Source organism: Mesorhizobium sp. WSM4813 (assembly GCF_055811555.1).
Map to the genome: position 1 here is coordinate 1 of NZ_JBVVQU010000022.1, position 56,689 is coordinate 56,689.

Annotated in this window: 49 protein-coding genes, 1 tRNA gene and 1 pseudogene (1 of these 51 cut by a window edge); 24 read left to right on the forward strand and 27 right to left on the reverse strand. The window is 63.2% G+C overall.

What is annotated here, in order from left to right; translation table 11 throughout:
• Positions 1–205 precede the first annotated feature (205 nt).
• Positions 206–281, reverse strand: a tRNA-Ala gene (locus AC0L25_RS14780).
• Positions 282–452: 171 nt separating this feature from the next.
• Positions 453–842, reverse strand: a complete 390-nt coding sequence (locus AC0L25_RS14785) for a TIGR02300 family protein (protein ID WP_352953495.1) — start codon at positions 840–842, stop codon at positions 453–455.
• Between the two features lie 194 nt (positions 843–1,036).
• On the opposite strand from AC0L25_RS14785, the gene aroA reads away from it, so the two are divergent.
• From aroA to rpsA, 3 genes are all read left to right on the forward strand, one after another.
• Entirely contained in the window at positions 1,037–2,395 is a 1,359-nt protein-coding gene (gene aroA / locus AC0L25_RS14790) for a 3-phosphoshikimate 1-carboxyvinyltransferase (protein WP_473596172.1), read from the forward strand.
• Between the two features lie 250 nt (positions 2,396–2,645).
• Complete coding sequence (cmk, locus tag AC0L25_RS14795) at positions 2,646–3,296, forward strand: (d)CMP kinase (protein WP_473596173.1); 651 nt, start codon at positions 2,646–2,648, stop codon at positions 3,294–3,296.
• 205 nt (positions 3,297–3,501) lie between these two features.
• The gene (gene rpsA, locus AC0L25_RS14800) at positions 3,502–5,199 is read left to right on the forward strand and encodes a 30S ribosomal protein S1 (protein ID WP_352958368.1); all 1,698 of its coding nucleotides are present in this window, start codon (positions 3,502–3,504) and stop codon (positions 5,197–5,199) included.
• A 141-nt stretch (positions 5,200–5,340) separates the two neighbouring features.
• Here rpsA and AC0L25_RS14805 read toward each other — a convergent pair whose 3' ends face one another.
• The 3 genes from AC0L25_RS14805 to AC0L25_RS14815 all read right to left on the reverse strand — a co-directional run bounded on the left by AC0L25_RS14805 (position 5,341) and on the right by AC0L25_RS14815 (position 8,635).
• Positions 5,341–6,048 carry an SDR family NAD(P)-dependent oxidoreductase gene (locus AC0L25_RS14805; RefSeq protein ID WP_473596174.1) on the reverse strand — a complete coding sequence of 236 codons (708 nt, stop codon included), beginning with the start codon at positions 6,046–6,048 and terminating at the stop codon, positions 5,341–5,343.
• A gap of 161 nt (positions 6,049–6,209) precedes the next feature.
• Positions 6,210–7,790, reverse strand: a complete 1,581-nt coding sequence (locus AC0L25_RS14810; RefSeq protein ID WP_473596175.1) for a 5-guanidino-2-oxopentanoate decarboxylase — start codon at positions 7,788–7,790, stop codon at positions 6,210–6,212.
• Positions 7,787–8,635: a dimethylarginine dimethylaminohydrolase family protein gene (locus AC0L25_RS14815; RefSeq protein ID WP_473596260.1), complete on the reverse strand. Its 849-nt coding sequence runs from the start codon at positions 8,633–8,635 to the stop codon at positions 7,787–7,789. Before AC0L25_RS14815 ends, AC0L25_RS14810 begins: the two co-directional genes overlap by 4 nt.
• Positions 8,636–8,853: 218 nt before the next feature.
• On the opposite strand from AC0L25_RS14815, the gene AC0L25_RS14820 reads away from it, so the two are divergent.
• From AC0L25_RS14820 to AC0L25_RS14850, 7 genes are all read left to right on the forward strand, one after another.
• Positions 8,854–9,666: an ABC transporter ATP-binding protein gene (locus tag AC0L25_RS14820; protein ID WP_473596261.1), complete on the forward strand. Its 813-nt coding sequence runs from the start codon at positions 8,854–8,856 to the stop codon at positions 9,664–9,666.
• Between the two features lie 50 nt (positions 9,667–9,716).
• Positions 9,717–10,511: a transporter substrate-binding domain-containing protein gene (locus AC0L25_RS14825; RefSeq protein WP_473596176.1), complete on the forward strand. Its 795-nt coding sequence runs from the start codon at positions 9,717–9,719 to the stop codon at positions 10,509–10,511.
• Between the two features lie 151 nt (positions 10,512–10,662).
• The gene (locus tag AC0L25_RS14830) at positions 10,663–11,385 is read left to right on the forward strand and encodes an ABC transporter permease (RefSeq protein ID WP_473596177.1); all 723 of its coding nucleotides are present in this window, start codon (positions 10,663–10,665) and stop codon (positions 11,383–11,385) included.
• Complete coding sequence (locus tag AC0L25_RS14835; protein ID WP_473596178.1) at positions 11,385–12,191, forward strand: ABC transporter permease; 807 nt, start codon at positions 11,385–11,387, stop codon at positions 12,189–12,191. The genes AC0L25_RS14830 and AC0L25_RS14835 overlap by 1 nt, the downstream gene beginning before the upstream one ends.
• Before the next feature lie 33 nt (positions 12,192–12,224).
• Complete coding sequence (locus tag AC0L25_RS14840; RefSeq protein WP_473596179.1) at positions 12,225–13,226, forward strand: Ldh family oxidoreductase; 1,002 nt, start codon at positions 12,225–12,227, stop codon at positions 13,224–13,226.
• Between the two features lie 332 nt (positions 13,227–13,558).
• Positions 13,559–14,011, forward strand: a complete 453-nt coding sequence (locus AC0L25_RS14845; RefSeq protein ID WP_473596181.1) for a DoxX family protein — start codon at positions 13,559–13,561, stop codon at positions 14,009–14,011.
• Between the two features lie 121 nt (positions 14,012–14,132).
• Positions 14,133–15,107, forward strand: coding sequence for a complex I NDUFA9 subunit family protein (locus tag AC0L25_RS14850; protein WP_473596182.1), 975 nt, complete (start codon positions 14,133–14,135; stop codon positions 15,105–15,107).
• 15 nt (positions 15,108–15,122) lie between these two features.
• Here AC0L25_RS14850 and AC0L25_RS14855 read toward each other — a convergent pair whose 3' ends face one another.
• Positions 15,123–16,493, reverse strand: coding sequence for a cytochrome P450 (locus AC0L25_RS14855; protein WP_473596183.1), 1,371 nt, complete (start codon positions 16,491–16,493; stop codon positions 15,123–15,125).
• Positions 16,494–16,761: 268 nt separating this feature from the next.
• Between AC0L25_RS14855 and gyrB the strand changes: the two genes are divergently transcribed.
• The 3 genes from gyrB (at position 16,762) to AC0L25_RS14870 (ending at position 20,992) form a co-directional block, all read left to right on the forward strand.
• Positions 16,762–19,233, forward strand: a complete 2,472-nt coding sequence (gyrB, locus tag AC0L25_RS14860; RefSeq protein ID WP_473596184.1) for a DNA topoisomerase (ATP-hydrolyzing) subunit B — start codon at positions 16,762–16,764, stop codon at positions 19,231–19,233.
• Between the two features lie 241 nt (positions 19,234–19,474).
• Positions 19,475–20,392 (forward strand): hypothetical protein, encoded by a 918-nt coding sequence (locus AC0L25_RS14865; RefSeq protein WP_473596185.1) that lies wholly within the window; start codon positions 19,475–19,477, stop codon positions 20,390–20,392.
• Positions 20,393–20,620: 228 nt separating this feature from the next.
• Complete coding sequence (locus AC0L25_RS14870; protein WP_473596186.1) at positions 20,621–20,992, forward strand: hypothetical protein; 372 nt, start codon at positions 20,621–20,623, stop codon at positions 20,990–20,992.
• A gap of 1,142 nt (positions 20,993–22,134) precedes the next feature.
• Here AC0L25_RS14870 and AC0L25_RS14875 read toward each other — a convergent pair.
• From AC0L25_RS14875 to AC0L25_RS14920, 10 genes are all read right to left on the reverse strand, one after another.
• Entirely contained in the window at positions 22,135–23,532 is a 1,398-nt protein-coding gene (locus AC0L25_RS14875; RefSeq protein WP_473596187.1) for an NAD(P)(+) transhydrogenase (Re/Si-specific) subunit beta, read from the reverse strand.
• A 6-nt stretch (positions 23,533–23,538) separates the two neighbouring features.
• A complete protein-coding gene (locus AC0L25_RS14880; RefSeq protein WP_473596188.1) occupies positions 23,539–23,964 on the reverse strand; it encodes a proton-translocating transhydrogenase family protein in 426 nt (141 codons plus the stop codon).
• Positions 23,964–25,214 (reverse strand): Re/Si-specific NAD(P)(+) transhydrogenase subunit alpha, encoded by a 1,251-nt coding sequence (locus AC0L25_RS14885; RefSeq protein WP_473596189.1) that lies wholly within the window; start codon positions 25,212–25,214, stop codon positions 23,964–23,966. The genes AC0L25_RS14880 and AC0L25_RS14885 overlap by 1 nt, the downstream gene beginning before the upstream one ends.
• An 85-nt stretch (positions 25,215–25,299) precedes the next feature.
• A complete protein-coding gene (locus AC0L25_RS14890; protein WP_352956060.1) occupies positions 25,300–25,524 on the reverse strand; it encodes an aa3-type cytochrome c oxidase subunit IV in 225 nt (74 codons plus the stop codon).
• A 187-nt stretch (positions 25,525–25,711) separates the two neighbouring features.
• On the reverse strand, positions 25,712–25,861 hold the full coding sequence (locus AC0L25_RS14895; RefSeq protein WP_065006071.1) for a DUF3096 domain-containing protein: 150 nt from the start codon (positions 25,859–25,861) through the stop codon (positions 25,712–25,714).
• Between the two features lie 127 nt (positions 25,862–25,988).
• Positions 25,989–26,768, reverse strand: coding sequence for an N-acyl amino acid synthase FeeM domain-containing protein (locus tag AC0L25_RS14900; protein WP_473596190.1), 780 nt, complete (start codon positions 26,766–26,768; stop codon positions 25,989–25,991).
• Between the two features lie 147 nt (positions 26,769–26,915).
• On the reverse strand, positions 26,916–29,228 hold the full coding sequence (locus tag AC0L25_RS14905) for a putative bifunctional diguanylate cyclase/phosphodiesterase (RefSeq protein ID WP_473596191.1): 2,313 nt from the start codon (positions 29,226–29,228) through the stop codon (positions 26,916–26,918).
• 132 nt (positions 29,229–29,360) lie between these two features.
• Entirely contained in the window at positions 29,361–32,840 is a 3,480-nt protein-coding gene (locus AC0L25_RS14910; RefSeq protein ID WP_473596192.1) for an indolepyruvate ferredoxin oxidoreductase family protein, read from the reverse strand.
• Positions 32,841–33,061: 221 nt separating this feature from the next.
• Complete coding sequence (locus tag AC0L25_RS14915) at positions 33,062–33,601, reverse strand: hypothetical protein (protein WP_473596193.1); 540 nt, start codon at positions 33,599–33,601, stop codon at positions 33,062–33,064.
• The gene (locus AC0L25_RS14920) at positions 33,594–34,202 is read right to left on the reverse strand and encodes a CGNR zinc finger domain-containing protein (RefSeq protein WP_473596194.1); all 609 of its coding nucleotides are present in this window, start codon (positions 34,200–34,202) and stop codon (positions 33,594–33,596) included. The genes AC0L25_RS14915 and AC0L25_RS14920 overlap by 8 nt, the downstream gene beginning before the upstream one ends.
• Positions 34,203–34,303: 101 nt before the next feature.
• Here AC0L25_RS14920 and AC0L25_RS14925 point away from each other — a divergent pair, with 101 nt between their 5' ends.
• The 4 genes from AC0L25_RS14925 to AC0L25_RS14940 all read left to right on the forward strand — a co-directional run bounded on the left by AC0L25_RS14925 (position 34,304) and on the right by AC0L25_RS14940 (position 38,917).
• Complete coding sequence (locus AC0L25_RS14925) at positions 34,304–35,209, forward strand: branched-chain amino acid ABC transporter permease (protein ID WP_473596195.1); 906 nt, start codon at positions 34,304–34,306, stop codon at positions 35,207–35,209.
• 312 nt (positions 35,210–35,521) lie between these two features.
• The gene (locus AC0L25_RS14930) at positions 35,522–36,106 is read left to right on the forward strand and encodes a TRAP transporter small permease subunit (RefSeq protein ID WP_473596196.1); all 585 of its coding nucleotides are present in this window, start codon (positions 35,522–35,524) and stop codon (positions 36,104–36,106) included.
• Positions 36,103–37,875 carry a TRAP transporter large permease gene (locus tag AC0L25_RS14935; RefSeq protein ID WP_473596197.1) on the forward strand — a complete coding sequence of 591 codons (1,773 nt, stop codon included), beginning with the start codon at positions 36,103–36,105 and terminating at the stop codon, positions 37,873–37,875. The genes AC0L25_RS14930 and AC0L25_RS14935 overlap by 4 nt, the downstream gene beginning before the upstream one ends.
• A gap of 19 nt (positions 37,876–37,894) precedes the next feature.
• Positions 37,895–38,917 (forward strand): zinc-dependent alcohol dehydrogenase family protein, encoded by a 1,023-nt coding sequence (locus tag AC0L25_RS14940; protein WP_473596198.1) that lies wholly within the window; start codon positions 37,895–37,897, stop codon positions 38,915–38,917.
• A gap of 61 nt (positions 38,918–38,978) precedes the next feature.
• Here AC0L25_RS14940 and AC0L25_RS14945 read toward each other — a convergent pair whose 3' ends face one another.
• Positions 38,979–40,088 carry a TRAP transporter substrate-binding protein gene (locus AC0L25_RS14945; protein ID WP_473596199.1) on the reverse strand — a complete coding sequence of 370 codons (1,110 nt, stop codon included), beginning with the start codon at positions 40,086–40,088 and terminating at the stop codon, positions 38,979–38,981.
• 289 nt (positions 40,089–40,377) lie between these two features.
• On the opposite strand from AC0L25_RS14945, the gene AC0L25_RS14950 reads away from it, so the two are divergent.
• Positions 40,378–41,151 (forward strand): gamma-glutamyl-gamma-aminobutyrate hydrolase family protein, encoded by a 774-nt coding sequence (locus AC0L25_RS14950; protein ID WP_473596200.1) that lies wholly within the window; start codon positions 40,378–40,380, stop codon positions 41,149–41,151.
• 22 nt (positions 41,152–41,173) lie between these two features.
• Here AC0L25_RS14950 and AC0L25_RS14955 read toward each other — a convergent pair whose 3' ends face one another.
• The 5 genes from AC0L25_RS14955 to AC0L25_RS14975 all read right to left on the reverse strand — a co-directional run bounded on the left by AC0L25_RS14955 (position 41,174) and on the right by AC0L25_RS14975 (position 45,232).
• Positions 41,174–41,572, reverse strand: a complete 399-nt coding sequence (locus AC0L25_RS14955; protein WP_473596201.1) for a hypothetical protein — start codon at positions 41,570–41,572, stop codon at positions 41,174–41,176.
• An 83-nt stretch (positions 41,573–41,655) separates the two neighbouring features.
• Positions 41,656–42,639 carry a 2-hydroxyacid dehydrogenase gene (locus AC0L25_RS14960; protein ID WP_473596202.1) on the reverse strand — a complete coding sequence of 328 codons (984 nt, stop codon included), beginning with the start codon at positions 42,637–42,639 and terminating at the stop codon, positions 41,656–41,658.
• Positions 42,636–43,658: a LacI family DNA-binding transcriptional regulator gene (locus AC0L25_RS14965; RefSeq protein WP_473596262.1), complete on the reverse strand. Its 1,023-nt coding sequence runs from the start codon at positions 43,656–43,658 to the stop codon at positions 42,636–42,638. The genes AC0L25_RS14960 and AC0L25_RS14965 overlap by 4 nt, the downstream gene beginning before the upstream one ends.
• Positions 43,659–43,780: 122 nt before the next feature.
• The gene (locus tag AC0L25_RS14970; protein ID WP_473596203.1) at positions 43,781–44,665 is read right to left on the reverse strand and encodes a DMT family transporter; all 885 of its coding nucleotides are present in this window, start codon (positions 44,663–44,665) and stop codon (positions 43,781–43,783) included.
• Between the two features lie 159 nt (positions 44,666–44,824).
• Positions 44,825–45,232: a DUF2000 family protein gene (locus AC0L25_RS14975; RefSeq protein WP_473596205.1), complete on the reverse strand. Its 408-nt coding sequence runs from the start codon at positions 45,230–45,232 to the stop codon at positions 44,825–44,827.
• 35 nt (positions 45,233–45,267) lie between these two features.
• Here AC0L25_RS14975 and AC0L25_RS14980 point away from each other — a divergent pair.
• A pseudogene (locus AC0L25_RS14980) lies at positions 45,268–46,147 on the forward strand (AraC family transcriptional regulator).
• Positions 46,148–46,163: 16 nt separating this feature from the next.
• On the opposite strand, the gene AC0L25_RS14985 reads toward AC0L25_RS14980, so the two are convergent.
• Positions 46,164–46,634 carry a MarR family winged helix-turn-helix transcriptional regulator gene (locus AC0L25_RS14985; protein WP_036267548.1) on the reverse strand — a complete coding sequence of 157 codons (471 nt, stop codon included), beginning with the start codon at positions 46,632–46,634 and terminating at the stop codon, positions 46,164–46,166.
• A gap of 221 nt (positions 46,635–46,855) precedes the next feature.
• Positions 46,856–47,587, reverse strand: a complete 732-nt coding sequence (locus tag AC0L25_RS14990) for an intradiol ring-cleavage dioxygenase (RefSeq protein WP_473596206.1) — start codon at positions 47,585–47,587, stop codon at positions 46,856–46,858.
• Between the two features lie 193 nt (positions 47,588–47,780).
• Here AC0L25_RS14990 and AC0L25_RS14995 point away from each other — a divergent pair, with 193 nt between their 5' ends.
• The 5 genes from AC0L25_RS14995 to AC0L25_RS15015 all read left to right on the forward strand — a co-directional run bounded on the left by AC0L25_RS14995 (position 47,781) and on the right by AC0L25_RS15015 (position 53,796).
• Complete coding sequence (locus AC0L25_RS14995) at positions 47,781–48,857, forward strand: CobW family GTP-binding protein (RefSeq protein WP_473596207.1); 1,077 nt, start codon at positions 47,781–47,783, stop codon at positions 48,855–48,857.
• 162 nt (positions 48,858–49,019) lie between these two features.
• Positions 49,020–49,994, forward strand: a complete 975-nt coding sequence (locus AC0L25_RS15000; RefSeq protein WP_473596208.1) for a WD40 repeat domain-containing protein — start codon at positions 49,020–49,022, stop codon at positions 49,992–49,994.
• Between the two features lie 170 nt (positions 49,995–50,164).
• A complete protein-coding gene (locus AC0L25_RS15005; RefSeq protein ID WP_473596209.1) occupies positions 50,165–51,547 on the forward strand; it encodes an aspartate aminotransferase family protein in 1,383 nt (460 codons plus the stop codon).
• A 13-nt stretch (positions 51,548–51,560) separates the two neighbouring features.
• On the forward strand, positions 51,561–52,982 hold the full coding sequence (locus AC0L25_RS15010) for a glutamine synthetase family protein (RefSeq protein WP_473596210.1): 1,422 nt from the start codon (positions 51,561–51,563) through the stop codon (positions 52,980–52,982).
• 88 nt (positions 52,983–53,070) lie between these two features.
• A complete protein-coding gene (locus AC0L25_RS15015; RefSeq protein WP_473596263.1) occupies positions 53,071–53,796 on the forward strand; it encodes a UdgX family uracil-DNA binding protein in 726 nt (241 codons plus the stop codon).
• Positions 53,797–53,798: 2 nt separating this feature from the next.
• On the opposite strand, the gene AC0L25_RS15020 is transcribed toward AC0L25_RS15015, so the two are convergent.
• The 3 genes from AC0L25_RS15020 to guaD all read right to left on the reverse strand — a co-directional run.
• Positions 53,799–55,064, reverse strand: a complete 1,266-nt coding sequence (locus AC0L25_RS15020; protein ID WP_473596211.1) for a glycerate kinase type-2 family protein — start codon at positions 55,062–55,064, stop codon at positions 53,799–53,801.
• The gene (locus AC0L25_RS15025) at positions 55,061–55,564 is read right to left on the reverse strand and encodes a heme-degrading domain-containing protein (RefSeq protein WP_473596212.1); all 504 of its coding nucleotides are present in this window, start codon (positions 55,562–55,564) and stop codon (positions 55,061–55,063) included. Before AC0L25_RS15025 ends, AC0L25_RS15020 begins: the two co-directional genes overlap by 4 nt.
• A 73-nt stretch (positions 55,565–55,637) precedes the next feature.
• Positions 55,638–56,689: the 3' portion of a guanine deaminase gene (gene guaD, locus AC0L25_RS15030; protein WP_473596213.1), read on the reverse strand. It continues 262 nt past the right edge of the window; the window shows 1,052 of its 1,314 coding nt (coding positions 263–1,314); its start codon lies off the right edge, out of view; the stop codon is at positions 55,638–55,640.

The following is a 56,689-nucleotide window of genomic DNA, read 5'->3' on the forward strand; positions in this document are numbered from 1 at the left end:
CTGTTCTCGCCAGTTGAATGCAGAAACTACTTCACAGCAGCAGGGTATGGACTCACTTGAACGTCCGATGCTCTAGCAATCCTGCGACGGATGTCACCACAAGGCGTCGACTAGCAGAAATACAACGAACAGGAGGACCGACCGGTTTTGTGAAGCCTGCCAGTGATAGGCAGGCCTAAATAGACTGATTTCCGTAGGAGAAAACTGGTGGAGCCAATCGGAATCGAACCGACGACCTCTTGAATGCCATTCAAGCGCTCTCCCAACTGAGCTATGGCCCCACTTCCGGCAGTCTACCGGCGCCGTTACCGGCGAAGAGATCCGGCGCGGGTTGAGACCGCGCCGTTAGTGCAGCGGCTTCTAACCCCGCCTTCCGTCAATATCAAGCCTTCAAGAGCCGCTTTTTCTCAAGACGCCGCGAAAGTCGGCAGGCGCTTGCGCCACAGGCCGGATCAGACTTCGTCGTCGTCGTCGCCGACGCCGATCATGTCGGCGACGTCGTCGTCTTCTTCCTCTTCGTCAGCGAGGAAAGTATCGTCGTCGTCATCACCGAGGTCCACATCGTCCTCGTCATCGCCGAGATCGGGAAGATCGTCGGCTTTCGCATCCTCGTCCGCCTCTTCGAGCGAGACGACCTCGACGCCCTCTTCCTCCTCGGCGTCCACTTCCTTCTCGGGAACTTCCTCTTCCTCCTCGAGGGCGGCAATCTTGCCTTCCTCGAAATAGGAACGCGGATAGCTCTTGCCGGTATAGGGCGAGACGATCGGATCCTTGTTCAGGTCGTAGAATTTTTGACCCGTCTCGGGGTCGATGCGTTTGGTGCCAAGTTCGGGTTTTGCCACAGCAAGCCTCGTCGATGAAAGTTTGGTCCCCATAACCACAGTTTACGGCGCTGTCAAAGCCTAAAGCCAGCGTCGCAAATCCCCGCGTTGAGCGACCTCTCGCGAGGGGATGACCATTTCGGTCCGCCGTGATACGAGACCGCGCAAACCAAAAGAAAAAGGCCGGCCGCCGGCGTTTTGATCAGGGAAAATCCATGTCGCATACTGCCGCCCCGAAACCGGCCACCGCCCGCAGATCATCGGCACTTTCCGGCGCGGCGCGGGTGCCTGGCGACAAGTCGATCTCGCACCGCTCGTTCATGTTCGGCGGCCTCGCCTCTGGCGAGACCCGCATCACCGGCCTGCTGGAAGGCGAGGACGTGATGCGCACGGGCGCCGCGATGAAGGCGATGGGCGCGCATATCGAGAAGCACGGCGCCGAATGGGTGATCCGCGGCACCGGCAACGGCGCGCTGCTGCAGCCGGAAGGCCCGCTCGATTTCGGCAATGCCGGCACCGGCTCACGCCTCACCATGGGCCTGGTCGGCACCTACGACATGGAGACAACCTTCATCGGCGACGCCTCTCTGTCCGGCCGGCCGATGGGCCGCGTGCTCGAGCCGCTGCGCCAGATGGGCGTGCAGGTGCTGAAGGCGACGCCCGGCGACCGCATGCCGATCACGCTGCACGGGCCCAAGCACGCCGCACCCATCACCTACCGCGTACCGATGGCCTCGGCGCAGGTGAAGTCGGCGGTGCTGCTCGCCGGCCTGAACACGCCCGGCGTCACCACCGTCATCGAGCCGGTGATGACGCGCGACCACACAGAAAAGATGCTGAAGGGATTCGGCGCCAATCTGTCGGTCGAGACCGACGAGCGCGGCGTGCGCCACATCTTTATCGAGGGCCAGGGCAAGCTCACCGGCCAGACGATCGCGGTGCCGGGCGACCCGTCCTCGGCCGGCTTCCCGCTGGTGGCGGCGCTGATCGTGCCAGGCTCGGACATCACAATCGAAAACGTGCTGATGAACCCGACCCGCACCGGGCTTTTGTTGACGCTACAGGAAATGGGCGCCCGGATCGACGTTCTCGACTCGCGCAATGAAGGCGGCGAGGATGTCGCCGATCTGCGCGTGCGCTATTCCGAGCTGAAGGGCGTCACCGTGCCGCCCGAACGGGCGCCGACGATGATCGACGAATATCCGGTGCTTGCCGTCGCCGCCAGCTTCGCCGAGGGCGAGACGCTGATGCAGGGGCTGGAAGAGTTGCGGGTGAAGGAGTCAGACCGGCTGTCGGCAGTGGCCGAAGGGCTGAAGCTCAACGGCGTCGACTGTACCGAGAGCGAGGCCACACTGGCGGTGCGTGGAAAACCCGGCGGCAAGGGGCTCGGTCAACATCCCAATGGACCCAACACTGTCGTCCAGACCCATCTCGACCACCGTATTGCCATGAGTTTTCTGGTCATGGGACTGGCAACGGAAAAGCCTGTCACTATCGACGACCAGGCGATGATCGCGACGAGTTTTCCTGAATTCATGGGGTTGATGAAGAGGCTGGGGGCGGAGATCGAGTGACAGTTATGAGCCGAACTGAAATGCTGGCGGGACAGCACCCCCCTCTGTCCTGCCGGACATCTCCCCCGCAAGGGGGGAGATCAGCCGTCACCGCGGCTTTCGCAAATCGCCAACCCTGCAAGATTGAGCGGAGCGCCAAAGCCGCTAATCTCCCCCCTTGCGGGGGAGATGTCCGGCAGAACAGAGGGGGGTGGGAAGGATCGCGGCGCTCGTCCTATTCATCGCGCCTTTCAGTCGCGTCGACCCGCCAATGACACACGTCTTCACCATCGCCATCGACGGACCCGCCGGCGCCGGCAAAGGCACGCTGGCGCGGCGGCTGGCTGACCATTACCGGCTGAACCTGCTCGACACCGGCCTCACCTATCGCGCGGTGGCCCATGCGCTGCTTCGGCTCGGCCTGCCGCTCGATAATGTCTCGGCTGCCGAAACCGCAGCCCGCCAGGTCGACCTGGCCAAGCTCGACCGGTCGGTGCTGTCGGCGCATGCGGTCGGCGAGGCGGCTTCGAAAGTGGCGGTGTTCCCGTCAGTACGGCGCATACTGGTCGAAAAGCAGCGCGAATTCGCCAAGGCGCCGCCGGGCGCCGTGCTCGATGGCCGCGACATCGGCACCGTCGTCTGTCCCGACGCCGACATCAAGCTCTATGTGAGGGCCAGCGCCGAAGTGCGGGCAGAGCGGCGGCTGGCCGAGATCGAGAGCATCGGAGGAACCGCCAATTTCGCCGATATCCTCGCCGATATCCTGCGCCGCGACGAGCGCGACATGGGTCGCGCCGACTCGCCGTTGAAGCCGGCCGCCGACGCGCACTTGCTCGACACGTCGGAAATGGCTATAGAAGCCGCGTTCCTGGCGGCCAAGGCGATCATCGACGACGTTCTGGCCAAGAGAAACAAAGCCTGAGCTGGGTTTTCCTCCCGCTGCCGATTGCCGGCGGCGAAAAGATACCCATATCGGGCACGAACCAGCCTGCCAGCATTTTTCATGCGCCGGAATTGCCGCTTAGGCGGCCAAGGGCTTTTTTGAAGCCCGGAACGCCGGCAGGCCAACGCAACGCTAACCCACGGCGCCCGCCCCGCGATAGATGCGGGGCATTCCAGGAGAACCTATGTCAGTTGCAAACCCCACTCGCGATGATTTCGCGAGCCTGCTCGAAGAATCATTTTCCGCCGGCCATTCCGGCGAAGGCCAAGTCGTCAAGGGCACGATCACCGCGATCGAAAAGGACATGGCTATCATCGACGTCGGCCTCAAGGTCGAAGGCCGCGTGCCGCTGAAGGAATTCGGCGTCAAGGGCAAGGACTCGACGCTTAAGGTCGGCGACACGGTCGAAGTCTATGTCGAGCGCATCGAAAACGCGCTTGGCGAAGCGATGCTTTCCCGTGAAAAGGCCCGCCGCGAAGAGAGCTGGGTCCGTCTCGAAGAGAAGTTCACCAAGGGCGAGCGCGTCGAAGGCGTCATCTTCAACCAGGTTAAGGGCGGCTTCACTGTCGATCTCGACGGCGCCGTGGCCTTCCTGCCGCGCAGCCAGGTCGACATCCGCCCGATCCGCGACGTCTCTCCGCTGATGCACAATCCGCAGCCTTTCGAGATCCTCAAGATGGATCGCCGCCGCGGCAACATCGTGGTGTCGCGCCGTACCGTGCTCGAGGAAAGCCGCGCCGAACAGCGTTCGGAAATCGTGCAGAACCTCGAAGAAGGCCAGGTGGTCGAAGGCGTCGTCAAGAACATCACCGATTATGGTGCGTTCGTCGACCTCGGCGGCATCGACGGCCTGCTGCATGTCACCGACATGGCATGGCGTCGCGTCAACCATCCGACCGAAATCCTCAACATCGGCCAGACGGTCAAGGTGCAGATCATCCGCATCAACCAGGAAACCCACCGCATCTCGCTCGGCATGAAGCAGCTCGAGAGCGATCCGTGGTCCGAGATCGGAACGAAATTCCCGATCGGCAAGAAGATCAAGGGCACCGTCACCAACATCACCGACTACGGCGCGTTCGTCGAGCTGGAGCCGGGCATCGAGGGCCTCATCCACGTTTCGGAAATGTCGTGGACGAAGAAGAACGTGCATCCCGGCAAGATCCTGTCGACGACGCAGGAAGTCGATGTGGTGGTGCTCGAGGTCGATCCGGCCAAGCGCCGCATTTCGCTCGGCCTCAAGCAGACGCTCGAGAACCCGTGGCAGGCTTTCGCCAGCAGCCATCCGGTCGGCAGCCAGGTCGAGGGCGAGGTCAAGAACAAGACCGAGTTTGGCCTGTTCATCGGCCTCGAAGGCGATGTCGACGGCATGGTCCATCTTTCCGACCTCGACTGGACCCGTCCGGGCGAGCAGGTGATCGAGGAGTACAATCGCGGCGACATGGTCAAGGCGCAGGTGCTCGACGTCGACATCGACAAGGAGCGCATCTCGCTCGGCATCAAGCAGCTGGCCAAGGACACGGCCGGCGAGGCGGCGACTTCAGGCGAACTGCGCAAGAACGCGGTCGTCACTTGCGAGGTCACCGGCGTCAAGGATGGCGGTCTGGAAGTGCGGCTCGTCGAGAGCGGCCTCGAGACCTTCATCAAGCGCTCCGACCTTAGCCGTGACCGCGACGAGCAGCGCCCCGAGCGCTTCACGGTCGGCCAGAAGGTCGACGCCCGCGTCATCGCCTTCGACAAGAAGACCCGCAAACTGCAGGTCTCGATCAAGGCGCTGGAAATCGCTGAGGAGAAGGAAGCGGTCGCCCAGTACGGCTCGACCGACTCCGGCGCTTCGCTGGGCGACATCCTGGGTGCCGCGCTGAAGAAGCAGGGCAGCTAAATCTGCAAGCACCGCGCCTCGCGCGCGGCTTGTAACAGAACCCCGCCGGAGCGATCCGGCGGGGTTTTTGTTTGACCATGGTCAGAGCGTCGGACCCGAGCGTGGCAAACCGGGAAATCCGCGCTCAAACAAAGAGATAGATCAGGCCCTGCCGTAAAGCGGCACCAGCGTGCCGCTCATCGCCAGATTGGCCGGCGAAGCGAGATAGGCAATGGCCTCCGCGGCCGCTTCGAGGCTGACCCATTTGCTGAAATCGGCTGCTGGCATGTCAGCCCGGGTGGCCGGCGTGTCGAGCGTCGAGGGCGCGACCGCGTTGACCAGGATGCCCTTGCCCTTGAGTTCTTCCGCCATCGCCACCGTCATTGCGGCGACCGCCGCCTTGCTGGCGGCATAGGCGACCATGCCGGAACCGCGCCGCAGGTCGAGCCCGGCGCGGGCCGTGACATTGACGATGCGGCCCGACACGGAAGATTCCAGCATCGAGCGGATCGCCGCGCGGCAGCACAGGAAGGTGGTGCGGGCGTTGGTGTCCATCATTTCGGCAAAGGAGGCGGGCTCGATCTTCTCGACCGGCGCAGCGGTAAAGCCACCGGCCAGATGGATGGATGCCCACAAATCCGTTACGCTGGCATAGAACGCATCAACCTTGGCTGGATCGGCGAGATCGACATTGTGCGCCAGCCTGACGCGCTCATGTGCCGGGAAGGGAAAATGCGCGGGCGCGGCAGCATGGGCATTGGGAACATGGCAGACCGCGCCCTGCTCCAGCAGTTTGCCGACAACCGCGCCACCGAGCGCTCCGGTGCCGCCGGTCACCACAACATGCCTGCCGTCCAGTGTATCCGTCATCTTCGACCGCTCCAGTCACTCTTATGCCGCGCCACCGCCGAAGGTCGCGCCTTTCGCGCGATCACTCAACCGAAATCTCGATGACAGAGTGTCGTTTACGCGCCTTAAGCCGGCGGCCATCCGACGAGGATCGCATCCCCAAGCAGACGCTGCCGCAGCACTCAATCGACAGTGATCTCGATGACATACGGCAGTCCGGTCGCCCGCGCGCGCTGGAGTGCGTCCGCCAGATGATCGATGCCGGCGAGCCGCTCGGCGGCAATGCCATAGGCCTCGGCCAGCTTGCAGAAATCAGGCGGCGCCGGCGAGACGCCGACCGGCTCGACGCCGACATCGAGCATCGAGGTTTCGATTTCGCGATAGCCGCGATTGTTCCAGACGACGAAGATCACCCGCGCCGAGGCGTCGAGCGCGGCGCCCAGTTCCGGCAGCGTGAACTGGAAACCTCCGTCGCCGGTGAGACAAACGACCGGCGCATCAGGCACGGCAAGGGCCGCACCGATCGCCGCCGGCGGGCCATAGCCGAGCGCACCGAAGCCGGTGGCGGCGTTGAACCAGCCGCCCGGGCGGTCGTGGTCGTAATAGAGGTTGGCGGCGTAGATCGGCTGGGTCGAATCGCCGACGATGATCGAGCCCGGCAATGCATCGCGGATCGCCTCGACGGCGCGCGTTTGCGCCTGGAGGGCCGGGGCCATTTCGGCAAAGGCCGCTTGCCCTGTTGCAGCGGCGCGAGCTGGGCCGTCGTCTGATGGCGCCTGGTCCGTCCCAATCTCTGAAAGCAGCGCCTCGAGTGCTGCGCCGCAATCGGCCTGGATCGAAATCCGGGCCGGTCGGCGGGCAAGCTGGTCGGCGCCGATGTCGATCCGGATCAGATTGGCCGGCAAGACAAAGCCACCGTCGCTATATCCGTCATAGTCGGTTGGACCGAACTCGGTGCCGGCGGCGATGACCAGGTCGGCATCCGCCATCATCGCGCGCACCGCCTTCAGGCTGGGGCTCGCCGGCACGCCAAGCGGATGACGGTGCAGCAGGCCGCGTGCATTAGCCGTCAGGACAACCGGCGCTCCAAGCCTTTCGGCAAGGCGCTGCAACGGTGCTTCGGCTCTTTTGGCGCCGCCGCCGGCAAGGATCAGCGGGCGGCGGGCAGCCGCGCAAAGCCCTGCCGCCTCTGCTATCGCCGCCGCATCCGGTTCGGGCGGCGCGACATTGGTCAGCAAAGCTGCGATGCCGTCGGCTGGCTTGACCATGATGTCGGTCGGGATCTCGATATGGACAGGGCCGGGGCGTGATGACGAAAACAGCGCGAAGGCGCGGGCAAGCACGCCTGGCAGTTCGTCGGCGTCGGTGACACGGTGCGAGAACAGCGCGACCTTCTCCATCATACCACGCTGGTCGGGCAGTTCGTGCAGATGGCCAAGGCCCTTGCCCAGCGTCGGCGTGGCGTTGACGCCTGAGATCACCAGCATCGGAACCGAATCGGCGCGGGCCTGGCCCATGGCGGTTATGGTGTTGGTCAGCCCAGGTCCGGTGATGACGAAGGCGACGCCAGGCTTGCCGCTGGCGCGCGCATAACCGTCGGCCATGAACCCGGCGCCCTGCTCATGACGCGGGGTGACGTGGCGGATCTTCGAGCGCGCCAGCCCGCGATAGAGTTCGACCGTATGCACACCTGGAATGCCGAAGACCGTGTCGACGTCATGGGCTTCGAGCAAAGTGATGAGCGCTTCGCCGACTGTCGTCATTGTCTGAGCACCGGACGTGTGAGGCACGTCGGGCCGCCCTCGCAGGCGATGCACAGCGCCTCCGCCTCGAAGGTCGAAACCCTGCAGCCGGCGGCGGTCATGGCCGCCGCCGTCTTCGGGAAGCCGGCAACGGCGATCACCTCGAGCGGCGCCGTCGGCAGCACGTTGAGGCTGAGACCGTTGGAGGCGAAGAACTCCTCGGCGTCGCCCTCGACCAGGCGGATGCCTCGCGCCCGCAGCATCTGGTAGAAGGCAGCCGGCAAAAGCGGTGCATAGACCAGCGCCAGATCGTCGGCGAGCGGACTGATCACCGACATCAGATGCAGGCAGGCCTCCTCGCCATGCCAGAGCGGCAGGTCGTAACCGTAGACCTGGATACCCCTAGGTGTGAGCAGGTTGGCGAGTTGCTGGATGCCGTCCTGGTTGGTGCGCACGCCGCGGCCGACGGCCAGCGTCCGAGGATCCACCCAGACGCAATCGCCGCCCTCGACTTGGCCGGGATGCTCGATGCGGCCAACTATAGGAACGCCCATGCGCCTGTAGGCCGCCTCGTGCAGGTCGGGTTCGGCCCGGCGCAGCGCCTTGCCCATGGCAAGGATGATGGCGCCGTGGTCGGTCATCAACGAAGGATCGTGCGTGAAGACCGAATCGGCAAGCCCGTCATCGGCGTCGGTCAGCCATTCGATCTCGGCGCCGGATGCCAAAACCAGCGTCGTCAGCGCCTCATACTGGGCAGCGGCCTTTTGCGGATCGAAGCCCGGGCCATAGTGCCATTCCGATGCTCTGGCGCGGGGCATGGCGCTTGCGGCGGACCGCATCAGCACGCGCTGCAGGGGCCCTGCCATGGACTGCGACCCGTATGCTTTACCCACCAAGTGCTCCTGAAATATCCCATCCAGCCAATAGCCACTCAGCAAGCCGCGATCAATGGTCCAAAAAGCATGGTTGACGGAGGCAAGCGGAACGGTCCATCTTGAGAATGAGAAGTCTGTCCAGTGATGGTAATGGGTAAAAAATTCCAGCAGCGACGGGTCCAGCCGCTTCGTGAGGCACCGAAAAGGTGATAGCGCAAGGCACGGCCCCCGCCCTGAAGTACACGGCGCAGAACGATGCCGCCGAAGCCATCCATGTCGAGAACCTGCACAAAAGATTCGGCGAACTGCATGTGCTGAAAGGTGTTTCGCTGTCGGCGCGCGACGGTGAGGTCATCGCCATCATCGGCGGCAGCGGCTCGGGCAAGTCGACGCTGCTGCGCTGCATAAATTGCCTGGAGAACCCGACCAGCGGAATCGTCCGCGTCAATGGCGAGGAGATCCGGATGAAGGCCGACAGCTATGGCCACACCGTTCCCGCCGACCGCAAGCAGATCGAGCGCATCCGCTCCAAGCTCGGCATGGTCTTCCAGAATTTCAATTTGTGGAGCCACATGACGCTGATCGAGAACGTCATCGAGGTTCCGGTGCATGTTCTGGGCGTTAAGCGCGATGTGGCCATCGCCGAGGCCGAAAAGCTGCTCGAGCGCGTCGGCCTGGCCGAAAAGCGCGATGTCTATCCGGCCTATCTGTCGGGCGGCCAGCAGCAGCGTGCGGCCATCGCCCGGGCGCTGGCCATCAATCCGCGCGTCATGCTGTTCGACGAGCCGACCTCCGCGCTCGACCCGGAACTGATCGGCGAGGTGCTGAAGGTGATCGGCGATCTGGCGCGCGAAGGCCGCACCATGGTGCTGGTCACCCATGAGATGAAGTTTGCCCGCGAGGTCGCGACGCATGTCGTCTATCTCTATAACGGGTTGGTCGAGGAAGAGGGCCCGCCGGAGCAGATCTTCGGCGCTCCAAAATCCGAAAGGCTGAAGCAATTCATCCGCAACATCGGTTAAGCCGAGGCGGATGGACAAACGGGAACAACAACAAACTGGGAGTTATTGAAATGAAGACCGTTCTGAAGACATTTGCCGCAGCGCTGTTGCTCGGCGTTGCCGCGATGGGCGCGGCGAAGGCCGAGCCGGTCAAGATCGGCGTCGCCGCCGAACCCTATCCGCCGTTCACGTCGCCGGACGCCTCGGGCAAATGGGTCGGCTGGGAGATCGAATTCATCAACGCGGTCTGCGCCGAGCAGAAGCTCGACTGCGTCATCACACCTGTCGCTTGGGACGGCATCATCCCGGCGCTGACGACCAAGAAGATCGATGTGATCGCCAGTTCCATGTCGATCACCGACGAGCGCAAGAAGACGATCGACTTTTCCGACAAATATTACAACACGCCGACCGCCATTATCGGGCCGAAGGATCAGAAGTTCGGCTCCGCACCCGAGGACCTCAAGGGCAAGATCATCGGCGTCCAAGTTTCGACCGTGCATGCCGACTACGTCAAGAAACACTTCACCGAAGCCGCGGAAATCAAGGAATACCAAACCCAGGACGAGGCCAATCAGGATCTTGCCGCCGGTCGCCTCGATGCGGTGCAGGCCGATTCGATCGCGCTCGACGCCTTTCTGAAATCGGATCAGGGCAAGCAATGCTGCGATCTGAAGGGCATGGTCGCGCCGGATCTGGCGATCCTCGGGCCAGGCGTCGGCGCCGGTGTCCGCAAGGAAGACACCGAGCTGAAAGAGAAGATCAATGCCGGTATCAAGGCGATCCGCGCGAACGGCAAATATGACGAGATTTCGAAGAAATACTTCGACTTCGACATTTACGGCGCCGACACCCAGTCGAACTGACGGCATCCTGATCGAATAACCACGCGGCGCGGCAGCGCCGTGTGGCTTCGTCGACATCCACCCATGCAAGCTTTCCGCTGACGGTATCGCCGGCGGTTTTGGCGCCAGCAATTCGGGGGCGACGCTGATCGACGCATTTTTTCCGGCCTCTGTGGCCCGCATCATCGAACTGCTTTCGCCGACGCCGCCTGGCTGGGGCGGAACGCTTCTGGTCGGACTGCTCCACTCGGTCGAGATCGCTGCCGGTGCTTTCGGTCTCGGCCTGGTGATCGGCATTTGCGGTGCGTACGGCAAGCTCTACGGCGGACCCGTGGTGCGCGATCTGCTGGCGGTCTATACGACGATCGTCCGCGCCGTGCCGGAGTTGGTGCTGATCCTGCTGCTCTATTATGCCGGCACCGATTTGATCAACCAGTTGCTGACGGCAATGGGATATCAGCGCATCGACATCAGCGGGCTGGTGGCCGGCATTGCCGTGCTCGGATTCGTCCAGGGCGCCTATTCGACCGAGGTGATGCGTGGCGCGATCCTTGCCATTCCGCAAGGCCAGATCGAAGCCGCGCGCGCCTATGGCATGTCTCCCGGCCTCCTGCTGCGACGCATCACGATGCCGGCGATGCTGCCCTTCGCCATACCCGGCCTTGCCAATCTTTGGCTGATCGCCACCAAGGACACCGCCCTGCTCGCGGTGGTCGGCTTCTTTGAACTGACATTGGCGACGCGGCAAGCGGCGGGCGTGACCAAGGCCTATCTTACGTTCTTCCTCGCCGCAGGCGTGATCTATCTCCTGTTGACGCTGGTCTCCAATCTGATCATCGGCCGCATCGAACTCTGGGCTCGGCGCGGCATGCCCTCCCTCAAGGAGGCGCGTTGATGGCCGGCGAAGCAATCATCATCAATGTTGCGCGAGCGTCGCTGTGGCTGCAGCCGCACCGCATTGTCCTGGTCCTGATAGCGCTGGCGCTGGTTCTCGCGGCCGCCTTCTTCATGCGCTGGGACTGGCTGCCACAATATTACGAAATGGCGCTTGTCGGCCTCTGGCGCACACTCTGGATTCTCGCCGTCACCTGCACGCTGGGCTTCCTGCTCGCCGTGCCGCTCGGGCTGGCGCAGGCTGCCGGCCCCTTCTGGCTTGCGGCGCCTGCAAAGGCTTTCTGCACCGTCATCAGGGGAACGCCGCTGCTGCTGCAACTCTGGCTGCTCTACTATGGGCTCGGCTCGCTGTTTCCACAGTATCCATGGATTCGCGAGTCCTGGATGTGGCCGTATCTCAGGCAGGCGTGGCCCTATGGCGTCCTGGCGCTGACCTTGTCCTTCGCCGGCTACGAGGGGGAGGTGATGCGGGGTGCCTTTGCCGGGGTGCCGAAAGGACAGTTGGAAGCGGCGCGTGCCTTCGGCATGAGCCGCTGGAAGATCCTCCGGCGGATCTGGCTGCCGCAAGCCATCTACCGGGCGCTGCCGACGCTGACCGGCGAAACCGTGCTGCAGCTGAAATCGACGCCGCTGGTGGCGACCATCAGCGTAATCGACATATTCGCCGTCTCTTCCAAGGTGAGGCAGAGCACTTTCCTCACCTATGAACCCTTGCTGCTCCTGGCGTTGGTCTATATGGCGATCACCGGCATCCTGGTCTTCGCCCTCGGCAAGATCGAGGCGCGGATCCCGAACAAACTAGGCTAAAGCAGTTAAAGTCGCGAATTCAGGGCAGCTACAATGCAACTCAGTCTCGACCAGGCGACAGGGCTGTGCCGGATGGCGGCGCTCGGTGCCGGCGCCAATGAAGAAGCGGCGCAGTCGCTCGCAGCCTCCATCGTAGCGGCCGAGGCGGAAGGTCTGTCGACGGTCGGACTGTCGCATTTCATCGACTATCTCGAAGCGCTGGAGGCCGGCCGCATCGACGGCAAGGCCGAGCCGGTCATCACAAGGCCGGCTTTGGCGATCTATCTCTCCGACGCGCGCGGCGGTCTGGCGCATACCGGCTTCGACCGCACGATCGACGATCTCGCCAAGGCGGCGCGCCTGTTCGGCGTTGCCATCTTTTCGCAGAAGAACGCCTATACATGCGGCGCGCTCGGCTATTTCACCGGGCGGCTGGCCGCGCAGGGGCTGGTGTCCTTCGCCGCGACCAACGGACCGGCCGTGCTTGCCGGCTCGGGCTCGGTCAAGCCGGTCTATTGCACCAACCCGATGTCCTTCGCCGCGCCCGCCGCCGACGGAACGCCACTGGTAATCGACCAGTCGTCGAGCGCCACTGCCTTCGTCAACATCCGCAAGGCGGCCGAGGACGGCAAGAAAATTCCTGAAGGCTGGGCCTTGGACGCGAGCGGCAACCCGACCACCGATCCCGCCGCCGCGATGAAAGGCGCGATGCTTGCCTTCGGCGGCCAGCGCGGCGCCAACATCGCACTGATGGTCGAAGTGCTGGCGGCGGGCCTATCGGGCGCCAACTGGTCGCTCGATGCGCCATGGTTCAGTGGCGGACCGGACAGCCCGGGAACCGGCCTCTTCGTGCTGGCCGTCGAGCCCAAGCTGCTCGATCAGGATTTCGAGAACCGCATGAAAGACCAGCTCGAACGGTTGCGCCGTCGCTACGGCGTGCATGTGCCCGGCCGTGCCCGCGCCGAAGCGGCAGAAAAGGCGGCGGCACGGGGCATAACGGCTCCGAAAGCCGTGGTCCAGCGCATCTCCGAGTTCGCCGCCCGGTACTCTTCCTAAAATTTGTCGGCGATTTTTTCGCCGTTGTTGAACCTTTTCGCGCTGTGCCGCGACCAATGCTTGTCCGGGGTGGGGTTTGCCCGGGCGGTGACATCTGGTCGCCAGGGCTGGGACGGGCGTCTCACGCCGTCGCCTTGACACCGTCTCAGGTCAGGCCTTGTCGGACCCTGACTCTGACCTTGGAAGTCACCCGGAAAAACCCCGCTTCGGCGGGGTTTTCTGCGTTCTCTCGCATCTGGTAAGTTAACACGCGTTTTCTAGTCAACTTTTGTTCATTTGACTTGGACCGAGGTGGTCGGGTGTTTGCGCGAAGCAGCAAAAGAGGAGCCCCAATGTCCGCAAGCACCGATAATTCCAGAAGAAGCCTTTTCGTCCCGGCTCTTGGCAGCCTTTATGCGGCGCTGCACACCACCTCTGAAACCATCCTGCGTGCGGTAGCCGGCATCTTCCTCACCATCCATGGTTCGCAGAAGATCACCGATCCGTTTGGCGCCGCCGAGATGGTGGAGGGCCTCGGCTTCTATCCGGGCGCATTTTGGTCCCTGCTCTTGGCATGCACCGAGTTCTTCGGAGGCGTTTTCATCGCCATAGGCCTCTTGACACGCCCGGCCGCCTTCGCCGGAATGTTCGTGCTTCTGGTCACCGTCTGGTTCCACTGGGTCACCATGGGCCAGGGCTTTTCGGGCGCTGAAAAATCGCTGCTGTGGGCGGCGATCCTGTTCTTCTTCGTCATTCGCGGCGGCAATCGCCAATCGGTCGACGCACGCATCGGCAGGGCGTTCTGACGCGGTCGAAAACAGGGCTCCCCGGCGACTTATCGACGCCCTTTGCCTTTGGTGCGAAACGGACTAAGAAACGGCTTCAGTCAAGCACCAGTAAATCTGGAAAAGTGCGCCGGAGCCCGCAATGACCGAAATCCTGCAGACCCCAAAGCTCGTCGTCGTGTTCGGCGGCTCCGGCTTTGTCGGCCGTCACGTCGTGCGGGCGCTGGCCAGGCGCGGCTACCGCATCAGGGTCGCCTGCCGCCGGCCCGATCTCGCCGGCCATCTGCAGCCGCTCGGCAATGTCGGCCAGATCCAGCCGGTGCAGGCCAATGTTCGCGTGCGCTGGTCGATCGACCGTGCCGTGCAGGGCGCCGACCACGTCGTCAATTTGGTGGCCATCCTGCATGAGAGCGGCCGGCAGAAATTCACGCCCGTCCACGAATTCGGAGCACGGGCGGTCGCCGAAGCGGCGCGCGCCGTCGGCGCCGGCCTCACCCATATTTCGGCGCTGGGCGCCGATCTGAACGCACAATCGGAGTATGCGCGCACCAAGGCGCTCGGCGAAAAGGCGGTTCTGGAGACGATCGAGGACGCCGTCATCTTCCGGCCGTCGATCAATTTCGGGCCGGAGGATAGTTTCTTCAACCGGTTCGCCAATATGGCGCGCTATTCGCCGGTCCTGCCGCTGATCGGCGGTGGGCAAACCAAATTCCAGCCTGTCTATGTCGGCGATGTCGCCGAGGCGGTGGCGCGCTCGGTCGACGGCAAAGTCCAGGGCGGCCGGACCTATGAGCTTGGCGGACCGCAGGTGCTCACCTTCAAAGAATGCATGCAGGAAATGCTTGCCCTCACCGACCGCAAGCGGCTTCTGGTGTCGGTGCCATGGTGGCTGGCCAACATGAAGGCTTCGATCCTCGGCCTGTTGCCCAATCCGCTGCTGACCAAGGATCAGGTCCTGCAGTTGCGCCAGCACAACATCGTGTCGGAAGCGGCCATCAGGGAAAACAGGACGCTCGCCGGCCTCGACATCCAGCCACAGTCGATCGGCAGCATCCTGCCGAGCTATCTCTGGCGCTACCGGCCCGCGGGCCAGTTCCAGCGCAAAACGGCGGCTTAGCCAATCAGGCGCTCACTAAAGGCGCCGCGTGACCTGCATCGGCAGGCCGCCCTGCGGTTGCGTCGTCAGTTTCTGCACCGGCCACGGTTTGGTCTCAGCCGTGGTATCGAAGCGGAAGCGCGACAGCATGATCGCCAGAGCGATGATCGCTTCCTGCATGGCAAAGCTGGCGCCGATGCAGACGCGAGGACCGGCGCCGAACGGCAAATACTGGAAGCGGTCGATCTTTTCGCGATTTCCCGGATGGAAGCGTTCGGGCATGAACGCGTCGGGCCTGTCCCACAGCTTGCGATGACGGTGGACGACCCAGGGCATGACCAGCACCGCGGCGCGCCTCGGTATGTAGAGGCCGTTCCAGGTTTCAGGCTCGATCGGCTCGCGGTTGATGGACGGCGCCGGCGGATAAAGCCTGAGCGCCTCCTCGAAGGCGGCGCGGGTGAACGGCATGGCGTCGAGCCACTTTGTCGGGTCGGGCTCGCGCGCCAGCACCGCGTCGATTTCGCGCTCTATCCTCTCGCGCTCCCAAGGCGCTTCGGCCAGGCAGTAGAGCGTCCAGCCGAGCGCACGAGCCGTGGTCTCATGGCCGGCGCCGATGAAGGTGATGATGTTGTCCTCGACCTCGGCGCGCGTCAGCCCGTCCGGTCCCTCCGCCTTGAGCAAAAGCGTGAGAAAATCCTGCGGCACCTTGTCTGGTTCGCGCTGGAGCCGCTCTTCGCGCATGTTGACAGTGTCGGTGACGATTTTGCGGAAATAGGCCATGGTCTTGCGGCCGCGGATGCGGGTCAGGCGCGGCAGCCAGTCGGGCGCCCGCAACAGGTCGAGCGGATCAACCCGGCCCATGGTCTCGAACAGCCGATCGATCTCCTTGGCGAAGCTGCCTGGCTCGCCTGATATCTCACCGGAAAACAGCGTCTCGGCCAGGATGTCAAAGGTAAGCAGCGTCATGTCGTGAGCGATGTCCGACGTGCCGCCGCCCTCGTAGCGCGTGACGAACTCCCGCGTGCGCCTCAGCATCGGCTCGGCAAAACCGAAGATGTGGCGCGGCGTGAACACTGGCGCCATCGCCTTGCGCGAGCGCCTCCATACCTCGCCCTCAGCCGTCAGCAGGCCGTCGCGCAGGATCGGCCGCAGGATCATCTGGCGCACCGTCGCCATCTTGTAGTTTTTGGCATTGTCGACCAGCACGTGACGGATGAGGCCGGGTTCGTTGGCGATCACCAGCGGCCCGCCAATGCCGGTGACCGATATCCAGGGTTCGTTGTAGGTCGGCTCGCCCCACAATTCGAGCGGATTGCGGTAGACGATGCGGATCATCTCCAGCGTCGAAGGCGGCGAGGTACGCGGCTTCGGCGCCGGCGGGACGAAGGGGGCGGGCTGACTGTCCATGGCGTGCTCCGCTGGTCACCTCAATGTAGTGGCTAGCAAGGCTAGCGTCCATGACGCCGAACGGCAAAGGAGATGCACCCGCCGCTCCCAAACCGGCTCCACTTTTGGGTCCGATGCCCTGGCCGGCCAGGCGTGCTCTTCTTCCATTCGGAAATGCTTGCAAACCTTGGAAAAACCGCCTTTTGCACCTATATCTAGGACATCAAGGACGCGCGATTCGGAGCCGATTTTTTGCGCTGGACGTGCGGCATCAACCAGACAGGTTTTCATGAGCGATCAGATCGACAACGCCAACGGCGCTGAGGCCGAGTACGGCGCCGATTCCATCAAAGTTTTGAAGGGGTTGGACGCCGTCCGCAAGCGGCCCGGCATGTATATCGGCGATACCGACGACGGCTCGGGCCTGCATCACATGGTCTACGAGGTCGTCGACAACGCCATCGATGAAGCGCTGGCCGGCCATGCCGACCTCGTCACGGTAACACTCAACCCCGATGGTTCGGTGACGGTCATCGACAATGGCCGCGGCATTCCGACCGATATCCACACCGGCGAAGGCATTTCGGCGGCCGAAGTGATCATGACGCAGCTGCATGCCGGCGGCAAGTTCGACCAGAACTCCTACAAGGTGTCCGGCGGCCTCCACGGCGTCGGCGTCTCGGTGGTCAACGCGCTGTCGGCCTGGCTGAAGCTGAAAATCCGCCGCAACGGCCAAATCTACGAGATGAGCTTCACGCACGGCAATGCCGACGCCCCGCTGAAGGTCACCGGCACCTACGAACAGCGCAAGGTTGCCGGCACCTATGAGGGGCGCAGCGGCAGCGAGATCACCTTTTTCCCGTCAGCCGAGACGTTCACCATGGTCGAGTTCGACTTCGGCACGCTGGAGCACCGGCTGCGCGAACTCGCCTTTCTGAATTCCGGCGTGCGCATCGTTCTGACCGATGCCCGCCATGCCGACGTCGTGCGCCATGAACTGCATTATGATGGCGGGCTCGAGGAGTTCGTCAAATATCTCGACCGCGTCAAGAAACCGCTGATCGACAAGCCGATTGCGATCAAAGCCGAGCGCGACGGCATCACCGTCGAGGTCGCCATGTGGTGGAACGACAGCTATCACGAGAACGTGCTGGCCTTCACCAACAACATTCCGCAACGCGACGGCGGCACGCATCTTGCCGGCTTCCGCGGCGCGCTGACGCGCCAGATAACCGGCTATGGCGAATCCTCAGGCCTCACCAAGAAGGAGAAGGTGGCGCTGATCGGCGACGATTGCCGCGAAGGGCTGACGGCGGTGCTGTCGGTCAAGGTTCCCGACCCGAAATTCTCGTCGCAGACCAAGGACAAGCTGGTCTCGTCCGAGGTCCGCCCGGTGGTGGAAGGGCTCGTCAACGAGGCGCTCGGCACCTGGCTCGAAGAGCATCCGACCGAGGGCAAGGTGGTCATCGACAAGGTCATCCAGGCGGCAGCGGCGCGCGAAGCCGCGCGCAAGGCGCGCGACATCACCCGCAAGAGCTCGCTCGGCGTCACCTCGCTGCCCGGCAAGCTGGCCGACTGCCAGGAACGCGACCCGGCGAAGTCCGAAATCTTCATCGTCGAGGGCGACAGCGCCGGCGGTTCGGCCAAAGGCGGCCGTTCGCGCCAGAACCAGGCCATTCTTCCGCTGCGCGGCAAGATCCTCAACGTCGAGCGGGCCCGGTTCGACCGCATGCTCGGCTCCGACATGATCGGCACGCTGATCACCGCGCTCGGCACCTCGATCGGCAAGGACGAGTTCAACGCCGATAAATTGCGCTACCACAAGATCATCCTGATGACCGACGCCGACGTCGACGGCGCCCACATCCGCACCTTGCTGCTGACCTTCTTCTTCCGGCAGATGCCGGAACTGATCGAGCGCGGCCATCTCTATATCGCCCAGCCGCCACTCTATAAGGTGACGCGCGGCAAGAGCTCGCAATACATCAAGGACGAAAGCGCCTTCGAGGAATTCCTGATCAGCTCAGGGCTGGAAGAGGCGTCGCTTGCGCTCAGCACCGGCGAGGTGCGGGCCGGGCAGGACCTGCGCAGCGCCATCGACGATGCGCTGGCGGTGCGCCAGCTCATCAACGGGCTGCACACCCGCTATAACAGAGGCGTGGTCGAGCAGGCGGCGATCGCCGGCGCGCTCAACCCTGACGTCTTCACCGATCTCGGCCAGGCCAACGCCATGGCCGATCGCGTCGCCCGCCGCCTCGACATCATCGCCGAGGACACCGAACGCGGCTGGACCGGCCGCATGTCGACCTCAAACGAAGGCGTCGGCGGCTATGTGTTCGAGCGCACGGTGCGCAGCGTCAAGGAATTCGCGCATCTCGATCTCGCGCTGATCAATTCGGCCGACGCCCGTCAGCTCGACCGCTATGCGCCGCGCCTGGCAGAAGTCTATGGCGAGCCGCCAGTGCTGCGCCGCAAGGATTTGTCCGAAACCATCTCGGGACCGCTGGCGCTGCTCAACGCCGTGTTTGCCACCGGCCGCAAGGGCCTGACCATGCAGCGCTACAAGGGCCTCGGCGAAATGAACGCCGAGCAGCTCTGGGAAACCACCCTCGACCCGAATGTGCGCTCGCTCTTACAGGTCAAGGTCAACGACGCGACGGACGCCGACTCGCTGTTTTCGCGGCTGATGGGCGACGAGGTCGAGCCTAGGCGCGAGTTCATCCAGGAAAACGCGCTGTCGGTCGCCAATCTGGATATTTAGAGCCCAGGCCCGACGCTCAATTTCAGGCGCGTGAGCATCATTGGCAGGCCTGGCCTACCAATGATGCCTGCTGCAACAAGGGTCACTGAGGACCGGCCGGAACGGAAAGGCTTCCAAGGCATTGTGATTGATCACAATCGCGCAGGAGGCACTTATGGGACGTGGCATTTTGCTCTGGCTTCTCGGAATCCCGATTCCGATCATTATTCTCATACTGCTTTTCGCACGGTAGGGGGCTGACATGCAGTCAACCCTAACGGCTGTCGACGTTTCCGCACCGACGGAATCCTCTTCCACCGCTGTCAGCTGGGGGCCGATCGTAGCCGGCGCCTTTGCTGCCTCGGCGCTAACCTTGATCCTGATGCTGCTCGGCTCCGGGCTCGGGCTGACCATGGTTTCGCCGTGGTCCGGCTTGAGCACCTCGGTCACAACTTTCGCGGCCTCCACCGCTGCGTGGCTGATCATCGTGCAGTGGCTGTCGTCGGCTCTCGGCGGTTATCTTGCCGGGCGCCTACGCACCAAATGGGTCGACGTCCACAACGACGAAGTCTTTTTCCGCGATACCGCCCACGGCTTCCTCGCCTGGGCGCTTGCGACGTTGCTCGTCGCCGGCGTGCTCGGCTCGGCGCTTTCCGCAGCTGTCGGAACCGGCGTCCAGGCCGCTTCGACAGTCGCGTCGGGCGCGGCAATGGGCGCTTCGGCAGGTAGTACTGCAAACGCCGGAGGCGCCGCGACCGATAACGCAACGTCGTACTTCGTCGATGCGTTGTTCCGCCCGGCCGATGCGGCCAGGCTTGCTGCCGCCAATCCGGAAAATGATGCGGCGGCAACAGCGCAGGCTTCGCGCATTTTGATCGCGAGCGCAGCAGCAGGCGAAGTGTCTGCCGACGATAAGACCTATCTGTCGCAGCTGGTGGCTGCCCGCACCGGACTGTCGGAACCGGACGCCAGGGCTCGTGTCGATGCGGTGCTTGCCCGGGTCGAGGAGGCGAAGGTCCAGGCCCAGCAGGCTGCCGATACCGCCAGGAAAGCCGGTGCCACCTTCGCGCTGCTTGGCGCACTGTCGCTGGTCGTCGGCGCCTTCATCGCGAGCGCCGCGGCGGCACTTGGCGGCAGGCAACGCGACGACGAGGAGGCGGTCTTCCTGACCAACCGTTGATGGGTGCTTGACGGGGACTATCGGTGCCGGGATCTGTGCCCCGGCATCGACCGGTTGGTTTGACGGCGTGATCGCCGCCGATTGAGCACTCGTCGGTGCCGCCTGGCTTGGCTCCAGTTTGCGGCCGAGATCGACCGTGTCGCGCAGCACATCGATATGCGAGCGCGGCGGCTTTCCGGCGGCTGCGGCGACCTCGACGCCGGTCGCCTTCAGCGACCAGTAGAGCCTGTGGGTGAAGACGCGGCCAAGCGAGCCGCGCAGCTCGACCCGGATGTTCTCCACGCCGGGGCCGAAATTTTCCGCCATCGGTCCGGCGATCGGGTCGCCGGTCAACCAGCCATTGCCCCTGTCGAAGATGTTGGTCCAACGTGTCGCGGCAAACACCGCGCCATGATGCACCGCTCGCTGCGGCTTGCCCGAACGGCTGCGCCCTTCCTGATAGAGGACGGTTCCACCGGCCGCCGTATCGGCGATCGGCGGGCATGCCGAGAACAGCCGCTCAGCGATGCCGCGCCTGAATTCGGCGAGATTGTAGGTCACCAGAAATTCGCTGTGGGTCAGCGGGCTGCCAAGCGTAACGAAATCGCTGATCTTCCATGACAACGGATGATCGTCGTCCCTGGCGCGGAGTTGGCGGTAGAGTTCCCATTGATCTCGCCGGAATCCGGAAAAATCATCCAAGCTGTCGGGCCATGCGGAACCATCGGCGTTGAGCGTGACCTTGTCGACGGCGCGGATCGCTTTCAGCCTCGCCTTGTCGCGGACAGCCTCTAGCTTTCGGGGCCTGAAATCGGCCCACAATATCTGCAGCAGATCATAGGCGATGATCGATCCCAGGCTGTGCGAGACCAGGACGATCCGGTCGTAGCCATCGTCCATCATAAGTCGCCGCAGCAGCGTCAGGCCACGTTCGCGGGCAAGCGCGCGCTTCTCGACCGTAGCCGCTTCAGCACGTACATAGGCGGCCACATCGCCGAAATAAGGAAGGCCGAACCGGTCCACCGACCAGATGACGAATGAGGCTAGAATGGTGACGAGCGTGCCCGTGGTCCAGAAAATATCTCCTCGCAAGGCAGACGTCGCGAGCAAGAGCGCTGCGCACAGCACTGTTGTGACGGCCAGAAGCGTGACGACATAAAGCCCGCGGGCATCGCGCGGAATGTCGGCGGGCTTGCGCCAGAGCAGATTCGTCACCCAGGCCGCAAGCCGGCCCCGCGTCGTGCCCTGGGTGATGTCGGCCCAGTAAAGCTCGTAGAAATCGGTGCGTCGGCCATCGACATCGTAAGGGGTGGTGATTCGACGAAGCTCGTGCGAGTTCGTCCGGCTGTCGGGCGTGATCCAGCTCTGGTTGATCTTCTCGCCGCCGGGATTGGCCGGATCGGCGACATGGGCATAAAACGGCGCGCGGGCGGTATCATGACTCCAAACGGCCTGAACAAATTCTCTCAGCGTGCCCATGGGTCGCTGTTCGCCCATGCCATGCACGATCACCACGGCCTGGCTGAGCTTGCGCTGCGCCTTTCCCGAGGCCAGCGGGCCGGTCTTGGCCGGCGACGCAACAGGATGAGGGTCGGACACCAGAGCCTCCATTGATGACAAATCCCGGAACAGAATTTGCCCATCGTAGCTCTGAAACCGGCATGAGAGCAAAGGACGCCGGATGCTCAGGCCAAGAAAAACCCGGCGCGGGGCCAGGCTTTTGTTTCGAGCAACTAGCGATGTATCGGCGCCGCCAACCCGGATCAGTGATCCATGGCCTTGACGATCTCCTCGGTCATCTTCTTGGCGTCGCCGAGCAGCATCATGGTGCCGTCCTTGTAGAACAGCGTGTTGTCGATGCCGGCATAGCCCGAGCCGAGCGAGCGCTTGACGAACAGGCAGGTGCGGGCCTTGTCGACGTCGAGGATCGGCATGCCGTAGATCGGCGACGCCTTGTCGTCGCGCGCGGACGGGTTGGTGACGTCGTTGGCGCCGATGACATAGGCGACGTCGGCCTGCGCGAATTCGGAGTTGATATCCTCCAGCTCGAACACTTCGTCGTAAGGCACGTTGGCTTCGGCCAGGAGCACGTTCATGTGGCCGGGCATGCGACCGGCGACCGGATGAATGGCGTATTTCACGTCGACACCGGCGGCCTTGAGCTTGTCGGCCATCTCGCGCAGCGCGTGCTGCGCCTGGGCGACCGCCATGCCGTAGCCCGGCACGATGACGACCTTCTGCGCGTTCATCATCAGATAGGCGGCATCGTCCGCCGAGCCCTGCTTGACCGTGCGCTCGATGCCGTCGTCGGCAGTGGCGGAAGTCTCGCCGCCGAAGCCGCCGAGGATGACCGAGATGAACGAGCGGTTCATGCCCTTGCACATGATGTAGGAAAGGATCGCGCCGGACGAGCCTACCAGCGCGCCGGTGATGATCAGCGCCAGATTGCCGAGCGTGAACCCGAGTGCCGCAGCCGCCCAACCCGAATAGGAATTCAGCATCGAGACGACGACCGGCATGTCGGCGCCGCCGATCGGGATGATGAGAAGGACGCCCAGAACAAGCGATGCCGCCACGATCAGCCAAAACACCAGTTTGGACTCGGTGGTGACCAGCAGCACGATCAGTACGATCAGCCCGATACCGAGGGCGGCGTTGATGAAATGGCGGCCGCCGATCATGATCGGCTTGCCCGACATGCGACCGTCGAGCTTGAGGAAGGCGATGACCGAGCCCGTGAAGGTGATGGCGCCGATGGCGACGCCGAGGCTCATCTCGATCAGCGCCTGGGCGTGGATGTCGGCGACGGTGCCGATGCCGAAGCTTTCCGGCGCATAGACGGCGGCAGCCGCCACCATGACGGCGGCAAGGCCAACCAGCGAGTGGAAGGCGGCGACCAGCTGCGGCATCGAGGTCATGGCGATGCGTCGTGCGGTGACCGCGCCGACCGAGCCGCCGATCAAAAGACCGAGCACGATGAGACCGAAGCCTCCCGCCGAAGGGGTCGCCAGCGCCAGCGTGGTGGCAATGGCGATCCCCATGCCAATCATGCCGTACATGTTGCCCTTACGGCTGGTGGTCGGGTGCGACAGGCCGCGCAATGCCAGGATGAACAGGATGCCGGAGACCAGATAGAGGAAGGAGGCGAAGTTGGCGTTCATGTCGCTCTACTTGTCCTTCTTCTTGTACATCGCCAGCATGCGCTGGGTGACGAGAAAGCCGCCGAAGATGTTGACCGAGACCAGCATCAGCGCGACGAAACCGAAGCCGGTGGCGATGCCGGATGCCGAGATGCCGACAGCAAGCAGCGCGCCGACGACGATGACCGAGGAGATGGCGTTGGTGACGGCCATCAGCGGTGTGTGCAGCGCCGGCGTCACCGACCAGACGACGTAATAGCCGACGAAGATCGCCAGGACGAAAATGGCGAAGCGAAAGACGAAGGGATCGATCGCCCCGCCGGACAGCGCGTGCGCGACGTCGCCCGCCGCCGCGGTGCCGCCTGGAGCTATGGCCAGATCCTGCACCGCGAGCCGGACTGCGGCGGTCGCCTGATCGAGCTGGTCGAGGGCTTTCTGCAAGGTCTGGTCCATCACGCGATCCCTTTCGACTTATTAGCGGACGACTTGGGTGCGGCAAGTTTCTTGGGTGCGGCAGCTTTCTTTGCAGCGGGCTTCGCAGGCTCGGCCGAGGCGATCATCACCGCCGGCTTGCCGATGAAGGTCGGATGCACGACCTGGCCGCCATCGGTCAGCATCGTTGCCTTGACCAATTCGTCGTCGCGGTTGATGGCAAGCGTCTTCGTGTTCTTGTCGACCAGTGTCTCGAGGAACGCAAAGAGGTTCCTGGCGTAGAGCAGCGAGGCGGAGGCCGCGACGCGGCCCGGTACGTTGAGATGGCCGACGATTTTCACCCCGTTGGCAGTGGTCACCACCTGCCCGGGCACGGCGCCTTCGACATTGCCGCCACGTTCGACCGCGAGATCGACGATCACCGAGCCCGGCTTCATCGAGGCGACCATTGCGGCTGAAACCAGCTTCGGCGCCGGACGGCCGGGGATCAGCGCGGTGGTGATGACGATGTCCTGCTTGGCTATGTGCTCGGCGGTCAGCGCCGCTTGCTTGGCCTGGTATTCCTTAGACATTTCCTTGGCGTAGCCGCCAGCCGTCTCGGCCGCCTTGAACTCCTCATCCTCGACCGCCAGGAACTTTGCGCCGAGCGAGGCAACCTGTTCCTTGGCGGCGGGCCGCACGTCTGTAGCGGTGACGACGGCGCCAAGCCGCCTTGCCGTCGCTATGGCCTGCAGGCCGGCGACGCCGACGCCCATGATGAAGGCTTTCGCCGCCGGCACGGTGCCGGCCGCCGTCATCATCATCGGCAGCGCCCGGTCATATTCGGCAGCGGCGTCGATCACCGCCTGATAGCCGGCGAGGTTGGCCTGGCTGGACAGGACATCCATGGATTGCGCCCGGGTGATGCGCGGCATGAACTCCATCGAGAAGGCGGTGACGCCAGCCCTTGCCAGAGCGTCGACGGCAGCATCGTTGCCGTAGGGATCCATGATGGCGATGACCGCAGTGCCCGGGCGATAGGCCTTCAGTTCCGTCTGATCAGGCCGGCGCACCTTCAGCACCACATCGGCCTTGGCGACATCGCCCACCTTGCCGATCACAGCGCCGGCCTTGGCGAACTCCTCGTCGGGGATGCGCGATGCCGTGCCGGCGCCGCTTTCGACGATCACGTCGAACCCCAGCCCCGCCAGCCGCTTCACCGTGTCGGGCGAGGCAGCAACACGCGGCTCGTTCGCATCGAGCTCACGAGGGATGAAAACCGTCTGTCCCAACGCATGATCCTTTCGGCTGGAACCTGTCTGCGCAGGACGCCGGCCGGACTTCCGGCGATGTCGCGGGCAAGGGGTTTTGAAGAATTTACCGGAGAATGAAAGCGCCGACGGCGAGGATCAGAACGAACAGGACAAATCCCGAGAAGAAGCCGCCCGCAAAGAAGCCGAAGGCCATTGCCAGAAGCACGGCAAGGCAAAATAGCGATCCGTATTTCGCGAGCCTAAGAAAGCCGGCATAGGTGCGGTCGTGCTCGGCATAGTCCATCTTCGCGCCTAGCTCGACAGGACCGGTCGGCGAGTGATCAGCCATAGGAATACCCCTTCGAAGACATCTTTCAGGCACATAGCGAAAAGCCAGGCCGAGGGCAATGGCGCTATTGCCGCATCGCCGGAGACAACAGCCTCAAAGGAAAGTTGAAGCTGGCAGATGCAGGGAGGACGTTGCTGAGGTGACCGTGGCTGCCGCCTTGCGCTTCCAGCGGCTGAGGCTTGTCACATCAGCCGGCGAGCTGCGGAAACAGCCCAAGCAGGCCGACGACGATCAGGTAGAGCGCGACGATGTAGTTGAGGAGTCGCGGCATCACCAGGATCAGCACGCCGGCAATCAGCGAGATCAGTGGGGTGAGTGCGAGCGTGGAAATGGTCATGTCGGGTTCCTCTCGATAGAATTGCCGCCGAAGCGATGCAGATTGACGTCGTCCACGCGCCACCGGCGCGCCTCCCAGAACGCCAAAGCGGTCCGAAAGCTCCAGCCGCGCTCTAAATTTGCCAAGGTCAGGCGGCTTCGCGGTAGTATTTGGCGGTCGGCAGAATGGTCAGTGGCGCGAGTTCACCGGCACTAGGTGTTTCAAACAGCATGCGCTGCTCCATCGGTGTCGACCGAAAGAACGGGAACCGGGAGAAAGATCGTTCGCGAATGGCGCTGACGTTGGCGCGGTAGAGCACGACCTTGTAATTCAAGCCCGGATAATCGCGCAATTCGCCAATCTGCTCGGAACAGTAAATGCGACGATAGAAGCCTGCATGTTCCGGGCGAATGGTGGAGAGACAATAAGGCGCGTCGAAGTAGAAGCATGCCATGCCAGCGAGGCGCAGCGTCAGATACGGAATTTGCGGATAGACCCGCGACCAGTCCGGATCGGCGGCAAAGCGGCTGGGGTCGGCAAAATGCACACCAGACGCCAGCATGGGGCGCAATATGTCGCCATAAACCGTCGTGGAAGGCGACTGCGGCGTGGCGCTGCAGGCATGGTGAATACGCAACGTGCTGACCAGAACGCCGTCGATATAGATTCCGAACTTGGAGCAATTGGCCGCTTCGTCGAGCTCGTCATGCACAATATGGTCGGGATTCTCTGGGACCATATCGCTCAGACGATAAGATTTGTAGCGCAACCTGTAAATGTCTTCGAGATCTTCGCCCTTGTCGCAGCGGCGATATTCCGTCCGCTCGAGCATCGCCGAGACATTCCTGGCAAAGCCGGACATATCGTCAGACACGTTAGTCCCGCCCGCGCCCGCCGCCTGGCGAGGCGAAGTCAACTCAACAACCATGAACTCAGTCCCCGAAAAATGCCGCCACGATCAACACTACGGCAGGGTCGTAAGATGTAAAGATGAAAACAAGATAGAGATCGTTTACCATCTATTAAGGTTAATAATGGTTAAAATTATACTAAAGTACAACATTTTCCGGCAGAATCAGCGATGCGTCGCTCTCCTGGCCGTCTTGATGTCCTTGGCGAAGGGCCAGACCGTGCTCGACATGGTCTCGATACCGGACGCGCTTAGCGCCGAGCCGAACAGGAATCCCTGAACCAGGTCCGGCTTGACCTTCAAGGCCAGGATCTTGAGCTGCTCGAAAGTCTCGACGCCCTCAACGGTCACCGAAAGCCCCAGCGGCCGCGATAGATTGACGATGCCTTTGAGCAGTTCGAGCGAACGGCTGTTCTGGGTAACATCCATCAGGAAGGAACGGTCGATCTTGATCTTGTCGAGCGGCAGTTTGTGGAGATAGCTCAGGCTCGAATAGCCGGTGCCGAAATCGTCGAGCGCGATGCGCACGCCAAGCCGCTTTAGTTCCTCGATATATTGACGCGTCAGCGACTTGTCGTCGAGCAGCGCCGTCTCGGTGACCTCGATCTCCAGACGGTCGGCGGCGAGGCCGGAACTGGCGAGCGCATCGCGAACCTTCTGGACAACGTCGCGGTTGCGAAAGTCCTTGGCCGAGAGGTTGACCGAGACACTGGTCTGTATGGGCCATTTGGCGCACTCGGTGCACGCCGCATGCAGGACAAACGTGCTGATCTCGGAAATGATGCCCATCTCTTCCGCCAGCGGAATGAAGATGCTGGGCGAAATCGGTCCGAGATTGGGGTGATCCCAACGGCACAGCGCCTCGCAGCTGGCTATGCGCATCGTGCTCATCGCCACGATCGGCTGGTAGACCACTCGCAACCCCTTGCTTTCCACCGCGGTGCGCAGATCCGCCTTCATCAGCTGACGATTGCGGAAAGCGGCTTCCATCGATGCCTCGAACAGCCGCCAAGTGTTCTTGCCGAGTTCCTTGGCCTTGTAGAGCGCCAGGTCTGCCTTGACGATCATGGCGTCGACATCGGTATCCCTGACCCGTGATAGCACCGCGCCACCGCTGGCCTGGATACGCAGTCCATGGCCGGCGACGTCGACCTCGCCCTGAAGCGCAATGAAAATCTCGTCGATTTGGCTGGTCAGATGGCTCGCGTCCTCGACACGGTCGAAGAAGATCATGAACTCGTCGCCACCGAAACGGCTGACGGTGACGCCTGGTCCGGCGATCGCCGCCAGCCGCTCCGCGACGGCGTAGATCAATCCGTCGCCGACCGGGTGCCCAAGCGTGTCGTTGACACTCTTGAAGTCGTCGAGGTCGAGCACGGCGAGCCCGCAGAGACGCTCGAGGTCGCCCGACGCCATCGCCTCTTCGATCAATTCATGGAAATAGGCGCGGTTGGGCAGGCCGGTGAGGCTGTCGTAGCGCGCCATGGAGCGGATTTTGTCCTCCGCCTCGACGCGGGCAGTCACATCCTCAAAGGTGATGACGCCCAGTTCCTGGCTACCCTCGCGCGCCGAGAACTCATAGTGCTGACCGTTCGCGAGCGAGACGAGAACCTTGCGGTCGCGGCCTTCGCGCAGGGCGCGTGTAAGCTGGGCTTCGATGTAGCGGCAGTCCTTCGGCGCCAGCATGCCGCCGGCAACACCGCGCATCAGCAGACCGTGGATCGATCGCCCGAGCAGCGCGTCCGGCGATTTGAGCGACATCAGATGCGCGGCTTCGGCGTTGGCCACCGCCACCCGGCCGTCAGGGCCGAGCATGACAAGGCCATGCGACATGGTGTTCAGCGCCCGATTGAAGCGCTGGGCGAGGCGGTTCGCCTTCTTCTCCTCGGACAAAGCGGCGAAAAGCACCTCCCTAACCACATCGGCGAAGCGTTTGATCGCGAATAGGAAGGGAGCCGACATCAGACCGAGTATCACATGGTAGACGTCGCCACGCAGGATAAAGCCCAGCGAGATCGACCACGTCATGGTCATGATGAAGATCATGACCATCCTCGGGGAGCCGTAATTGCGGCCGGCGATCGCCGTGGCGGACGCCAGCGTAACGCAGACAGCGGCTATTTCGGCATAGTTGTCATGCGCCAGGTAGATGCCGGCGAAACAGAAGGCGCCCAGCATGAAACCATGCATGGAGCCGTAGAGAATGTAATCATTTTCGCGGCGGCGCGCCTCCTCCCAATTCCTGGGTGATGGGGCGTGGCGGTATTTCCTGATGTTGCGCAGGCGCAGAAATGCGACGATCAGAAATCCGGCGGCCACCGCAATGTAGATCGGATCCCTGGTTTTCCAGTAGACCAGCACGACCAGCAGGGTTTGGGCAAAGAAACCAATCGAAAGCGTCAGGCTGTCGCGGAACAGAGTTTCCACGAACGGAATGTAGACGTCGACCGGTATCTCGTTTTTTCTTTTCAGATTCACGCCTGAGTCCCACCCTGGGGAGCCAAGCTGTGTCACATTCGCCTTAAGAAAGATTTAGAGAGGCCATTTCGGGCTCACCGTCAGGTCGGCTGACGCAGGCGAAGCTATTCTTCAGGTAAGCAAGGCATTCGATCACTCGGCGGCCTGGAGTTCCGGCCGAACCGGCGTCTTTGCCAGGCGGTCGAGCAGCCTTAGCCGCTCGCCAGCGGCCTTTTCGGCACTGGCCTGCCTGACGTGGCCATAGCCACGAATGAGCGCCGGCACCGAGGCAAGCGCTGCCGCAGCCTCGACCTTGCCCGGCGCCAGTGCTGCGGCGACAAGCTCCAGATCGGCCTCGTACTGCGCAAGAAGCTGGCGTTCCATACGCCTTTCGGTGCTGTAGCCGAACACGTCGAAGACCGTGCCGCGCAAGCCTTTCATCGCCGCCAGCAGACGGAACCCCCTCATCATCCAGGGACCGAAGCTCGACTTCCTCGGCTTGCCGTCCTTGCCGCGCCTGCCCATGATCGGCGGAGCGAGATGGAATTCGAGCTTGTCGTAGCTCTGGAATTGCTTGCCCAGCTCGGCGGCGAAGAAGCCGTCGGTGAAGAGCCTCGCCACCTCGTATTCGTCCTTGATCGCCATCAGCTTGAACAGGTTCCTCGCAGCGGCCTCGGTCACATCAGTCGAACCGGGCACCGCCCTGGCTTCGGCCTCGCGCAGCGCGGCCAGGCTGTCGGCGTAGCGCTTGCCATAGGCGGCGTTCTGATAGGCGGTGAGGAAGGCGACGCGGCGGGCGATGATGTCGTCCAGCGGTTCGGCGCCGGCGGCGTCCTGTGCAGCCGTGCCCGGCTGGGCGACGAGGCCGCGCACGAAATCCGGCTGGTGGGCGGCGCGGCGGCCCCAGCGGAATGCGGAGACGTTCATCGCCACGGCCTGGCTGTTGAGCTCGATCGCCTTTTCGACTGCCTCGGCCGACAGCGGCAAGCCGCCATGCTGGAACGCGAAGCCGAGCATGAACATGTTGGCGCCGAGCGAACTGCCGAACAGCGCGGTCGCGGTGCGGGTGGCGTCGAAGAAATGCGCCTTGTCGTCGCCGGCGGCAGCGCGGATCGCCTTTTTCAGCCGCTCGACAGGCAGCGAGAAATCCGCCGACCGGGTAAACTCGCCTGGCATGATCTCGGCGGTGTTGGCGAGGAAAATCGTGTGGCCTTCGCGTACCGCGGCGAGCACCTTTTGAGCGCCCGACACGACGAGGTCGCAGCCAAGCACAAGGTCGGCCTTCCCCGCTGAAACGCGGATGGCGTGGATATCGCCCGGGCTGCGCGCGATGCGGACGTGGGTGAACACCGAGCCGCCCTTCTGGGCAAGGCCGGCCATGTCGATCATGCCGCAGCCCTTGTCTTCGAGATGAGCCGCCATGCCGAGCACCGCGCCGATGGTGACCACACCGGTGCCGCCGACGCCGTCGATGATCGCCGCCCAGCCTTGTTCGCCGGGCGGGAATTCGGCGGGCGCGGGCACGCCGTCGAGCGGGTCGATCGTGCCGGCAATACCCTCGGCCTTCCTGATCTTGGCGCCATGCACGGTGACGAAGGACGGACAGAAGCCGTTGACGCAGGAGAAATCCTTGTTGCAGCTCGACTGGTCGATCCGGCGCTTGCGGCCGAATTCGGTCTCGACCGGCTGGATCGACACGCAATTCGACTGCACCCCGCAATCGCCGCAGCCTTCGCAGACCAGTTCGTTGATGAAGATGCGCTTGTCGGGATCTGGGAAGGTGCCGCGCTTGCGGCGACGGCGTTTCTCGGCGGCGCAGGTCTGGTCGTAGATCAGCACGGATGTACCCCTGACCGCGCGCAATTCGCGCTGGACGAGGTCGAGGTCGTCGCGGTGATGGATAGTGGCGCCGGCGGGGAATTCGATCTTGCCGGTATATTTGTCCGGCTCGTCGGTGACGATGGCGATCCGCTCAACGCCCTCGGCCCGCACCTGCCTGGCGATCATGTCCACGGTCAGGCCACCCTCGTGAGGCTGGCCGCCGGTCATGGCGACGGCGTCGTTGTAGAGGATCTTGTAGGTGATGTTGGCGTCGGTCGACAGCGCAAAGCGGATCGCCAGTGCGCCGGAGTGGTTGTAGGTGCCGTCACCGAGATTCTGGAAGATGTGGTCGCGCTTCGAGAACGGCGCCTGGCCGACCCATTGCGCGCCCTCGCCGCCCATAGCGGTGAAACCAACGGTGTTGCGGTCCATCCAAAGCGCCATGAAATGGCAGCCGATGCCGGCGGCGGCGAGCGAGCCGTCGGGCACCTTGGTCGAGGAATTGTGTGGGCAACCGGAGCAGAAGAAGGGCGCGCGCGAGGCGATGTCTGACGTGTCGGCGAGCATCGCCTGGAACTGGCGAAGTTTCGCCACCCGCGCGGCAATCTCGTCCGACGGGCCGATCGTCCGCAAGATCCTCTCGCCGAGCGCGATGGCGATGTCGTTGGGATCAAGCGCGCCCTTGGCCGGGAACAGTCCGTCGCCGCGCTCGTCCCTCTTGCCGATGATGACCGGCTGCATGGCGGTGCCATAAAGGTTTTCGCGCAGTTGCACCTCGATCAGCGAGCGTTTCTCCTCGACGACGACAATGGTGTCGAGACCGCGAGCGAAGTCGGCGATGTGCTGCAGGTCGAGCGGCCACGGGCAGCCGACCTTGAACAGCCTGATGCCGATGCGGTTGGCGGCGGCTTCGTCGACGCCGATGTCTTCCAGCGCCTGGCGAACGTCGAGATAGCTTTTGCCGATGGTGACGATGCCAAGCTTCGGGCTGCTGCCGCCGGAATAGACGATCCGGTTGAGCCCGTTGGCATGGATGAAGGCCGAAGCGGCGGCGCGCTTGTATTCATGCAGCCGCTCCTCCTGGCCGAGCATGTCGATCTCGTTGCGGATGTTGAGGCCGCCGGGCGGCATGTCGAAGTCCGGGATGACGATATCAAACCGTTCGAGCGCGGCATCGACCGAAGCCGTCGATTCTATGTTGTCCTTGACGCATTTGATCGCTGCCCAGGTGCCGGCGAAACGCGACATGGCGATGCCGTAGAGGCCATAGTCGATGATCTCCTGGACCCCGGCCGGATTGAGGATCGGCACCATGGTGTCGACAAACAGGAATTCGGTCGCATGCGCGTTGGTCGAGGATTCGGCCATGTGGTCGTCGCCCATCAGGGCGAGTACGCCGCCATATCTTGACGAGCCGGCGAGATTGGCATGGCGGAACACGTCGCCGGAGCGATCGACGCCCGGTCCCTTGCCGTACCAGACAGAAAAGACGCCGTCATGGGTGCCCTCATCCAGTAATTCGGCCTGCTGCGAACCCCAGCAAGCCGTGGCCGCGAGTTCCTCATTGAGGCCGGGCTGGAAGACGATGTCCGACTGGGCGAGCTGCTTCCTGGCCTTCCAAAGCTGCATGTCGAGGCCACCGAGCGGCGAGCCGCGATAGCCGGAGACGAAGCCGGCGGTGTTCAGGCCAGCCCGGCGGTCGCGCTCGCGCTGCATCAGCAGCATGCGGATGACCGCCTGCGCGCCGGAAAGGAAGATGCGCTCCTTTCCCAGGTCGAACTTGTCGTCGAGCGCGACATCATGCAGCGTCATCAGGCATTTCCTCTGCGGAGGCCGCAGTTCTAGCGCAGCCAACGTCGGAGTTGGAGGCTGCAGTGTTTCTCCCCTTGCCGGGCAGGTCAAACAAAATCGAAGATGCCAGGTGAGGCGCAACAAACGATCCGGTCCGCGCCCGATGGTGTAAGAAACCGCACACCCGTTGTTCCGTCAGCGCACGAAAATTCCAGCCGCGGCCGATACCCGGCGATGACGCGTCAGCCGGCCTTCGAACAGTCGGGCTTAGGTACGCCCGGCAGCTTGCCGTCCGGATGGCCAGCAAGCTCGGGATTAGGCGTATAGAGCTGGTCGATGACCAGCGGCCGGTCGGGCAGGACCGACTGGTCCTGCGTCGACATCAGCGTGGTGTCGATCTTCTGGAGGACCGCGTCGTCGGCATCCTTGATGCTGATCGCAATTGCATAAGGCTTGTCCTTGACAAGGCAGGAAAGCGCCGGGCTCTCGAGCGATACCTTGCCGAGCTTCGGCCAGATTTTCTGTTCGACGACCAGCGGCTCGCCGCCGGCCGGATTCTGGAAGCTGGCGACCGCGACCTGTCCTTCCTCCATCGGCCGCAACGGTCTCAGCGTGACGACAAAGGTCGCCCTTGCCAGCCGATAATTGAAGACGACCAGCTTGCCGGAGATCTCGAACAATCTGCCTTCGCCGTCCTTGCCGGTATCACGGCAGGCGCCAAGCGTTATCGCTGCCACGAGCCCGGCGCCGACAACGACCAGGCGTAAGATCTTCCTAGACATTGGCGGTCCCTCCGGCCGCCGTTCGGCGGCGATAGTGGCGGCTTGCCTTCTGGCGGTTGCCGCACACCGCCATGTCGCACCAAAGACGGCTGGAATTGCGGCTTCGGTCGAGGAACAGCCAAGTGCAATTGGGGCAAATCCTCAGCCTGGCGACGGTCTCGACCTGCAGCAGTGACAGTGCGGAAACCGCCAGCGCCGCCTCGAAGGCGATGGGCGTCGCTGGATCGCCGAACGGCCGTCCCGGCGCACCGATCTCGGTGCGGCTGTGCGCGAGACCCTCGGCGCAGGCACTAAGAAAGCCAGGCAGATCGCCCGTAGCGATCGCGCCTTTCGACACCGCACCACGAAACAGCCGGTCGGTCGTCTCGCGGATCGCCAGCACAACCGGCGCGATCTTATCGGGCGACGGCGCTTCGAGCCGCCTGCCGCCAAGCTCGGCGGCGCGAAAGCCGCTTGCCGCGTCGGCGAAACGGGCGATCTCCGCCGGATCTTTGAACCGGTCGAAGGTTTTCTGGGGGTCGCCACGCAGCACGACCGTGTTCGCCGTGTCGAGTGCAAGAAGACCGCCGGTGAAGCGGTGCGGGGGCCAAGAAACCATCATGAGCGGTATTTCTAACCGATAAATCACGTTTGACAAGTTAGATTACCCGATGCAAATCTGCTCCGCGTGAACGCGGTTTTCCGCGATCTAAGGGAATTCGCATGCTCTATTTCTTCCAGCAGGTCCTGAACGGGCTGCATTCCGGCGCGCTCTATGCGCTGCTTGCCTTCGGCTATGTGCTGACCAACGGCATCCTGCACCGGACCAACCTTGCCTATGGCGCGCTGTTCGCCTTTTGCGGACAGACGATGATCCTCACCGCAGCCTTCGGCTATCAAGCCCTGTGGCTGACCCTGTTGGCGGCCGTCGCGCTCGGTATTGTCGCGGCGTTCCTATATGCGGCACTGATCAGCCATGTCTTGTCGCGCAGCATCTTCGAGCCGCTGGCCGACCGCACGCCCAATGCGATCGTGGTGACGACGCTGGGCATATTGCTGCTGCTGTCGGAGGTAAGCCGCATCGCCGCCGACACACATGACCTGTGGCTGCCGCCAATGCTGGCCCAGCCCGTCATTTTTGCGAAAGGGGCCAATTTCAATGCCACGCTGACGCTGATCCAGTTGCTCGACTGCGGGATCATCGTGGCTACCATTGCGCTAGCCGCCTGGGCGTTCTCCCGCTCGAGCTTCGGCCGGCGCTGGCGCGCCGTGTCCGATGACTCCAAAGCCGCGGCCATGTGCGGCGTCCACGTCCGCGCGGTGTTTCGGCACGCGGTGCTCGCCGGCGGCCTTTGCGCGGCGCTGGCCGGTGTCCTCGCCGGCCTTTACTACGGCAATATCAGCTTCGGCTCCGGCCTGGTCTACGGGCTGAAAATCCTGTTCGTAACGGCGGTGGGCGGCTATCTTTCACCGTTGCGGGCTGCACTTGGCGCTGCCGCCTTCGGCATGGCCGAATCGCTGTGGGCCGGCTATTTCCCGGTCGAGTGGCGCGACGCCTGGATGTATCTGTTCCTCGTCGCCATGCTGGTGCTGATCGGCGCCGGCCGCGACCAGAGCAAGATCGCCTGACTGCATCAGACTGGGTAGACTTTGGTTGCATGACATCTTAGCGCCGCGCGTCCTCTCGGACGCGCAAGGACTCTGTAGCATTTTGATTTTGCGCATAATCCCCAGCGAAATTCCGACTTTCGGGTCACGCGCTGCGTCAGGCGGCTGTTTCACCTCTTCCCCATCTCACAGGCCCCTTCCTCACTTCACAAGATTGTTTTACTCGGTCTGCCCTGTGTTGACCCGCCGGGCCACGCACGGCATACCGTTGGGCCACATCGAAGCGGCGGAAAACAAGATGGAATTGGCGCCGCTGTCATAAGGGAGGAATGCATGGCAGGGCTTCTCGCTCTATCCAGAACCATTGACCGTGTGAACGAGTTCATCGGCAGATGGGTGTCGTGGCTGATCCTGCTGGCAATCCTGGTCAGCGCCGCCAATGCCGTCGTCCGCAAGGCGTTCGACGTGTCGTCGAACGCCTGGCTGGAACTGCAGTGGTATTTGTTCGGCGCCGCCTTCATGCTGGCCGCTGCCTACACGCTGAAGCAGAACGACCATATCCGCATCGACATCGTCTACGGCATGTTCTCGCGCCGCGTGCAGCACTGGATCGACCTTTTCGGCCACCTCTTTTTCCTGATGCCGTTCGTCACGCTGATGGTGATCTATTTCGTTCCCTATGTGTCGCTGTCGTTTCGCAGCGGCGAAATGTCGAACAATTCCGGCGGGCTGATCATCTGGCCGGCAAAGGCGATCCTGCTGGTCGGCTTTTTCCTGCTCGCGCTCCAGGGCATCTCCGAGATCATCAAGAAGATCGCCATCATGCGCGGCGACATGGACGATCCCACCCCGTTCATATCGGTCCATGAGCAGGCCGAGCTCGAAGCGAAGGCGCTCGCCGAAGAGGTGCGCTCGTGATCGAGTTCATCGCCCAGAACATGGCGCCGATCATGTTCGCCTCGCTGGTCATCTTCCTGCTGATCGGCTACCCGGTCGCCTTCTCACTCGCCGCCAACGGCCTACTGTTCTTCTTCATCGGTGTTGTGCTTTCACCCTATTCGGGCGGATCGATCAATCTCGCCTGGCCGCTGCTGCACGCACTGCCGGACAATTTCTACGGCAGCCGGGTGATGTCGAACGACACGCTGCTGGCCATCCCGTTCTTCACTTTCATGGGCATCGTGCTCGAACGATCAGGCATGGCCGAGGACCTTCTCGATACGATCGGCCAATTGTTCGGACCGATCCGCGGCGGCCTCGCCTATGCCGTGATCTTCGTCGGCGCGTTGCTTGCCGCAACCACGGGTGTGGTGGCTGCCTCCGTCATCGCGATGGGCCTGATCTCGCTGCCGATCATGCTGCGCTACGGCTATGACCGCCGTGTGGCGTCCGGCGTCATTGCCGCGTCGGGCACGCTCGCCCAGATCATTCCGCCCTCGCTGGTGCTGATCGTTCTGGCTGACCAACTCGGCCGCTCGGTCGGCGACATGTATGCGGGCGCGCTGATCCCGGGGCTGGTTCTGACCAGCCTTTACACGATGTATATCGTGATCATGTCGATCGTCCGGCCGAAGTCGATGCCGGCCCTGCCGCTGGAGGCTCGTACGCTCGGCCACGGTGTCCTGTCGCTGCTGGTCGCGGTGCTGGCGGCAGTCGTGGTTTCCTACGCGGCGTACCGCTATCTTGCGCCTTCGCAGGGACAAAACGCCGACATCCTTGGCGCCACCATCGGCGTGATCTTCATCTATGTCGTGGCGATCGCCGACCAGCGCCTGAAAATCAACATGATGTCGCGGCTGGCGCAGCAGGTGATCATCGTGCTGATCCCGCCGCTGGCGCTGATCTTCCTGGTGCTGGGCACCATCTTTCTCGGCATCGCCACTCCGACCGAGGGCGGCGCCATGGGCGCTGTCGGCGCGCTGATCATGGCGGCAATGAAAGGGCGGCTGTCGCTGGACGTGATCAAGCAGGCGCTGGCGTCGACGACGCGGCTGTCGTCCTTCGTGCTGTTCATCCTGATCGGCGCGCGGGTGTTCTCGCTCACCTTCTACGGCGTCAACGGCCATATCTGGGTCGAACACCTCCTGACATCTCTGCCGGGTGGCGAGATCGGCTTCCTGATCGGCGTCAATATCCTGGTCTTCCTGCTCGCCTTCTTTCTCGATTTCTTCGAGCTCGCGTTCATTATCGTGCCGCTATTGGCGCCGGCCGCCGACAAGCTCGGCATCGACCTGATCTGGTTCGGCGTGCTGCTCGGCGTCAACATGCAGACCAGCTTCATGCATCCACCCTTCGGCTTCGCGCTGTTTTACCTGCGTTCGGTCGCCGCCAGGGTGCCTTATCTGGATCGCCTCACCGGCAAGCAGATCGCACCGGTGACCACCGGCCAGATCTATTGGGGCGCGGTTCCCTTCGTTTGCATCCAGGTCATCATGATCGGGTTGACCATCGCCTTCCCGCAGATGGTGATGCATTACAAAGGCACGCTAGTCGACCCGGGCACGATCGATTACCAGGTGCCGGAAACGCCGGGCCTGTCGCCGCTTGGCACACCGCCGGCGGATGGCGGCACGGCGCCGACCGCGCCTGCACCGGACCTGTCGCAGCCGCCGAGTTTCGGTGAAACGCCGCCTGCCAAGCCAGCAGCGCCAGCACCCGATCTCTCCCAACCACCGAGTTTCAATTGATGCCGGGGGTGCAACAGACATGAAAGCGGTGCGGCTGGAGAGCGTGGGCAGCATTGCCCTGCGCGAGGTCGCCAAACCGTCCGCCGGGCCGGGCGATCTCCTGGTGCGGATCGAGGCATGCGGCGTCTGCGGAACCGACCGGCATCTTTTCCATGGCGAATTTCCCTGTACGCCGCCGGTGACGCTCGGACATGAATTCTCCGGGATCGTCGAGGCGATTGGAACGGCTGTGTCCGGTTTTTCGGTCGGCGATCGCGTCTCCGGCGATCCCAACATCGCCTGCGGGCGCTGTCCGCACTGCCATGCCGGTCGCATCAATCTCTGCCATAATCTGGTTGCCATCGGCATCCGCCGCGACGGCGGCTTCGCCGAATATGTCGTGCTGCCTCAGAAGCAGGCCTTCTCCCTTTCGAAAGACCTCAAGCCGACGCATGGCGCGTTTTGTGAGCCGCTTGGCTGCTGCCTGCATGGCTTGGACCTGGCGCAGATCAGACCCGGCTCCTCGGTCGCTGTGCTTGGCGGCGGCGTGATCGGCCTGCTCACCGTGCAACTGGCCAGGCTTGCCGGCGCGACGACAATCATCCTGGCGACGCGCCAGGCCTCGCGGCGCGCCCTCGCCGAAGAATTGGGCGCAACGGCAACCGTCGACCCCAGCGCTTGCGATATCATCGACACGGTCGTCGGTCCGTCAGGCCTGAGGCCGGGCGGCGTCGATGTGGTGTTCGAATGTGCTGGCGTAAGAGAGACGGTCGAGCAGTCGTTGCGGCTGGCCAAAGCCGGCGGTACGGTTGTCATCGTCGGCGTGATGCCTCAAGGCATGAAGGCCGAGTTCGAGCCTTTCGACCTATTGTTCCGGGAATTGAAGGTTCTGGGCTCGTTTCTCAATCCGTTTACGCATCGCCGGGCCGCCGATCTCATCGCCTCGGGTGCGATCGAGATCGACAAGCTCATCTCACGGCAGGTGACGCTTAAGGAGGCGGCTGCGGTGATCGCCAATCCGCCTGCGCCAGGCGAGGTCAAGGTGTTGGTGATGCCGAGCTGATCGGCAAACCGAAATGTTACGGCGCCACGCGTCCGAAGAATGCGTGGCGCCGCAACTGCTGTCAGAGCTTGCTGGTGCGCTGCTGGACCATCATGAAGGTGTCGTAATTGTACTCGGCCACCTGCGCCCAGAGATAGTGCTCCTTGCGGAAGGCTTTGATCGAGTCCCAGATCTTCTTGAACGGCGCGTTCGAGGCTTCCATCTCGGCATAGACCTCGTTTGCCTTTTCGAAGCAGGCTGCCAAGATTTCCGGGCTGAACGGGCGCAATTTGGCGCCCCCGGACACCAGCCGCCTCACGGCCGTCGGATTCAGATAGTCGTATTTCTGCAGCATGTTGGCGTCGGCGGCCTGCGCGGCGGTGTGCACCAGCGACTTGTAGGCCGGCGAAAGCTCTTCGTATTTCGCCTTGTTGAACATCAGATGGACGGTCGGCCCGCCTTCCCACCAGCCGGGATAATAATAATTGGGCGCGACCTTGTAGAAGCCGAGCTTCTCATCGTCATAAGGGCCGACCCACTCGGCGGCGTCTATGGTGCCTTTTTCCAGCGCCGGATAGATGTCGCCGCCGGCGATCTGCTGCGGCACCACGCCGAGCCTTTCCACCACTTTGCCGGCAAACCCACCGATGCGCATCTTGAGGCCCGAAAGGTCGGCGACGGTGTTGATCTCCTTGCGGAACCAGCCGCCCATCTGCACGCCGGTATTGCCGCCCGGCAAGCCGAAAAGGCCCTGCGTGGCGAGAAACTCGTTGAACAGGTCGATGCCGCCGCCGTGGTAATGCCAGGCATTGATGCCGCGCGCGTTGAGCGAGAACGGAACCGCAGCGCCCAGCGCCCATGTCGGGTCCTTGCCCCAATAATAATATGCCACCGTATGGCAGGCCTCGACAGTGCCGGCGGTGGTGGCGTCCGCGGCCTGCAGGCCAGGCACGAGTTCACCTGCGGCGAAGACCTGGACCTGGAACTTGCCGTCGGTTGCCTCCGCAAGCATCTTGGAAAAGACCTCGGCGCCGCCGTAGATCGTGTCGAGAGATTTCGGGAAGGACGACGCCAGGCGCCATGTCACTTTCGGATTGGATTGGGCGATAGCCGGCGCGGCAAGCGCTGCTGTAGCCGCCGCGGCGCCCACACCGGTCGCGCCGGCCTTGCGGATGAATGATCGACGATCCATGAAGTCCTCCCTATTGGATCAATAGACCGACGTTCGGGAAATACTCTGTGCCCCGGATCGGCTTCGCGGCAGACAATACACGGGCAAGAAGTCGAGTCCAGCCATGGCAGCCGGTTTTGCCGGCGGCGTTTCCGCGAAATTCGCGGCGCGGACGCACCTCTTGCAACTTAAGTCTAACGCCGTTTCCGTGGATCATGCGACATGCCGAACTTGTCATGGCAAAGCGCCTTCGGATCGCCTATTTTAAAGGCAGAATATGTCCCTGCACTGAATGGAACCTGGATCAAAAATGCAGCAGCCGCTCGTCGCCATATCGACCGACGTCCGCCAGTTCGACAACTACACCTGGCATGCCGTTCCGCAGCAATATCTGGAGGCGGCGCTTTTGGGCGCCGGCGTATTCCCGGTGCTGGTGCCGTCCTTCGGCGACCGGCTCGATTTCGACGAACTCCTGTCATCGGTCGACGGCGTCATGGTCACCGGTTCGAAGTCCAATGTGCATCCCTCGCTGTATAGCGGCGATGCCAGCGAGGCCAATGGTCCCTACGATCCTGCCCGCGACGCGACGACGCTGCCGTTGATCCGCAAGGCAGTGGAGCGCGGCGTGCCGCTGCTCGCCATCTGCCGCGGCATCCAGGAAATGAATGTGGCGCTGGGAGGCACGCTGGCCACAGAAATCCAGGAGCGCGAGGGATCGCTGGACCATCGTGCACCGGCGAGCGACAATCAGGACGAACGCTTCGCCATCCGCCAGACCATTTCGATCAAGCCTGGAACCTGCCTCGCCGGCGTCTTCGGGGCGGGCGACATCATGGTCAATTCGGTGCACCGCCAGGCCATCGACCGGCTCGGCCCGAAGCTGCAGATAGAGGCGGTCGCCACTGACGGCACGGTCGAGGCGGTTTCGGTGCGGGACGCCCGTGCCTTCGCCGTCGGCGTCCAATGGCATCCCGAATACTGGGTCAAGTCGGACAGCGTCTCGGCAAGGATATTCCGCGCCTTCGGCGACGCGGTGCGCCTCCACGCCGCAGCGAAATCCGGCGCGCGCACCGCCGCGGAATAGTTCAGCGATCGGTACGTCAACATCAATCGCTGCCGGCCGCCAGCGACAGCAGCGGCAGGGTTGGTGCGTAGGATTCATAACCGTCGCCGTCGGCAACGCCGAAAGTGACGATCGGGTCGATGCCGTTCGCGCTGAAGGTGACCGTACCGTCATCCTGCTCACGCCAGAATTTCGCGCGCTCGATGCCGGGCAAGACCCGGCGGCAATTCGCAGTGACCGTCAACAGCGACAGGCCATGCGAAACCTCAGTGCCGCGCTTGACCGCGCAGGAGGCTTCGTCGCCATTGGCCACCAGCCTGTAGTCGTCGGGCGACGGCGTTGGCTCCTCGGCGGCTGTGCGGCCTTCGCCGCTGCCGCCGTGAAACAGCTGAACGCTGCCGAACAGCGCGGCCACCGCCATCAATGCAGCAAGTGCTTTCATCTGCGTTCTCCGCCTGTCGGGTGATAGATGAAGAATGATTTCAAAGCGTTAAGCCGTAATTAACAAATAAGAAAGCGTGCCGCTCAGCTGTGCGCCTTGACCTTTTCCGTTTCCGGCACCGGCGTCAGCGCCTTCCCTTCCGAAAACCAGGAAATCAGATTGTCGACGCACAGATCGGCCATGGCGCGGCGGGTATGTTCCGAAGCCGAGCCGACATGCGGCAAAAGCGAGGTGTTGGGAGCGGCGAGCAGCGCCGGCGGCACGTGCGGCTCATCGGCGAAGACGTCGAGCCCGGCAGCTGCGATGGTGCCATTGGCCAGAGCTGCGGCAAGGGCTGCCTCGTCCACCGTGCTGCCGCGGCCGATGTTGACGAAGACGCCATTCGGGCCGAGCGCCGACAGGATCTCGGTGTTGACCGCCTTTTCCGTCGAGGCGCCGCCGGGCGCCACCGAGATCAGCGTATCGACCGCCTCGGCAAGGCCTTTCAGCGTGCCGTGGTATTCGTAGGCCAGGCCTTCGACCCGGCGCCGGTTGTGATAGGCGATCGGCAGCCCAAAGGCCTCCAGTCGCCGGGCTATGGCGAGACCGATGCGGCCCATGCCGAAAATGCCAACGCTGCGACCGCGCAAAGTCAGCCGGCTTAGCGGATAGTTGCCGCTGCGTGCCCAACTGCCGTCGCGCAGCCAGATCTCGGCGCGCGGCAGATCGCGGACGGTGTTGATCAAAAGCCCGATCGCCGTGTCGGCGACCTCCTCGGTCAGCACGTCAGGCGTGTTGGTGACCATGACACCGCGCTGTGCGGCGTGACGGGCATCGACCGAATCATAGCCGACGCCGAAATTGGCGATGATCTCGAGGTTCGGCAGCGCGTCGATGAGGGCTGCGTTGATCCCGCCAAAGGCTGCAATGCCGCGCACCGTCCGGCGCATCGCGGCGGTGACCAGCGACGCATCTGGCCGTTCGATCCAGACGCGGCTGAACGTCCGGTCGATGCGGCCGACCGCGTGGTCGTTGAATTGGCCCGGCACCAGAATGGCGACTGCTTGCTGCTGTTCGGCTTTTGTCATGCACGCTCCACCGGCTTGCCGGTCGACTGGCGCACATGCAGTTCCGGCTTGATCAGTTCCTGCGACGGCCGCACCATCTGCCCATTGAGCTTGTCGAGCAGCGCGCTGGCGGCGCGGCGGCCGACTTCACGCTGGCCGTTCCACACGGTGGTCAGCGCCGGCGTCGCGATCGCCGCCTCCTCGAGATCGTCATAGCCGGTGACGGAGATGTCAATGCCCGGCACCAGCCCGGCGCGTGCAATACCGTTCATCAGGCCGATAGCGACAAGGTCGTTCCAGCAGCAGGCCGCGGTCGGCTTGTCCTTCAGCGCCAGGAACTGCCCGGCGGCCTCGAAGCCGGCCTGTTTGGTGCGCGGACCGGCGATGCGCCAGGACTGCCTGACCTCCAGCCCGGCCGCCTCCATGGCGTTGACATAGCCTTGGTAGCGATCGCGGCCGGTCGAGGTCTGGTCAGTGCCGCCGATCATGGCGATGCGCTTATGGCCGAGCGAGATCAGATGGTTGGTGGCAAGCCCGGTGCCGTAGGCATCGTCGCCGCGAAACACCGGCACGTCAGCGCCTTCGACGGTGCGTGCGATCAGCACCGCCGGCAGGCCGTTTTCCTCGGCCATGAATATGTCTTCGGGCGGCGTGCCGATGGCCGGGGACATGATGACGCCGTCGGCGCCAAGCTGCAAAAGCGTGTCTATGAAGGTGCGCTGCTTTTCGAGCTGGTCGTAATGGTTCGACAGGATGAAGGTCTGCCGGCTGCGATCGAGCTCGCTTTCGATCGAGCGCAGTATCTCGGCGAAGAAGGGGTTCATGATGTCGTGGACGACGACGCCGACGATGCCCGAACGCGAGGTGCGCAGGCTGGCGGCGCGGCGATTGTAGATATAGCCGATGGCGCGGGCATGTTCTTTGATGCGGTCGCGAGTGTTTCCGGCAACCAGCGGACTGTCGCGCAGAGCCAGCGAGACCGTGGCCGTGGACACACCGAGCGCATCCGCGATCGTCGAAAGCTTGATCTTCTGTGCCAGCGCCTTGCGCTCCCCCGACGATCTAGAGCTGATCCATGATCTCCAGCGAAAACCGGATGCCACTTTCGGGATCATGATCTAAACAGTTTAAACGCGGCCTTATGCCACCCTTCCGGAACAAATCAAAGTTTTTTTGCCAGCGCTTCCACCTCGACGTCGAGGGCGGCGCGGTTGCGCACGCGAAGCCGGTGCTCGCGATGGACGATATAAAGACCGCTGGCGACGATGACGACCGCCCCGACGAGCGTCCAGCGGTCGGGAAACTGGTTGAAGACAATCCAGCCGGCAATGATCATCCAGATCATCTGCGAATAGGGATAGGGAGCCAATGCCGTGGTGGTGGCGAGACGATAGGCCTGAACCAGGAGCCAGTGGCCAATTGCGCCGAAGACGCCAAGCATCAGCAGGATCATCCAGTGCCAGCCGTCCTGCGGCAGGGAAAGCGAAAACGGAAGCATCGGCAGGAGAAGTACGGCCGGCGCCAGCGCCGAAAAGAGTATAAGGCTCTCCGAGGTTTCCGTGGCCGACATGCGCCGCGTCATGATGACGTAGAAACAGTTCGACAGCATCGAGCCGAGCGCGAAGATATGGCCGAGGCCAAAGACGCCAACGCCTGGCCGGGTGATGATGAGGACGCCGACGAAGCCGCTCAGGATTGCCAGCCAGCGCCGCCAGCCGGCCCATTCGCCGAGCAAAGGACCGGCGAGTGCTGTGATCACCATCGGCGCGAAGAAGTAAATCGAGGTGGTTTCGGCCAGTTGCAGGGTCCGCAGCGCCATGACGTTGCAAATGGTCGATCCAAACAGGAAGGCGCCGCGCAGGATATGCGCCGGCAGATTGTTGGCGCGAAAGCGCGCCGGCTCGCGCCATCCGCGCAGAAAGACACCGACCAGCACGACATGGACGGCGAAGCGAGCCCAGGCGACGATCAGCGCCGAGACGCCGGCCATGACAAGATATTTGCTGCTGGTGTCGAGGACGGTGAAAAATACATAGACGGAAAGCATGCAGAGGATCGCCGCCGGAGGCGTCGCGCTTTCGTCTTGTCTTGGGAGAGCACTCAATTTCAGGCCGGATGGGAAGCAGAGCAGAGCCCTACCTTTGAGGCAATTGTCACCTGCCGGCAAGCCAAAAGAGGCTGGCACAACAACAGCTGACTACGTGCACTAGGGATGCATACGGGCGCCCTTGGTGATCTTGTCGACAAGCCTCTTTTCGGCGCGCAGCGCGATACCGACGACCTTGGCGTCGTCGGGTGCGAATTCGGCAAAGACGGCCCGGTTCGCCGCGTCGTGGCCGGTCGAAAACATTTCATCTACGTAGAGCGAGGTCGTCACACCGCGCTCCAGCGCTCGTCGGTGGACCGCACTGAGCGTCGGGCGGTCGGCCGAAAGCACGATGACCGGCTGGATCGAGAGCGGATTGTAGATGTTGCCGGCACGGTCGCGATAAGGTTCGCCGATGATGTCGCTATACTGCGCGACGATGCCGCTGGTCAGGAAGGCGGTGACATTGAGCTTTTGCCAGACGGGGAGATCATCCTGCAGCACGATTGCAAATTTCGTGTCGAACATGAGACATTTGCCATTCGAGGTTTGTGAATGAAGCGATGTCACACAGTTTAGATGGCGAGGCCTTTCAGGGTCTTGGACGTTTGTGCGTTGGCGTGGCGGAAAACTGCGTCATCTCGGCACCCGATTCCATCGGCATGGAGCGTATCGAGGCCCGGTTCCACGGCAGCGCTTTCGATCTCCATCGTCACGACACCTATGCGATCGGCGTGACGCTGCATGGCGTCCAGACCTTCCGTTACCGCGGCGCGACGCATCATAGCCTGCCCGGCCAGATTATCGTCCTCCATCCCGACGAATTGCACGACGGCGGTGCCGGCACCGAAGAGGGTCTGCGTTACAGGATGCTTTATCTGGAGCCGTCCGTCGTGCTGGACTGCCTGGATACGATCGACGCATCGCTGCCTTTCGTCAGGGATGCCGTGGTGACGGATCCTGTGTTCCGCACGAGGCTGCTTTCGGCGCTGGGGCCGTTGGACCAGAAGCTGGACGATCTCTTTGTCGCCGACTTCATTTGCACAATTGATGCAAAGCCTGGCACGGCATGCAGGCCTGCCGGCGAAACCGATCCCAAGGACAGCATGGCGCGCAGCCAGCCTGGCGCGCGACTATCTGGAAGAGAATGTTTTCCGTATCGTCCGCTCCGACGAGCTGGAGGCGATCACCGGGCTCGACCGCTACGCCCTATCGCGGCATTTCCGTGCCGCTTTCGCCACCAGTCCGCATCGCTTTCTCTTGATGCGCCGACTTCAACGAGCACGCCGCATGATCGAGGCAAGCGAGCCACTGGCGCAGATCGCGATAGCGGCCGGGTTCAGCGACCAAAGTCATTTCAACAGGCACTTCAAGAAAACGTTCGGTGTCACGCCGGGCCGCTGGTCGGCATTGGTCCATGGATCGTCAGCAGGCGCTGCCTGATGGCGTCAGCCGCAGATCATTCGTCGGCGTCGATTTCATCATCGACGAGAACCATCTCGCCGTTCGAGAGGTTCGCCTCAACGCGGGCGAGCAGCTTGAACAGCGCCTTCTGGTCCTTTTTATCGAGCCCCTTCAGCGCCTGCTTCTCAGTTTTCTTCACCGATTTCTCGATGGCGTGAATGATTTCGCGGCCCGTGTCGGTCAGAAAGATATGGGCCTGGCGGGCATCGGCGGAAGAGGCGCGCTTTTCCAGGAAGCCCTGCGCCTGCAGCCGGTTGATGGTCTTGGTGATGGTCGGCGGACGCACACCGAGGCGACCGGCAAGATTGCCGGGCGTCTGCCCGTCCTCACGGTCGAGCGCGAGCATGATCTGGTCCTGGCCGGCATAGAAGCCGTGCCCTAGAAGCCGCGCCGCCAGCGCAGTACGTGCCAGCCGCGCCGCCGAATGCAGCCGGCTCATTGTCGCAGTCTTGTCCGCCTTGGCCATGGTCATCCCTCTTCGGCCGAACCGGTGCCGACAGCATAGAGGCAGCCGCCCGGTTGGCAATCGACGATCAAAAAGATCCGGCTTTGCAAAACAGCTTTGCCGGCAAGCAATGCGGTGTCCGCCGTGGCTAATGCCAGATGTTTATTTCAGTTAGATGACAAACGACTTTTCAGCGCAGGTGGACGCTTTCAGCAGGAGCGCCCGCACACCCGACACCAGACTCAATCAGTCTTCACCGCGACGATCATCAAGGCTTGGTAGGCATCCGCCACCTCGCGCAGCGCCGCCTGCGACAGCGGCCCGGCGCGCCGCGCGATACCGTCCCTGGCATTCAGCGTATCCCGCTTGCCGGACCGGTCGGTGTAAGGCGCGACAGTGGTGAATACCTGCTCGCTCAGGCTATCGGGGAAAAACAGCTGGCCGGTCATCACCGAATTGTCGTTGGGGAAGACCTTGAAGTGGATGTGGGTGGTGCGGCCGCGATACCAGCCGGGATAGATGGTGGCGAACGAGACGATACCGCTGTCATCAGTCTTTTGCCAACCGCGCAGAAAACTCTGACCTGACGTATCGACATCCTGGCCGTCGCCTTGTCCCGGATAGCCCGAATAATGCCCTTGCGCATCACAATGCCAGATGTCGACACGCGCGCCGGCAAGCGGCCGGCAGGCCGCATCGACGACCTGCAGCCGCACATTGAGGGCAATGCCCGCTTTGCCTTCGGTGATATCGGCGCGTTCGAGCTTCGGGTCGAAATAGAACGGGCCCTCGGTCGCTTGCGGCGTGATCGCGCAGACGCCGGCACCGCTATCGAACAGGGCAAGCCCGGCATAGGGCGAGGCCGACTGAGCCAGCGCGATGCCCGGCAGAATGACACCGCCGCCCGCGCTGGCGGCAATGAGGCCAAGCGCCTGGCGCCGGCTCAACGGCAAGGAGGACGGTTTATCGGACATCCGGCGCCTCTTTGGTTCTTTCGAGCAAGCTGCCTTGTTCTTATCTAGGCAGTGAGACCCGCCGGCGCCAATGAAAGTCCGGCAATGTGGGAAAGTTCGCCAATCTTGGCGACCTGTTTGGCCCATCAGTTTGACGCGTGCAAAAGCACGGCGCACATCCTATATGGAGCCAACAATCCTTTCGAGGCCCAACATGAGCGATGCACAGACGACGCAGATCCCCGTAACCGTTCTCACCGGCTATCTCGGCGCCGGCAAGACGACGCTGCTCAACCGCATCCTTTCGGAAAACCACGGCAAGCGCTACGCCGTCATCGTCAATGAGTTCGGCGAGATCGGCATCGACAACGAGCTGATCGTGGAATCCGACGAGGAAATCTACGAGATGAACAATGGCTGCGTCTGCTGCACGGTGCGCGGCGACCTGATCCGGGTCGTCGAAGGCCTGATGCGCCGGCCAGGCCGCTTCGACGCCATCGTGGTCGAGACGACCGGCCTCGCCGATCCGGTGCCGGTGGCGCAGACCTTCTTCATGGACGACGATGTGCGCTCCAAGACCAGGCTCGATGCGGTGGTGGCGCTGGTCGACGCCAAGCACCTGCCGTTGCGGCTGAAGGATTCCCGCGAAGCCGAGGACCAGATCGCTTTTGCCGACGTGGTCGTGCTCAACAAGACCGATCTCGTCACGCCGGAGGAACTGAGCAAGGTCGAGGCGACGATCCGCGCGATCAACCCGGCGGCCCGCATCCATCGCACCACCCGCGCCGGCGTGGCGCTGTCCGAGGTGCTCGACCGCGGCGCCTTCGATCTTTCCCGGGCGCTGGAGAACGACCCGCATTTCCTCGAGGCGCATGACGACCATGATCATCATGACCACGACCATCATGACCATGACCATCACGATCATGACGGTCATCATCACCATGACGGGCACGACCACCATCATCACACGCACCCTTCCGATATTCATGACGTGACGGTGCAGTCGGTGTCGTTGCGCGGCGGCGAGATGGACCCGAAGAAATTCTTCCCGTGGATCGAGAAGATCACCCAGATGGAAGGCCCGAACATCCTGCGGCTGAAAGGGATCATCGCGCTCAAGGGCGATGACGAGCGCTATGTCATCCAAGGTGTGCACATGATCATCGAGGGCGACCATCAGCGCGCCTGGAAGGACGGCGAGAAGCACGAGAGCCGGCTGGTGTTCATCGGCCGCGAGCTCGACGCCGAGCGGCTGAAGAAGAGTTTTGAGGCCTGCCAGGCCGCTTGATTTCCAAGTCAATTTGCGGCGTTACCTGCCCCATCCGGCTGCCGCCACCTTTTCCCCGTTTTCACGGGAGAAGGCGAAGTTCCGACGCTGGTTGCCCCTTCCCCACGCCTGCGGGGGGAGGGTAAGGGTGAGGCAGCGGAACCTCGAATGGAATAGTCTCTCATGCCCACAGTCGCCCCGCTTGATCTCGATGGCCATTGCGTCGCCGCCGTCTTCCTTGGCGACGTACCGCATTTCGCACTGGCCGACGGCACAATCCATCGGCTGGACCATGGCCACAAGACGGCGCAGGCCAATGACGGGCTGCTCGCCGCCTTCCACGATGCGGCCAACGACCGGCTGATCACCGGCGGCGAGGACGGCAAGATTTTTTCGGTTACCGCCGGCGGCAATGCGGCAGAATTGGCAAGCGCCGGGAAAAAATGGATCACCAGCGTCGCCGCCGGACCACAGGGCGCCGTCGCCTATGCCTCGGGCAAAATCGCCTTTGTGCGCTTTCCCGACGGCAAGACTAAAGAATTCATGCATCCGCGTTCGGTCGAAGGGCTGGCGTTCTCGCCCAGGGGCATGCGCTTTGGCGTCGCCCGCTACAATGGCGCGACGCTGCATTTCCCGGCGACCGACGGCAAGCCGGTCGAGCTGGAATGGGCCGGCGCCCATACCGGCATCACCTTCTCGCCGGATGGCACCTTCCTCGTCACGACCATGCAGGAGAACGCGCTGCATGGCTGGAAGCTGGCCGACGGCAAGCACATGCGCATGAGCGGCTATCCCGGCAAGGTCAAAAGCCTGTCGTGGAGCGCCAAGGGAAAATGGCTGGCCAGTTCCGGCGCACCGGCGGCGATCGTCTGGCCGTTTTCGGGCAAGGACGGGCCGATGGGTAAGGCGCCGCTGGAGCTCGGCACGCGCGGCAACGCCATGGTGACCTCGGTCGCCTGCCATCCAAGCCAGGATGTCGTCGCCGTCGGCTATGACGACGGAATGGTGATGGCGGTGCGTTTCGCTGACGCCAAGGAAGTGCTTCTGCGCCGACCGGGTAGGGGCGCCATCACCTCGATGATGTGGGACAAGGAGGAACGCCGCGTTGCCTTCGGCAGCGCCGCAGGCGACTGCGGCGTCATCGATATTTCGGCCTAGGGGAATAGGGCAGTAGGGGAATAGGGCAGTAGGGCAGTAGGGGAGTAGGGGAGTAAGGCACCTATTCCCCTACTGCCCTACTGCCCTACTGCCCTACTGCCCTACTCCCTACTGCCCTATTCCCCTATTCCCCTATTCCCCTATTCGAGTAACGTATGAGAGGGGCTTTCATGCATACAATCGACCATTCAAAGACTTCCATCGGCGGCATCAGCGCCGCCTGCATCGCCGATTTGCGCGAGACCGAGGCCGAAGCCTTCCGCAAGGCGCGGCCGAAATCGGCAGCCAAGGCCGGCAATGGCCTGCCGGGCTTCTTCGGCGGCGTGCCGATGCACTGGATGAATGACTGGCCGACGCCGTTCCCGATCCTAGTCGGCAGCGCAAAGGGCGCCACCATCACCGATATCGACGGCAACCGGCTCGACGATTTCTGCCTCGGCGATACCGGCTCGATGTTCGGCCATTCGCCGCCGCCGGTCGCCCGCGCCATCCGCCGGCAGGCTGGGCGCGGCCTCACCTACATGCTGCCTTCCGAAGACGCGCTCGCCATCGGCCCGCTGCTGCGACAGCGCTTCGGCCTGCCGTTCTGGCAGATCGCGACGACAGCGACCGATGCCAACCGCTTTGCGCTGCGCGTCGCCCGCGCCATCACCGGCCGGGAAAAGATCCTGGTCTTCAACGGCTGCTATCACGGCTCGGTCGACGAGACGATGGTGCGGCTGGTCGACGGCAGACCGGGCAACCGGCCGGGACTGGCCGGCGAATTCCGCGACCTGACCCGGGCAACCGATGTCATCGAGTTCAATGATCTGCCGGCGCTTGAGGCCGTGCTCCGGGATAAGAGTATCGCCTGCGTCATCACCGAGCCGGTGCTGACCAATTCCTGCATGGTGCTGCCCGATCCCGACTTCCACGACACGCTGCGACGTCTCACCCGCGCGGCCGGCACCCTGCTGCTGATCGACGAGACGCACACGATCTCGACAGATCCGGGCGGCTATACCAGGAAACACGGCTTGGAGCCGGACCTGTTCGTGCTCGGCAAGCCGATCGCCGGCGGTGTGCCGGCCAGTGTATGGGGGATGAGCGAAGACGTCGCCACCCGCTATGCCGACTATCTCAGGACCAAGGAACCAGGCTATTCCGGCATGGGCACGACGCTCTCGGCCAATCCGCTGCAGTTCGCGGCGATGCGCGCCACACTCGAAGACGTGATGACCGAGGAGAATTACAACCATATGGACCACCTGGCGCGGCGGCTCGACGCCGGGCTGACCGCCGTCATCGACCGTTACCGCCTGCCTTGGCATGTTGCCCGAGTCGGCGCGCGCGTCGAGTTCATCTGCGCACCTGGCCCGCTGAGGAATGGCGGCGAGGCGGAAACAGCGCACGCGCCGGAGCTCGAAGCGGCTATCCATGTCGCGCTGGTCAATCGCGGCGTGCTGATCGCGCCGTTCCATAATATGATGCTGATCTCGCCGGCGACCAGCGCCACCCAGGTCAACCGCCTGATCACAGCCTTCGGTGCGGTTGCGGCAAGGCTCGCGGCATGAGACAAGCTTGCACATGAGAGAAGCGCACAAGCAAACTTTGAACGCCATCATTGCCTCCCCTTCCGGCTCGACGCCCGCCGAGGCGCAAACCTTTCTCGACGCCCATCCCGAGATCGAAGCGTTCGACATCGTGCTGACTGACGCCAATGGCGTCGGCCGTGGCAAGATCGTGCGCCGGCACGAATTGATGAGCATCTTCGAGGGCGGCCGGCATATGCCGATCTCGATCCTCGGCCTCGACATCACCGGCGAGGACGTGCACGAGACCGGGCTGATCTGGACGACCGGCGACGGCGATCTCAGAGCATGGCCGATCCCCGGCACGCTGGTGCCGCTTTTCGGCACACAACCGCCGCGCGGCCAGGTGCTGATGGCGATGTATCATCTCGATGGTCAGCCCATGTCCTCCGATCCGCGGCTGGCGCTGGCCCGTCAGGTGGAGATACTGGCGGCCAAGGGCCTGCATCCGGCCGGCGCCTTCGAGCTCGAATTCTTTCTGCTCGCCAATGAGCGCGACGCCGACGGCAAAGTGCAAGCGGCGAACGCGGTGCTCGACGGCCGACGCTCGGCCAAGACCGAGGTCTATTCCGTCGACCATCTGCACGGCATGGAGCCGCTGTTTTCCGACATCTATGCCGCGGCCAAGGTGCAAGGCATCCCGGCCGAGACTGTCATTTCCGAATATGCGCCCGGCCAGTACGAATTGACACTGAACTACCGCAACGATGTGATGCGGGCGGCCGACGATCTCGTCATGCTGAAGCGGCTGGTGCGGGCGCAGGCGCGCCGGCACGGCGTCACCGCTTGCTTCATGGCCAAGCCGATCGAGAAATATGCCGGCTCCGGCATGCATTTCCATGTCTCGCTGCAGGACAAGGCCGGCAACAACGTCTTCACTGAGGCCAGCGGCGAGACCTGGTCCTTGCCGCTGCTGCGCGGCCTTGGTGGCCTCATCCAGACCATGGCTGAATCGATGCTGGTGTTTGCGCCGCATGCCAATTCATGGCGGCGCTTCGTCTCGCAATCCTATGCTCCGGTGGCGCCGACCTGGGGCGTCAACAACCGCTCGGTGGCGCTGCGCGTGCCAGCGGGTGATGCGAAAAACCGGCGCATCGAGCACCGGCCGTCGGGCGTCGACGCCAACCCCTATCTGGTGGCGGCAACCGTGCTGGCCGGCATCACCAAGGGTCTCGACGAAGGCCTCGACCCGGGCCCCGAAACCACCGGCAATGGCTATGAATCGGCAATCACGCGCACGACCATGCCGGTGGACTGGCGCGCCGCGATCGAGGCCGCCCGCGCGTCGACGTTCCTCAAAGGAGCGCTGGGCGAAGACCTGCACCGGACGTTCGTGGCGATCAAGCAATCCGAATATCTGCGGGTGGCACGCACGGTCAGCGAACTGGATTATCATCTCTATCTGCACGAGGTGTGAGGCGATCGGATTGCCGGTCATTCTCCCGGTGAAAGCCTGGTCCGGGCTATTTTGAAGGAACCTTTCCGGGGCTTCGCTCATTCCGCATCTGATCGCAGCAGCGGACAAGGCCGCATCAGCCATGATCGCCAGGATGCAGACAAATCCCACGCCGCACCATGCCAAGGTGCAGGCAAGACGCTGGCCGAAGCCTGAATTGCCTGAGACGGCGGGAGACGATGGCGCAAGCACCATTCCCGAGCTCAGCGAAGTCGCGAAAGCCTGCCGCCGCTGTCCGCTGTGGCGCAATGCGACACAGACTGTGTTCGGCGAAGGGCCTGACAAAGCCAAGGTGATCTTCGTCGGTGAGCAGCCCGGCGACCAGGAGGATCTGGCCGGCAAACCTTTTGTCGGGCCGGCCGGCAAGGTCTTCGACGCCATCCTGGACGATGCCGGCGTCGACCGGCTGAAAGTCTATGTCACCAACGCGGTCAAGCATTTCAAATTCGAGCCGCGCGGCAAGCGGCGCATCCACTCCAAGCCGAATGCCGGCGAGGTGCAGGCCTGCCGCTGGTGGCTCGACAGGGAGCTCGATCTGATCAAGCCCAATCTGGCGGTAGCGCTCGGCGCAACGGCGGCGCAGTCGCTGCTCGGCAAGGTCGTGCCGATCATGAAGATGCGCGGCGCGGTCGTAGAGCGCGAGGATGGCTTGCGTGTGTTCGTCACCATCCATCCGTCCTTCATCCTGCGCATTCGCGAGCCGGCGGACAAACAGGCCGAACGCGAGCGGTTCCTGCAGGACATGAAGGCGGTGAAAAAGCTGATGGCCGCCTGACCCTATCTGATCAGGATCGCCCTCAAATCATTGACGTTTGTCCCGGTCGGGCCGGGCACGAAAAGATCGCCGATGGCGTCGAATGCCGTCCAGGCGTTGTTGCCGGCGAGCATCGCCTTGGCATCGACGCCCGTCGCCCGCATCCGCGACACCGTCGAACCGTCGGCGAAGGCACCGGCATTGTCCTCCGAACCGTCAATGCCGTCCGTATCGGCGGCGAGCGCATGGATGCCATCCATACCGCTGATGCCGATGGCGAAGGCAAGCAGGAATTCCGAGTTGCGTCCGCCCCTGCCTTTTGCCCGCAAGGTCACCGTCGTTTCGCCGCCCGACAGGATCAGCACCGGTTTTGGAAAAGGCCGGTTGCGCGTCGCGACTTCACGTGCGATCGCGGCGTGGACACCCCCGACCTCGCGCGCCTCGCCCTCGATGGAATCGGAGAGGATGACCGCCTCGATGCCATGGCGCCTAGCTTCGGCCGCAGCCGCCTCCAGCGACACGCCGGCCGAGGCGATCAGATGCACTTCGTTGCGCGAAAAACGCGGATCGTCGGCGCGCGGCGCATCTGCGGCCGGCGAATTGATATACGCCATTACAGAGGCCGGCAGTCTAATGTCGTAGGCGGCGATCGACGCCAATGCGTCTTCACGGCTGCCGGAATCGGGAACGGTCGGGCCGGAAGCCACCAGCGCCGGATTGTCGCCCGGAATGTCGGAGACGACCAGCGAGACCACCTTGGCAGGATAGGCAGAGGCCGCTAGCCTGCCACCCTTGATCGTGGAAACATGCTTGCGGATGGTGTTCATGGCAGCGATCGGTGCGCCGGAGGCGAGCAGCGCCTCGTTGACGGCGATCTCGTCGGCCAGCGTCAGACCTTCGGCAGGCGACGGCAGCAGCGCCGAGCCGCCGCCGGAGACGAGCGCCACGACCAGATCGTCCGCGGTCAGCCCCTGCACCTTTTCGAGCAACCGGCGCGAGGCTTCGAGACCGGCTGCGTCCGGCACCGGATGCGCCGCCTCGATGATCTCGACGCGCTGGCACGCCGCGCCATAGCCGTAACGGGTGACGACCAGCCCTTCGATCGGCCCGTCCCACACCTTCTCAAAAGCCGCCGCCATCTGCGCCGAGCCTTTTCCGGCACCAATGACGATGGTGCGCCCGTTCGGCCTTGCCGGCAGATGATCCCTTATGGTCCTCTTGGGATCGGCAGCGGCGACGGCGACATTGAAGATGGCGGTGAGGAAGGGCTTGGGATCGATCTCGGTCATTTTGCTTCCGCCGGCAGTGCCAGCTCGCGCCCGTCGACGCCGAGATGGCTGCAAAGCGCATTGACGACGACGCCGTGATCCTCGCGTTCCGGCAGGCCCGAGACCGCGATCACGCCGATCACACCGGCGCCTCTGACCGTGACCGGAAAACCGCCGCCGGCCAGGACATAGTCTGATATGTCGAGCCCCTCGCCCGGCTTGAAGCTGCGGTCGGGGCGCTGCTGCTCCAGCACCATGCGGTAGGTGCTTTTCAAAAACCGCCGCACCACGTTGATCTTGCGCCGCGCCCAATCCGGATTGGAAGCGTTCGAGCCCGGCATTGCTGCGTAGAATAGCGGCCGGTCGAAGGTTCTGATATCGACGATGATCGGCAGATTCTCGGCTAGTGCCCGGTCGCGGAGCGCCGAGCCGATCTTGAAGGCGACAGCCTCATCAAAGGCCGGGAAGACAAGCTCGGCTTCCTGTTTCTGGATCAGAGCGATGTCGTCCGCAACAGCCATGTCGTTCCCCTGTCAATTTCGCTGCAGGCTTTGACCGATGGCTGCCGCCCGGTCAAGCCGGACGTGCAGATAGCTAAACCGCCATATCGCTCTTCGCCGCCCGCCCAGCAACATAGACTTCGCGCACGGCGCGGTCGTCGCCCAGCGTCTGTAGCAGAAATAATTCCTCCGCCAGCGTGCCCGCTGTCTCAACCCGCAGCCGCATCGCCGGCGTGGCGCGTGCGTCGAGCACGACGATGTCGGCATCGCTGCCTTGGTCGAGCGTGCCGATTTTTTCCACGACCGACAGCGCCTCGGCATTGCCGCGGGTGAGCTGCCAGAACGACTGGAACGGGTTGAGCTTTTCGCCGTTCAGGGCGATCGCCTTGTAGCCCTCGTCCATGGTGCGCAGCATCGAATAGTTAGTTCCGCCGCCGACATCGGTGGCGGCCGCGATGCGGAGAGCTTTGTCACGCGTGCGGTAACGCTGATAATCGAACAGGCCCGAACCGAGGAACAGGTTCGAGGTCGGGCAGAACACCACCACCGAGCCTGAGTCCGAAAGCGCATCCGCCTCGCGTTCCGACAGATGGATGCAGTGGCCGAAAAGGCTTTTGCGCCCGAGCAGTCCATAGCGTTCGTAGACGTCGGTATAGTCGTGTGCCTGCGGGTAGAGTTGCAGCGTAAAGGCGATCTCGGCGTGATTTTCCGACAGATGCGTCTGCATATGCAGATCAGGATATTCGCGGCAGAGCGCGCCCGCCATTTCCAGCTGCTCGGGTGACGAGGTGATGGCGAAGCGCGGCGTGATCGCATAATGCTGGCGTCCCTTGCCGTGCCAATCGGCGATCAGCGCCTTGCTATCGTCATAGGCCGACTGCGCTGTGTCGAGCACCCCTTCCGGCGCGTTGCGGTCCATCATCACCTTGCCGGCGATGTTGAGCATGTTGCGGTCATGCGACTCGGCAAAGAACGCTTCGGCAGACTCCTTGTGGACCGAGCAATAGGCGGCGACCGTCGTCGTGCCATGACGCACCATCTCGTCGAGGAACAGCCTGGCGATGCGGCGACCATGCTGCGCGTTTTGGAATTTGGTTTCCTCGGGAAAAGTGTACGTGTTCAGCCAGTCGAGCAGTTCGGCGCCAT

Bases quoted from the DNA above. Each gene is read 5' to 3' on its own strand.
- aroA (WP_473596172.1), top strand. From the start codon at position 1,037: ATGTCGCATACTGCCGCCCCGAAACCGGCCACCGCCCGCAGATCATCG.
- cmk (WP_473596173.1), top strand. From the start codon at position 2,646: ATGACACACGTCTTCACCATCGCCATCGACGGACCCGCCGGCGCCGGC.
- rpsA (WP_352958368.1), top strand. From the start codon at position 3,502: ATGTCAGTTGCAAACCCCACTCGCGATGATTTCGCGAGCCTGCTCGAA.
- AC0L25_RS14805 (WP_473596174.1), bottom strand. From the start codon at position 6,048: ATGACGGATACACTGGACGGCAGGCATGTTGTGGTGACCGGCGGCACC.
- AC0L25_RS14810 (WP_473596175.1), bottom strand. From the start codon at position 7,790: ATGACGACAGTCGGCGAAGCGCTCATCACTTTGCTCGAAGCCCATGAC.
- AC0L25_RS14815 (WP_473596260.1), bottom strand. From the start codon at position 8,635: ATGGCAGGGCCCCTGCAGCGCGTGCTGATGCGGTCCGCCGCAAGCGCC.
- AC0L25_RS14825 (WP_473596176.1), top strand. From the start codon at position 9,717: ATGAAGACCGTTCTGAAGACATTTGCCGCAGCGCTGTTGCTCGGCGTT.
- AC0L25_RS14835 (WP_473596178.1), top strand. From the start codon at position 11,385: ATGGCCGGCGAAGCAATCATCATCAATGTTGCGCGAGCGTCGCTGTGG.
- AC0L25_RS14840 (WP_473596179.1), top strand. From the start codon at position 12,225: ATGCAACTCAGTCTCGACCAGGCGACAGGGCTGTGCCGGATGGCGGCG.
- AC0L25_RS14845 (WP_473596181.1), top strand. From the start codon at position 13,559: ATGTCCGCAAGCACCGATAATTCCAGAAGAAGCCTTTTCGTCCCGGCT.
- AC0L25_RS14850 (WP_473596182.1), top strand. From the start codon at position 14,133: ATGACCGAAATCCTGCAGACCCCAAAGCTCGTCGTCGTGTTCGGCGGC.
- AC0L25_RS14855 (WP_473596183.1), bottom strand. From the start codon at position 16,493: ATGGACAGTCAGCCCGCCCCCTTCGTCCCGCCGGCGCCGAAGCCGCGT.
- gyrB (WP_473596184.1), top strand. From the start codon at position 16,762: ATGAGCGATCAGATCGACAACGCCAACGGCGCTGAGGCCGAGTACGGC.
- AC0L25_RS14865 (WP_473596185.1), top strand. From the start codon at position 19,475: ATGCAGTCAACCCTAACGGCTGTCGACGTTTCCGCACCGACGGAATCC.
- AC0L25_RS14875 (WP_473596187.1), bottom strand. From the start codon at position 23,532: ATGAACGCCAACTTCGCCTCCTTCCTCTATCTGGTCTCCGGCATCCTG.
- AC0L25_RS14880 (WP_473596188.1), bottom strand. From the start codon at position 23,964: ATGGACCAGACCTTGCAGAAAGCCCTCGACCAGCTCGATCAGGCGACC.
- AC0L25_RS14890 (WP_352956060.1), bottom strand. From the start codon at position 25,524: ATGGCTGATCACTCGCCGACCGGTCCTGTCGAGCTAGGCGCGAAGATG.
- AC0L25_RS14895 (WP_065006071.1), bottom strand. From the start codon at position 25,861: ATGACCATTTCCACGCTCGCACTCACCCCACTGATCTCGCTGATTGCC.
- AC0L25_RS14900 (WP_473596190.1), bottom strand. From the start codon at position 26,768: ATGGTTGTTGAGTTGACTTCGCCTCGCCAGGCGGCGGGCGCGGGCGGG.
- AC0L25_RS14910 (WP_473596192.1), bottom strand. From the start codon at position 32,840: ATGACGCTGCATGATGTCGCGCTCGACGACAAGTTCGACCTGGGAAAG.
- AC0L25_RS14915 (WP_473596193.1), bottom strand. From the start codon at position 33,601: ATGTCTAGGAAGATCTTACGCCTGGTCGTTGTCGGCGCCGGGCTCGTG.
- AC0L25_RS14920 (WP_473596194.1), bottom strand. From the start codon at position 34,202: ATGATGGTTTCTTGGCCCCCGCACCGCTTCACCGGCGGTCTTCTTGCA.
- AC0L25_RS14925 (WP_473596195.1), top strand. From the start codon at position 34,304: ATGCTCTATTTCTTCCAGCAGGTCCTGAACGGGCTGCATTCCGGCGCG.
- AC0L25_RS14930 (WP_473596196.1), top strand. From the start codon at position 35,522: ATGGCAGGGCTTCTCGCTCTATCCAGAACCATTGACCGTGTGAACGAG.
- AC0L25_RS14940 (WP_473596198.1), top strand. From the start codon at position 37,895: ATGAAAGCGGTGCGGCTGGAGAGCGTGGGCAGCATTGCCCTGCGCGAG.
- AC0L25_RS14945 (WP_473596199.1), bottom strand. From the start codon at position 40,088: ATGGATCGTCGATCATTCATCCGCAAGGCCGGCGCGACCGGTGTGGGC.
- AC0L25_RS14950 (WP_473596200.1), top strand. From the start codon at position 40,378: ATGCAGCAGCCGCTCGTCGCCATATCGACCGACGTCCGCCAGTTCGAC.
- AC0L25_RS14955 (WP_473596201.1), bottom strand. From the start codon at position 41,572: ATGAAAGCACTTGCTGCATTGATGGCGGTGGCCGCGCTGTTCGGCAGC.
- AC0L25_RS14960 (WP_473596202.1), bottom strand. From the start codon at position 42,639: ATGACAAAAGCCGAACAGCAGCAAGCAGTCGCCATTCTGGTGCCGGGC.
- AC0L25_RS14970 (WP_473596203.1), bottom strand. From the start codon at position 44,665: ATGCTTTCCGTCTATGTATTTTTCACCGTCCTCGACACCAGCAGCAAA.
- AC0L25_RS14975 (WP_473596205.1), bottom strand. From the start codon at position 45,232: ATGTTCGACACGAAATTTGCAATCGTGCTGCAGGATGATCTCCCCGTC.
- AC0L25_RS14985 (WP_036267548.1), bottom strand. From the start codon at position 46,634: ATGGCCAAGGCGGACAAGACTGCGACAATGAGCCGGCTGCATTCGGCG.
- AC0L25_RS14990 (WP_473596206.1), bottom strand. From the start codon at position 47,587: ATGTCCGATAAACCGTCCTCCTTGCCGTTGAGCCGGCGCCAGGCGCTT.
- AC0L25_RS14995 (WP_473596207.1), top strand. From the start codon at position 47,781: ATGAGCGATGCACAGACGACGCAGATCCCCGTAACCGTTCTCACCGGC.
- AC0L25_RS15000 (WP_473596208.1), top strand. From the start codon at position 49,020: ATGCCCACAGTCGCCCCGCTTGATCTCGATGGCCATTGCGTCGCCGCC.
- AC0L25_RS15005 (WP_473596209.1), top strand. From the start codon at position 50,165: ATGCATACAATCGACCATTCAAAGACTTCCATCGGCGGCATCAGCGCC.
- AC0L25_RS15010 (WP_473596210.1), top strand. From the start codon at position 51,561: ATGAGAGAAGCGCACAAGCAAACTTTGAACGCCATCATTGCCTCCCCT.
- AC0L25_RS15020 (WP_473596211.1), bottom strand. From the start codon at position 55,064: ATGACCGAGATCGATCCCAAGCCCTTCCTCACCGCCATCTTCAATGTC.
- AC0L25_RS15025 (WP_473596212.1), bottom strand. From the start codon at position 55,564: ATGGCTGTTGCGGACGACATCGCTCTGATCCAGAAACAGGAAGCCGAG.